51 protein-coding genes are annotated in these 57671 nt (G+C 41.5%); 11 read left to right on the top strand and 40 right to left on the bottom strand.

Translation table 11 applies throughout. From position 1 onward, the window contains the following. Window positions 1–105: 105 nt before the first annotated feature. Window positions 106–1941: a translational GTPase TypA gene (typA, locus tag FTV04_RS07755; protein ID WP_180008500.1), complete on the bottom strand. Its 1836-nt coding sequence runs from the start codon at window positions 1939–1941 to the stop codon at window positions 106–108. 173 nt (window positions 1942–2114) lie between these two features. On the opposite strand from typA, the gene FTV04_RS07750 reads away from it, so the two are divergent. From FTV04_RS07750 to FTV04_RS07740, 3 genes are all read left to right on the top strand, one after another. Beyond that, complete coding sequence (locus tag FTV04_RS07750) at window positions 2115–3485, top strand: uracil-xanthine permease family protein (protein WP_078191151.1); 1371 nt, start codon at window positions 2115–2117, stop codon at window positions 3483–3485. 66 nt (window positions 3486–3551) lie between these two features. Next, window positions 3552–4586 (top strand): methyltransferase, encoded by a 1035-nt coding sequence (locus tag FTV04_RS07745; RefSeq protein ID WP_078192341.1) that lies wholly within the window; start codon window positions 3552–3554, stop codon window positions 4584–4586. Then, window positions 4586–6049 carry an amino acid permease gene (locus FTV04_RS07740; RefSeq protein ID WP_180089177.1) on the top strand — a complete coding sequence of 488 codons (1464 nt, stop codon included), beginning with the start codon at window positions 4586–4588 and terminating at the stop codon, window positions 6047–6049. The genes FTV04_RS07745 and FTV04_RS07740 overlap by 1 nt, the downstream gene beginning before the upstream one ends. A 241-nt stretch (window positions 6050–6290) precedes the next feature. Here FTV04_RS07740 and ligA read toward each other — a convergent pair whose 3' ends face one another. The 5 genes from ligA to FTV04_RS07715 form a co-directional block, all read right to left on the bottom strand. After that, complete coding sequence (gene ligA / locus FTV04_RS07735) at window positions 6291–8324, bottom strand: NAD-dependent DNA ligase LigA (protein WP_180089176.1); 2034 nt, start codon at window positions 8322–8324, stop codon at window positions 6291–6293. 98 nt (window positions 8325–8422) lie between these two features. Then, window positions 8423–9475: a cell division protein ZipA C-terminal FtsZ-binding domain-containing protein gene (locus FTV04_RS07730; RefSeq protein WP_180089175.1), complete on the bottom strand. Its 1053-nt coding sequence runs from the start codon at window positions 9473–9475 to the stop codon at window positions 8423–8425. Between the two features lies 1 nt (window position 9476). After that, complete coding sequence (gene smc / locus FTV04_RS07725; protein WP_180089174.1) at window positions 9477–12926, bottom strand: chromosome segregation protein SMC; 3450 nt, start codon at window positions 12924–12926, stop codon at window positions 9477–9479. A 10-nt stretch (window positions 12927–12936) separates the two neighbouring features. Further along, complete coding sequence (locus FTV04_RS07720; RefSeq protein WP_078191157.1) at window positions 12937–13632, bottom strand: GntR family transcriptional regulator; 696 nt, start codon at window positions 13630–13632, stop codon at window positions 12937–12939. A gap of 147 nt (window positions 13633–13779) precedes the next feature. Continuing rightward, window positions 13780–14592, bottom strand: a complete 813-nt coding sequence (locus tag FTV04_RS07715; protein WP_180089173.1) for a sulfite exporter TauE/SafE family protein — start codon at window positions 14590–14592, stop codon at window positions 13780–13782. A 29-nt stretch (window positions 14593–14621) separates the two neighbouring features. Between FTV04_RS07715 and FTV04_RS07710 the strand changes: the two genes are divergently transcribed. From FTV04_RS07710 to FTV04_RS07700, 3 genes are all read left to right on the top strand, one after another. Then, window positions 14622–15377 carry a biotin--[acetyl-CoA-carboxylase] ligase gene (locus FTV04_RS07710; protein ID WP_180089172.1) on the top strand — a complete coding sequence of 252 codons (756 nt, stop codon included), beginning with the start codon at window positions 14622–14624 and terminating at the stop codon, window positions 15375–15377. A gap of 22 nt (window positions 15378–15399) precedes the next feature. After that, window positions 15400–16128, top strand: coding sequence for a type III pantothenate kinase (locus tag FTV04_RS07705; RefSeq protein ID WP_180089171.1), 729 nt, complete (start codon window positions 15400–15402; stop codon window positions 16126–16128). Window positions 16129–16354: 226 nt separating this feature from the next. Next, on the top strand, window positions 16355–17032 hold the full coding sequence (locus FTV04_RS07700; RefSeq protein WP_180089170.1) for a hypothetical protein: 678 nt from the start codon (window positions 16355–16357) through the stop codon (window positions 17030–17032). A 143-nt stretch (window positions 17033–17175) separates the two neighbouring features. On the opposite strand, the gene FTV04_RS07695 is transcribed toward FTV04_RS07700, so the two are convergent. After that, the gene (locus tag FTV04_RS07695) at window positions 17176–17769 is read right to left on the bottom strand and encodes an alpha/beta hydrolase (protein ID WP_180048990.1); all 594 of its coding nucleotides are present in this window, start codon (window positions 17767–17769) and stop codon (window positions 17176–17178) included. A gap of 283 nt (window positions 17770–18052) precedes the next feature. Continuing rightward, the gene (gene ffh / locus FTV04_RS07690) at window positions 18053–19456 is read right to left on the bottom strand and encodes a signal recognition particle protein (protein ID WP_078191163.1); all 1404 of its coding nucleotides are present in this window, start codon (window positions 19454–19456) and stop codon (window positions 18053–18055) included. Between the two features lie 138 nt (window positions 19457–19594). On the opposite strand from ffh, the gene FTV04_RS07685 reads away from it, so the two are divergent. Then, window positions 19595–20404, top strand: a complete 810-nt coding sequence (locus FTV04_RS07685; RefSeq protein ID WP_078191164.1) for an inner membrane protein YpjD — start codon at window positions 19595–19597, stop codon at window positions 20402–20404. Between the two features lie 151 nt (window positions 20405–20555). Here FTV04_RS07685 and FTV04_RS07680 read toward each other — a convergent pair whose 3' ends face one another. Beyond that, the gene (locus tag FTV04_RS07680; RefSeq protein ID WP_067761877.1) at window positions 20556–20765 is read right to left on the bottom strand and encodes a cold-shock protein; all 210 of its coding nucleotides are present in this window, start codon (window positions 20763–20765) and stop codon (window positions 20556–20558) included. Between the two features lie 449 nt (window positions 20766–21214). Between FTV04_RS07680 and FTV04_RS07675 the strand changes: the two genes are divergently transcribed. Then, window positions 21215–22147 (top strand): tRNA-dihydrouridine synthase, encoded by a 933-nt coding sequence (locus FTV04_RS07675; RefSeq protein ID WP_180005012.1) that lies wholly within the window; start codon window positions 21215–21217, stop codon window positions 22145–22147. A gap of 56 nt (window positions 22148–22203) precedes the next feature. Here FTV04_RS07675 and FTV04_RS07670 read toward each other — a convergent pair whose 3' ends face one another. The 9 genes from FTV04_RS07670 to rpe all read right to left on the bottom strand — a co-directional run bounded on the left by FTV04_RS07670 (window position 22204) and on the right by rpe (window position 30043). Next, window positions 22204–22572 (bottom strand): SseB family protein, encoded by a 369-nt coding sequence (locus tag FTV04_RS07670; RefSeq protein ID WP_180089169.1) that lies wholly within the window; start codon window positions 22570–22572, stop codon window positions 22204–22206. A gap of 62 nt (window positions 22573–22634) precedes the next feature. Beyond that, window positions 22635–23288, bottom strand: a complete 654-nt coding sequence (locus tag FTV04_RS07665; RefSeq protein ID WP_180089168.1) for a nuclease-related domain-containing protein — start codon at window positions 23286–23288, stop codon at window positions 22635–22637. 382 nt (window positions 23289–23670) lie between these two features. Continuing rightward, window positions 23671–24153: a methylated-DNA--[protein]-cysteine S-methyltransferase gene (locus FTV04_RS07660; RefSeq protein WP_168378519.1), complete on the bottom strand. Its 483-nt coding sequence runs from the start codon at window positions 24151–24153 to the stop codon at window positions 23671–23673. 37 nt (window positions 24154–24190) lie between these two features. After that, entirely contained in the window at window positions 24191–24508 is a 318-nt protein-coding gene (gene sugE / locus FTV04_RS07655) for a quaternary ammonium compound efflux SMR transporter SugE (protein WP_078191206.1), read from the bottom strand. Between the two features lie 56 nt (window positions 24509–24564). Beyond that, window positions 24565–24882, bottom strand: coding sequence for a multidrug efflux SMR transporter (locus FTV04_RS07650; protein WP_180005009.1), 318 nt, complete (start codon window positions 24880–24882; stop codon window positions 24565–24567). A gap of 301 nt (window positions 24883–25183) precedes the next feature. Further along, window positions 25184–26209 (bottom strand): copper resistance protein B, encoded by a 1026-nt coding sequence (locus tag FTV04_RS07645; protein WP_257220983.1) that lies wholly within the window; start codon window positions 26207–26209, stop codon window positions 25184–25186. Next, window positions 26196–28178 (bottom strand): multicopper oxidase domain-containing protein, encoded by a 1983-nt coding sequence (locus FTV04_RS07640; RefSeq protein WP_180089167.1) that lies wholly within the window; start codon window positions 28176–28178, stop codon window positions 26196–26198. Before FTV04_RS07640 ends, FTV04_RS07645 begins: the two co-directional genes overlap by 14 nt. Window positions 28179–28224: 46 nt before the next feature. Further along, a complete protein-coding gene (locus tag FTV04_RS07635; protein ID WP_180089166.1) occupies window positions 28225–28740 on the bottom strand; it encodes a hypothetical protein in 516 nt (171 codons plus the stop codon). A 616-nt stretch (window positions 28741–29356) separates the two neighbouring features. Continuing rightward, window positions 29357–30043, bottom strand: a complete 687-nt coding sequence (rpe, locus tag FTV04_RS07630) for a ribulose-phosphate 3-epimerase (protein WP_078192356.1) — start codon at window positions 30041–30043, stop codon at window positions 29357–29359. A 602-nt stretch (window positions 30044–30645) separates the two neighbouring features. Between rpe and FTV04_RS07625 the strand changes: the two genes are divergently transcribed. Then, window positions 30646–30942, top strand: coding sequence for a DUF2218 domain-containing protein (locus FTV04_RS07625; RefSeq protein ID WP_180089165.1), 297 nt, complete (start codon window positions 30646–30648; stop codon window positions 30940–30942). A gap of 31 nt (window positions 30943–30973) precedes the next feature. Here the strand turns inward: FTV04_RS07625 and FTV04_RS07620 are convergent, their stop codons facing one another. From FTV04_RS07620 to FTV04_RS07580, 9 genes are all read right to left on the bottom strand, one after another. Then, the gene (locus tag FTV04_RS07620) at window positions 30974–32035 is read right to left on the bottom strand and encodes a M48 family metallopeptidase (protein ID WP_180089164.1); all 1062 of its coding nucleotides are present in this window, start codon (window positions 32033–32035) and stop codon (window positions 30974–30976) included. A 14-nt stretch (window positions 32036–32049) separates the two neighbouring features. Then, the gene (locus FTV04_RS07615; protein WP_180059824.1) at window positions 32050–33156 is read right to left on the bottom strand and encodes a YjgN family protein; all 1107 of its coding nucleotides are present in this window, start codon (window positions 33154–33156) and stop codon (window positions 32050–32052) included. Between the two features lie 132 nt (window positions 33157–33288). Beyond that, window positions 33289–34134, bottom strand: a complete 846-nt coding sequence (fghA, locus tag FTV04_RS07610) for an S-formylglutathione hydrolase (RefSeq protein WP_180089163.1) — start codon at window positions 34132–34134, stop codon at window positions 33289–33291. 27 nt (window positions 34135–34161) lie between these two features. Then, window positions 34162–35553: a C13 family peptidase gene (locus FTV04_RS07605; protein ID WP_078192361.1), complete on the bottom strand. Its 1392-nt coding sequence runs from the start codon at window positions 35551–35553 to the stop codon at window positions 34162–34164. 125 nt (window positions 35554–35678) lie between these two features. Beyond that, window positions 35679–36497, bottom strand: a complete 819-nt coding sequence (locus FTV04_RS07600; RefSeq protein WP_218949906.1) for a class I SAM-dependent methyltransferase — start codon at window positions 36495–36497, stop codon at window positions 35679–35681. After that, entirely contained in the window at window positions 36491–37315 is an 825-nt protein-coding gene (locus FTV04_RS07595; protein WP_180008558.1) for an undecaprenyl-diphosphate phosphatase, read from the bottom strand. The genes FTV04_RS07600 and FTV04_RS07595 overlap by 7 nt, the downstream gene beginning before the upstream one ends. Before the next feature lie 12 nt (window positions 37316–37327). Next, window positions 37328–37993, bottom strand: a complete 666-nt coding sequence (gene tsaB / locus FTV04_RS07590; RefSeq protein ID WP_180089162.1) for a tRNA (adenosine(37)-N6)-threonylcarbamoyltransferase complex dimerization subunit type 1 TsaB — start codon at window positions 37991–37993, stop codon at window positions 37328–37330. A gap of 163 nt (window positions 37994–38156) precedes the next feature. Beyond that, window positions 38157–38687, bottom strand: coding sequence for a gamma carbonic anhydrase family protein (locus FTV04_RS07585; RefSeq protein ID WP_078192364.1), 531 nt, complete (start codon window positions 38685–38687; stop codon window positions 38157–38159). A gap of 36 nt (window positions 38688–38723) precedes the next feature. Further along, on the bottom strand, window positions 38724–39332 hold the full coding sequence (locus FTV04_RS07580) for a CoA pyrophosphatase (RefSeq protein WP_078191182.1): 609 nt from the start codon (window positions 39330–39332) through the stop codon (window positions 38724–38726). A gap of 126 nt (window positions 39333–39458) precedes the next feature. On the opposite strand from FTV04_RS07580, the gene FTV04_RS07575 reads away from it, so the two are divergent. After that, entirely contained in the window at window positions 39459–40007 is a 549-nt protein-coding gene (locus FTV04_RS07575; protein ID WP_078192366.1) for an NUDIX hydrolase, read from the top strand. A 67-nt stretch (window positions 40008–40074) separates the two neighbouring features. Here FTV04_RS07575 and FTV04_RS07570 read toward each other — a convergent pair whose 3' ends face one another. From FTV04_RS07570 to FTV04_RS07545, 6 genes are all read right to left on the bottom strand, one after another. After that, window positions 40075–42090: a hypothetical protein gene (locus FTV04_RS07570; protein WP_180089161.1), complete on the bottom strand. Its 2016-nt coding sequence runs from the start codon at window positions 42088–42090 to the stop codon at window positions 40075–40077. Window positions 42091–42112: 22 nt separating this feature from the next. Continuing rightward, window positions 42113–43465, bottom strand: a complete 1353-nt coding sequence (gene filE, locus FTV04_RS07565; protein WP_180049004.1) for a putative pilus assembly protein FilE — start codon at window positions 43463–43465, stop codon at window positions 42113–42115. A 14-nt stretch (window positions 43466–43479) separates the two neighbouring features. Then, window positions 43480–45144 (bottom strand): OmpP1/FadL family transporter, encoded by a 1665-nt coding sequence (locus FTV04_RS07560; protein ID WP_168378502.1) that lies wholly within the window; start codon window positions 45142–45144, stop codon window positions 43480–43482. Window positions 45145–45156: 12 nt separating this feature from the next. Next, window positions 45157–46356: a hypothetical protein gene (locus tag FTV04_RS07555; RefSeq protein ID WP_180009927.1), complete on the bottom strand. Its 1200-nt coding sequence runs from the start codon at window positions 46354–46356 to the stop codon at window positions 45157–45159. A 60-nt stretch (window positions 46357–46416) separates the two neighbouring features. Then, a complete protein-coding gene (locus FTV04_RS07550; RefSeq protein ID WP_180089160.1) occupies window positions 46417–47250 on the bottom strand; it encodes a C39 family peptidase in 834 nt (277 codons plus the stop codon). A gap of 196 nt (window positions 47251–47446) precedes the next feature. Continuing rightward, a complete protein-coding gene (locus tag FTV04_RS07545; protein WP_168378499.1) occupies window positions 47447–48496 on the bottom strand; it encodes a DUF6160 family protein in 1050 nt (349 codons plus the stop codon). 256 nt (window positions 48497–48752) lie between these two features. Between FTV04_RS07545 and FTV04_RS07540 the strand changes: the two genes are divergently transcribed. After that, window positions 48753–50093: an anthranilate synthase component I family protein gene (locus tag FTV04_RS07540; RefSeq protein WP_180089159.1), complete on the top strand. Its 1341-nt coding sequence runs from the start codon at window positions 48753–48755 to the stop codon at window positions 50091–50093. Between the two features lie 118 nt (window positions 50094–50211). Here the strand turns inward: FTV04_RS07540 and hisC are convergent, their stop codons facing one another. From hisC to FTV04_RS07505, 7 genes are all read right to left on the bottom strand, one after another. Then, entirely contained in the window at window positions 50212–51309 is a 1098-nt protein-coding gene (gene hisC, locus FTV04_RS07535) for a histidinol-phosphate transaminase (RefSeq protein ID WP_180089158.1), read from the bottom strand. Window positions 51310–51489: 180 nt separating this feature from the next. Continuing rightward, window positions 51490–52791 carry a histidinol dehydrogenase gene (gene hisD, locus FTV04_RS07530; protein ID WP_180089157.1) on the bottom strand — a complete coding sequence of 434 codons (1302 nt, stop codon included), beginning with the start codon at window positions 52789–52791 and terminating at the stop codon, window positions 51490–51492. Window positions 52792–52993: 202 nt separating this feature from the next. Then, a complete protein-coding gene (gene hisG / locus FTV04_RS07525; protein WP_078191192.1) occupies window positions 52994–53695 on the bottom strand; it encodes an ATP phosphoribosyltransferase in 702 nt (233 codons plus the stop codon). Next, entirely contained in the window at window positions 53695–54951 is a 1257-nt protein-coding gene (gene murA / locus FTV04_RS07520; RefSeq protein ID WP_078191193.1) for a UDP-N-acetylglucosamine 1-carboxyvinyltransferase, read from the bottom strand. The genes hisG and murA overlap by 1 nt, the downstream gene beginning before the upstream one ends. Before the next feature lie 6 nt (window positions 54952–54957). Then, on the bottom strand, window positions 54958–55209 hold the full coding sequence (ibaG, locus tag FTV04_RS07515) for a BolA family iron metabolism protein IbaG (RefSeq protein WP_078191194.1): 252 nt from the start codon (window positions 55207–55209) through the stop codon (window positions 54958–54960). 135 nt (window positions 55210–55344) lie between these two features. Then, window positions 55345–55677, bottom strand: a complete 333-nt coding sequence (hpf, locus tag FTV04_RS07510) for a ribosome hibernation-promoting factor, HPF/YfiA family (protein ID WP_078191195.1) — start codon at window positions 55675–55677, stop codon at window positions 55345–55347. Window positions 55678–55845: 168 nt separating this feature from the next. Next, window positions 55846–57300, bottom strand: a complete 1455-nt coding sequence (locus FTV04_RS07505; RefSeq protein WP_180089156.1) for an RNA polymerase factor sigma-54 — start codon at window positions 57298–57300, stop codon at window positions 55846–55848. Window positions 57301–57671: the final 371 nt, after the last annotated feature.

Here is a 57671-nt window from a genome sequence, read left to right as displayed (position 1 = left end):
TCGAATTAAATGAATAAAGTCATTCAATTTTTGCATTTTTATTCAAAACACCCATGCATAAAAAAACCGCTAACCTAAGTCAGCGGTTTTTTTGAAACTGTAAAATTAACCGTTACGGTTACGTTTACGTTCGTTTTCAGTCAACCAGCGTTTACGGATACGGATTGACTTAGGTGTTACTTCAACTAATTCGTCGTCTTCAATGAATTCAAGCGCTTGTTCAAGCGTAAATTCAATGTGCGGAACAAGAGTCAACGCATCATCAGTACCAGAAGCACGTACGTTAGTTAGCTGTTTCGCTTTAGTTGGGTTAACAGTCATGTCGTCTGAACGTGAGTTAATACCAACGATCATACCTTCATAAACTTCTAACTGAGGTTTAGCGAATAGACGGCCACGGTCTTGTAAGCTGAATAGTGCATAGCCCAAGCAAGTACCTTGAACCATAGAAATCAACACACCGTTTTGACGTTTCGCAACAGTACCTTGTTTCATTGGACCGTAGTGCGAGAAGCTTGAAGTCATGATACCTGTACCTGAAGTCATTGTTAAGAATTCAGAACGGAAACCAATCAAACCACGTGAAGGAACTGTTGCTTCAATACGGATACGGCCTTTACCGTCAACTTCCATATTGGTCATTTCACCTTTACGGTGACCCATTTGTTCCATTACAGCGCCTTGGTGCTGCTCTTCAACGTCAAACGTTACGTTTTCGTATGGCTCTTGTTTTTCACCATCAATTTCTTTGATGATTACTTGTGGACGTGATACGCCCATTTCGAAGCCTTCACGACGCATGTTTTCAATAAGAACTGAAAGGTGAAGCTCACCACGACCAGATACTTTGAAACGGTCAGGACTGTCAGTATCTTCAACACGTAATGCTACGTTGTGAATCAATTCGCGATCTAGACGTTCACGGATATTACGTGAAGTTACGAATTTACCTTCTTTACCAGCAAACGGTGAGTTGTTTACTTGGAAAGTCATCGATACTGTAGGTTCGTCTACAGAAAGTGCAGGTAAAGCTTCAACTGCTTTTGGATCACAGATTGTGTCAGAGATATGAAGTTCATCAATACCCGTTACACAAACGATGTCACCAGCAGAAGCTGATTCAACATCGATACGCTCTAAACCATGGTAACCCATGATTTTTAAGATACGACCGTTACGTGTTTTACCGTCTTTGTCGATTACAGTTACAGGAGTGTTTAATTTCACTGAACCACGTTGAATACGACCAACACCGATAACACCTACGAAGCTGTTATAGTCAAGTGAAGAGACTTGCATTTGGAATGGACCGTCAACGTCAACCGCTGGTGGTTCAACGATGTCTACAATTGTTTCGAACAATGGAGTCATGTCTTCAGCAAGTTCTTCTGGAGATGGACCAGCCACACCACGAAGACCTGAAGCATATACAACTGGGAAGTCTAACTGTTCGTCAGAACCACCAAGGTTGTCGAACAAATCGAATACTTGGTCAATTACCCAGTCTGGACGAGCGTTTGGCTTGTCGACTTTGTTAATAATTACGATTGGTTTCAAACCACGTGCGAACGCTTTTTGCGTTACAAAACGAGTTTGTGGCATTGGGCCTTCTTGAGAGTCAACAAGAAGAAGTACGCAGTCAACCATTGACATTACACGTTCTACTTCACCACCGAAGTCGGCGTGTCCCGGGGTATCCACGATATTGATACGGTATTCAGTATCAGTACGCTTGTCTAACCATTTGATTGCAGTGTTTTTTGCAAGAATGGTAATACCACGTTCACTTTCAATAGCGCCAGAATCCATTACACGTTCGATCTCGCCTGCGCGATCGCCAAGAGCACCTGATTGCTGTAAAAGTTTGTCTACAAGAGTAGTTTTACCATGGTCGACGTGCGCGATGATGGCAATGTTACGGAGAGTTTTAATATCTGACATGTGAATTCGATACGCCTAAAGTTTGAGGGCAAATTATACAGAAAAAATATAGATTTTAGTAGTGACAGTTTATTGACAATCGCATTTTTTTTGACGACTGGTACGCTTTTGGTTTTGTAAAGCTGTGTAAACAGATTAGAATAGCGCCACCTAGCCTTAATTTTCAGTGCCGCATGTCTGATTTAAACCAATCTCCCGAAGCAAAAGATCAACTCGATTTAGTCTATGGATTGAATGATCGACCAAAACCTTTTATTGCTTTTCTCGCTGCGTTCCAACATTTATTGGCCATTATTGTCCCAATTGTGACGCCGGGTCTGCTGATCTGTTTGGCACTTGGTGTGTCAAAAGAAGACACCAATATGATTCTGTCGATGTCATTGGTGATCTCTGGTATCGCAACCTTTTTACAATGTAAAAAAGTCGGTCCATTTGGTGCAGGTCTCCTGATTGTACAAGGAACCAGCTTTAACTTTATTGGTCCTATTATCGGTATTGGTTCTGCAATGGTTGCGGCAGGTACACCTGTAGAAGCAGTTATGGCATCTATCTTTGGTGTGGTGATCGCGGGTTCATTCATTGAAATGGGTGTGTCACGAATCTTACCTTGGGTGAAAAAACTGATTACCCCATTGGTAACAGGTATTGTGGTGCTATTGATTGGTCTGACTTTAATTAAAGAAGGCCTGATCAGCATGGGTGGTGGTTATCAAGCCATGGGCGATAAAACATTTGCCAATGCAGACAACCTCATCATGTCATGTACCGTTTTGGCACTGATCATTTTATTGAACCGTGTGCGTATTACATGGGTAAAAAGTTCTGCCATCCTAATAGCCTTAGTCGTGGGTTACATCCTTGCAGGCTTTATGGGTCATTTAAACTTTGATGGTTTAAAAGATGCGCCACTGGTTCAAATTCCAACACCGATGCACTTTGGCTTAAGCTTCTCGTGGAGCTTGTTTATTCCAATGGCATTTATCTACCTTGTGACATCTTTGGAAGCGATTGGCGATATTACCGCGACTTCTAAGCTTTCAAATCAAGCTGTAGATGGCCCTGAATGGATGAAGCGTATTAAAGGTGGTGTATTGGTGAATGGTGCAAACTCATTCCTTGCCGGTATCTTTAACACGTTCCCAAGTTCTGTATTTGCGCAAAACAACGGTGTTATTCAGTTAACAGGTGTTGCAAGCCGCTATGTAGGCATTTGGATTGCTGCCTTATTGGTTATTTTAGGCTTACTTCCTGCTGTAGCAGGTGTCATTCAAGCGGTTCCACAAGCCGTGCTTGGTGGTGCTGTGATGGTGATGTTCGGTGCTGTGGCTGCCTCTGGTATTAATATTTTGTCAGGCATTCATTTAGACCGCCGCGCACTATTAATCATTGCGATTTCATTGGCATTGGGTCTAGGTGTTGCACAAGTACCACAAATCCTTGAACATCTTCCTGAATTGTTCCGTAATATCTTCAGTTCAGGCGTTGCCACTGGTGGTATCGCTGCCCTTATTTTGAATATTGTTCTTCCTGAAGTGAAGAAGTAAGTTCATTTGTCAAAGAACACTGCCTAGGTTCCGCCCTAGGCAGTGTTTTTTATGATGGAGAAATCTATGGATCTCACAAGTGAAGTCGTTATACGACAGATCGATTTATTACAAGATCGCGTGCTTTTCGTAAATGCACCGACAGATGACTTACTCAGTCAATTGAATGACAATATTAAGCCATCGATTTGGTGCTGGAATTTTAATGATTTTCAGTACTTTCAAAATCAACAGTCAAACGTCCATTTTGGTGTCGATTTTCCTGAGGGTCAGTTTGATCAAGCGGTTATTTTTGTTCCAAAATCAAAAGAACTGCTAAATTATTTATTACACAATGTCGCAAGTCATCTTGCTCAAGGTGCTTCTATTTTCCTCGTGGGTGAGAAAAAAGGCGGTGTTGAACGCGCTGCAAAACAATTACAGCCCTTTGGTAAAACACTAAAAATTGATAGCGCGCGTCACTGTCAAATGTGGCAAACCCTATTGGAAAAAACTGTCACACTGAAGCCACTGCAAGATTGGGTGCAAAAATATCCAGTTGAAACCCCAAATGGTGAGCTTACGATTTGCGCACTGCCTGGCGTATTTAGCCAGAACCGTTTAGATGTGGGTACGGCTACCTTATTGCCTTATTTATCACAAGTCACTTCGGGCAAAATTGCAGATTTTGGCTGTGGTGCGGGTGTTATCAGTGCTTATTTAGCCAAACTGAATCCTAAAAATCGTATCTTTGCCATGGATGTAGATGCCTTTGCATTGGCGTCTACACAAATGACATTTGAACAAAATTTGCTTGAACCTGAACAACTTGAGATTAAAGCGGTCACAGGAATCGAGGATGCTCCATTATTTTTACATGCCATAGTCAGCAATCCACCCTTCCATCAAGGGATTCAAACCGACTACAATGCCAGTGAAAATCTATGCAAAACTTCGCGCAGACATTTGAAGTCTGGGGGTGAGCTTTGGATTGTTGCCAACCGATTCCTCAATTATCCGACTTTAATTGAGCAGCATTATGGTCAATGTACAATCAAAGCCGACCAACAAGGATTTAAAGTCTTGTTTGCGAGCACGCAAAAAAATCTTAAGGAACAATGATGAGCGAAATTCAAAAACCAGCTCAACTTCAACGTAAGTTGGGTGCTCGCCATCTCAACATGATTGCAATTGGTGGTTCAATTGGTACAGGCTTATTTCTAGCCTCTGGAGCAACCATTGCCAATGCAGGCCCGGGTGGCGCCCTGCTTGCATACTGCTTAATTGGTATCATGATTTACTTCTTGATGACCAGTCTAGGTGAGCTTGCAACACATAATCCAACTTCGGGTGCATTCTTTACCTACGGCACCAAATATGTCGAGGGTGGTTTCGGCTTCGCTTTGGGTTGGAACTATTGGTATAACTGGGCGATTACCGTGGCATTTGAATTGGTTGCAGTCCAATTCATTATGAAATTCTGGTTTCCAGATATTCCGGGCTTCTACTGGAGTGCGATTTTCCTCGCAATCGTCTTTGCTATTAATGCGCTGACCGTAAAAGGCTTTGGTGAATCAGAATTCTTCTTCTCCCTAGTTAAAGTGCTCGCAATTGTTGCCTTTATCATTATCGGTTTGTTTATGATTGGCAAAATCATGCTGACACCGGGCGTAGAAACATTTGCCAACTGGACCAAGGGTGAAGCCCCATTTGTCGGCGGTTTATCTGCCTTGATTGGTGTGGCCATGATTGCCGGTTTCTCTTTCCAAGGGACTGAAATGGTTGGTGTGGCTGCAGGTGAATCGAAAGATCCTGAAAAGACCATTCCTATTGCCATCAAGCAAATTTTCTGGCGTATCTTGTTGTTTTATATCGTGTGTATTTTCATTATCGGCACTCTTATTGCCTATGATGACCCACGTTTATTACAAGCAGCATCTACTGAAAATATTGCACTATCACCATTTACCTTACTGTATGAAAAAGCAGGTTTTGCCTTTGCTGCATCGGTGATGAATGCTGTGATCTTAACTGCGATTTTATCAGCGGGTAACTCTGGTATGTACTCCTCTACCCGTATGCTCTTTGATATGGCACGTAAAGGCAGTGCGCCGAAAGTCTTTGGTCGCTTAGATGCACGTGGCGTACCAATGAATGCACTTTATGCAACTACAGCGATTGCGGCACTGTGCTTCTTAACCACATTTATCGGTGAACAAGCGGTCTTTAACTGGTTACTGAACATGTCAGGTATGTGTGGCTTTATTGTGTGGCTCGGTATTGCAGTTTCACATTATCGCTTCCGTAAAGGCTACTTGGCTCAAGGCAATAAATTAGAAGATCTTGCTTACCGTGCAAAATTCTTCCCATTTGCACCGTGGTTTGCCTTTATTTTGTGTGCCATCGTGGTCCTTGGTCAGAACTATCAAGCCGTTTTAGATGGTGAATGGTTGGCCGTTGTTTCTACCTATATTGGTATTTTCTTATTCCTTGCTATTTGGTTCGGTTATAAGTGGAAACACAAAACCAAGTTGGTTCCATATCAAGAAATGGATGTAAAACCAATGAAAGTTGATCAAGAATAATCTGATCACTGAATAAAAAAAGCAGCCTAAGGGCTGCTTTTTTTATGGCTAAAATTGTGTCTCAATACATTCACGCTTTAACAAAATGCTTAGTGAGTAATGTTGAGGAATGCTGTCTGATTTATCACCAACAACTGACACGCTCACTCAATCATGTTAAGCAGCAAAATAAAAACGCCCAATGCAATGCATCAGGCGTTTGTTCAAAAGTCACAACCTTTTCAGGTTTGATTTTCAATACTTAAGAAGCATTATGCTGTTGTACAAAGGCAATGAACTCTTCTTCGCTCATCACAGGTACACCCAGCTTTTCAGCCTTTTCTAATTTAGAACCTGCCTTTTCACCCGCAACTACACATTTGGTTTTACCCGAAACGCTCCCACTAACACGTGCGCCTAAGGCTTGAAGCATTTGCGTCGCTTCATCACGACCCATGGTACTCAAGGTCCCTGTAATCACCCAACTCTCACCATTCAGTGGCTGACGACTTGGCGCAACGGGTGCATCCCAATGAATCCCTGCTGCCAACAAACGATCAACCACTTCGAGATTATGCGGCGCTTGGAAAAAGTCGACAATCCATTCTGCGGTAATATCACCAACGTCTGGTGTTTTCTTCAAGGATTCGAGATCTGCATGGCGAATCGCATCAAAGGTTTGGAAAGTATTGGCGAGCATGCGTGCCGTGGTTTCACCCACGCCTCGAATGCCGAGTGCATAAATAAATGCACCTAGTGTCGTTTTCTTACTATTTTCAATGGAATCGATAAGGTTTTGAACCGACTTCTCACCCATTTTTTCAATGGTCAGTAATTTTTCACGATGCTCATGCAAGCTATAAATATCAGCAACATCTTTGAGCAGATCCAAATGTAAAAGTGATTCCGCCCAACGGTCGCCTAAGCCCTCAATGTCCATAGCTTTACGCGATACAAAGTGACGAATCGCCTCAATACGCTGTGCAGCACAGTACAAACCACCTGAACAACGTGCCAAGGCTTCACCTTCTGGCATCACGACAGGAGATGCACAGACTGGGCAACATGCAGGTAACTGAACTTCTACCGTATCTACAGGGCGGAATTCAGGCCATACTTTTTCCACTTTTGGAATCACATCACCACTACGGTATACACTGACCGTGTCACCCACACGTACATCTAAACGATGAATTTCACCAATATTATGTAGGGTGACATTGGAAACTGTTACCCCACCGACTGCCACAGGGTTTAAACGCGCGACTGGGGTCAAAGTCCCTGTACGCCCCACTTGCCAATCAATATTTTCAACCGTCGTGAGCGCTGCGACTGCAGGGAATTTATATGCCGTTGCCCAGCGCGGTTCACGACTTAAAAAACCCAGTGTTTGCTGTTGCTTCAGGCTGTTTACCTTAATCACCATGCCATCAATTTCAACACTCAGGCTTGGACGATCAATAATCATTTGCTCATACGCAGCTTGTACGTCCTGAATGCTGTCACAAATAAAGTGACGTTCACCGACAGCAAAACCAAACTGTGTCAGCCATTCTAAGCTAGCAGACATGGTGGTTTGACCATGATGTGGTTCGCACTGTGCAATGCCATAGGCATAAAAAGCCAAAGGACGTGAAGCCGCAATTGCAGGGTCGAGTTGACGTAAGCTGCCTGCTGCTGCATTTCGTGGATTGGCAAAGGTTTTTTCACCTTTGGCTTCGTTTTCAGCATTGAGCTTTTCAAAGCCTGACTTTGGCATCAGGACTTCACCACGGACTTCTAGCAGACTTGGAATATCAGTCTGTGTAGAAGTCAGTACTTTAGGTAAATTACGAATGGTTTTTACATTTTGGGTAATGTCTTCCCCAGTTTCACCATCACCCCGTGTCACACCACGGACTAAAATGCCATTTTCATACCAGAGAGAAATCGCCAGTCCATCAAATTTTAATTCGACATCATATTCAATTTTTTGATTCGGTAAGCGCTCTTCCGCACGACGGGCAAAGGCAAATAAATCTTCTGCATTAAATACATTACCCAATGACAACATGGGTACTGCATGGGTTACAGATTCAAACTTAGACAAGGCCTTTCCACCCACTTTTGTGGTTGGTGTATCAGGTTGCACTAAATCAGGATGTTGCTCTTCTAAGGTTTTTAATTGGTGAAAAAGTTGATCATATTCACTGTCCTCAATTTCTGGCGTGTCCATGACATAGTAGGCATGGTTATGTTTCGCCAATAGTTGAATCAGTTGTCGCATCTGTGCAACGACAGTGGATTGTTGTGTCATACATTCACCATAAAAAAGGGCGGTTCATGCTCCGCCCTCAAATTTCATTATCTGTTGCTATTATAGAAACCCACTCGGTGAGTTTCAATCAAAGACGTTTAGACTTCGATAGCTTGACCTTGACGATAATCAATCGCTTGATGACGCCAATGTTCACGCATCTGCGGTGTAAATTCTTGGTTATTTTGATCATACACAGTACCGTCAATTTCACGGGCAATTAGACGTGAAATGCTATCCATGGTATCAAAGGCATTTTGTACATCGCTGTGTGGCAGCGCTAAGAAGAAAGCCAAACCTTTTACTTCTTCAGTCGATAAAGTTTCAAGATCAAAACCTTGCGCAGCGCCATCATTATTCATTTGCAATACAGAGAATAATAACTTTGTACCTTCTTCATCATAGCGATGGAAACAGGCCATTTCGCCAAAGCGTAAACCGTATTTCAGTAAAACTTTTAATGCTTTTTCACCCGACAAGGCACGGCTATCTGGGAACACATTTAAGGCGATATAAGTTTCCGCAGTTGCTAAAGCACTTTCTTCATCAACAATTTTTTGTTCATGTAAATGCGCATCCAAAATACTGCTTTCTTCATCAAAATCGCTGATTTCAGCTTTTTCAATTGCGCTATTTACACTAAATTCTGGCGCTTTTTCTACAGGAACAGCGTCTGCCTGAACGTTCGTCGCAGGAGTCGCGGCGTCATTGGCATCGGCGGCTACAGATGCAACCGTTGTAGATTCTGTTGCTTCGGTAGACAAAGTACTGTCTTCTGTTGCAGTTTGAGCTTTTTCAACTGAAACGGGATCCGTCGTAGTCGTCTCAGTCTTTGCAATAGCCTCAACGCTTTGCTCAGCTTGTTCTGTTGCCATTGCTTCTTGCGTTACATTCGCTTGAGCAGTTTCAATCGTTTCAACCGCTGTGACTTTTTCCTCAGCTAAGGTCGGCTCTACACGTTGCGTGGTTTCAGGTGTATTTAACTGATTTCGTACATGGCGCGGAATAACAGGTTGCTGACTATCAGGGTCAATATGTAATTCAGTGTCGAGTGATGGCGCTGCATCTGCAGGTTTACGAAACATCATTCGAATGCCCACAACCATGATAATTACAGCGATTACAATCCCAGCTATAGTGGTGATTTCCATGTTATGCCTCCGCAGCTAAACCGTATTCTTTGGCCTGCTCAATATTCACAGTCACTAATTTTGAAGTTCCTGGTTCTGGCATGGTCACACCAAGTAAGTCAGTTGCCATTGTCATTGCCAGTTTATTGTGTGTAATGTAGATAAATTGCACTTGTTCTGAAAGCTCTTTTACAAGATTACAAAATCTTCCTACATTTGCATCGTCTAAAGGTGCATCGACTTCGTCTAAAACGCAAAATGGTGCAGGATTTAGGCGGAAAATCGCAAAAACCAAAGCCAATGCGGTCAGTGCCTTTTCACCACCTGACAATAATGCCAAAGAGCTGTTTCGTTTACCCGGTGGTCGTGCCATCAGTTTTACACCCGATTGCCAACCATCTTCAAGGCTTAAACTTGCTTCACCACCATTAAATACTTTCGGAAATAACGCTTGAAGTTCTGTATTGACCTTATCAAAAGTGGTCATAAACAGCTTTCGCGTTTCCTGATCAATGCTTTTCATCGCAGCTTGCAGTTGTTCAACGGTCTTTTGCAAGTCATCAATTTGGTGGCTTAAATCATCAAAGCGTTTAGAAACTTCAGTATATTCTTCTGCCGCAGCCAAGTTGACTGCACCCAATTTATCAAACTGCTGCTGTGCTTTTTCTAGTTTTTGCTGATGGGATACCACATCAATGCTTAAACCTGTCAGCATTTCGCTGTTCATTTCTTTCAGCTGTTCAGAATAATGCTGCAAATCAGACTGCGCGGATTGCCAAGCCAAACGCTTTTCTTCCAATTGCGTACGCAATTTTTCATCTTGCTGTTGATGTGAATGGCGTTGTTCCGTCAATGTCTGTTGTTTGCTCTGAACATTATTGAGTTCAAGCTGCCAGTCATTCCAGGTTTTTTGTAAACGTTCAGTGACTTGAGCCTGCTCTGAATACTGTGACTCAAGCGCAGGCAATTCTAACTGTACCGGATCGACAAATTTCTTTGCCTGCTCCATCTGTCCAATAATTTGCTGAGTTTGCGCTTTCAAAAAGACCGTGTCTTTTTCTAATAATTCAATCTGTTGTTTTGTCTGTACAGACTGACGACGCACAATTTCCAATTCTTGCTGACTGTGTAATGCCACTTGCTGAGCACTTTCCAGTGCTAGACTCAACTCTTCAACTTGGAATTGCAAGGTTTTATAATTAGGCAAAGCTTGCTCAAGCTTCATCGTCAGCGCATGCAGATCTATTTCCAAATCATCTTTTTGCATGGCATCTTCTTCAAGCTGTGCTTCAAGTTGCTGCAATTGATCTTCTAACTGCTGCTTTTGTAAGGCAAAAGCCTGATGGGAACTTTGTACCTTCGCAATCGCAACATCAGCATTTTGAATGTCTTTTTGCCAATTTTTTAATTGGCTATGTTGCTGTTGCAGATTTTGCTGTAAAGCTTGTACGGCATTTTGTAACTCAGGCAATTGGCCTTCTAGTTGCGTCAGCTTTGGCTGCTGCTCTGCAAGTAATTCAGTCAATTCATCCAAACGAATACGGTGGCTCAATGCACCTTGCCCTGCTTGGCTGTCCTCATCATAGTCTAGACCAATAACCCAATCCGCACCGACATGATAACCATCGAGCGTGAGTATTGACTGACCTGCGGCCAGTTTAGCCTGATGGCTCAATGCCATCGTCAATGTTTCAGTAATCGCGACCTGCTGCCAGATCGAAAGTTGTGGTGCTTCAATCCACGTCGCCAAAGCGTCTAATCCAACGATTTGTGCTGCTGTGTGAAGACTGCCTTTGACCTGACGTGCAATACTGTCTTGAAAATTATCACTGTGTCCTAAGACTTGGGCACTCAGCCATTTAGACAAAAATTTCTCGACCAGTTGTGCATGCTGTTTACCTTGTGTGCTCAACTGCAACTGCTGCATTAAATGTTGACGCTGACTTTGCTGCTTTGGACTAGCTTTAATCATCAATTGATTTAGGTTTTTATGCTCTGACAACAGCACCTGTATCTCTGACTTTAGCTGCAACACCGTATTTTTGTGCTGTGCCTGCTGTTCTTGTGCAGCTGCAAGCTGTGCTTGAGTTTCGGCAATCACCAGCTCTTGTTGCACAATTTGCTGTTCGAGCTGCTGCTTATCTTGCTGATACTGCTCCAACTCATCTTGCTGCGCCTGATGCTGAATTTGACCTCGTTGCTGTTGCAGAGTCTCACGCTGTTGCTCAATACGACCAATATTTTTGGTCAATTGTTCACTCTGCGCCAACATCTGTAGCTTTTGCTGTTGCTGCTTTTCAACTTGCCCACGGCATTGTTCAAATTGTTGAACCGCTTGTTGATGCTGAGCTTTCAAATCGGCCAATTGTTGAGTCTGATCTTGACTACTGCTTTCTTGGCGCTGTAATTGCTCAACAAATCCATCTTGCTGTTCTTGCAGCGTTTCCAGTTGTAACTCTAATAGCTGTAAACGTTCTTTGGTTTGAGCTTTTTGCTTTTCAAGCTCCACCAAACTTGCCGAATTTTGTGCAAATAAACCCTGCTTTTGCTCCAGCGTCATTTTCAACTCAGACAGTTTCTTTTCCGCCTGTTGCCATTCGCTTTGTAATGGCGTGGACTGTTGAATAAGCCGTTGAAATAAAGCACTGGTGGAAGATAAGTCATGTTCTAAGGTGTTCAGCTCAGAACGCACCAGTTTGAAAGTTTCCCCAAGCTCATTCATGTCGAGCGTGTATTCTTGCTGTAAACGCATACTTTGTTCACATTGGAAAGACAGCACTTCAATTTTAATCGTGCGAATTTGGGTTTCTAATTCTTTGTATTGCACCGCCGTTTCAGACTGACGTTTTAAGGTTTTCAGCTGAGACTTTAGTTCGGATGCAATGTCTTCGAGACGTTCTAAATTTTGAGTGGTGTGTTCTAGATGCTGTAAAGTTTCACGACGACGAGCTTGATAGCGAGAAACCCCAGCGGCTTCTTCAATATACACACGCATTTCTTCAGGTTTGGCATCGACCAAACGGTTGATCATGCCCTGTTCAATAATCGCATACGAACGCGGACCTAAACCGGTACCTAAGAAAATATCAGTAATATCACGACGGCGGCATTTGGTGCCGTTGAGGAAATATTCGGATTTACCATCACGATTGACCTGACGGCGAACTGCCAGTTCAGTATAGGCATTATAAGCACCACCTAACTTGCCATAGGTGTTATCAAAACGCAGTTCAACACTCGCCATCCCGACTGGTTTACGCTTTGCCGTTCCGGTAAAAATAACATCTTGCATGGTGCCACCACGCAATTGACGGGCACTGGATTCACCCATAACCCAACGAATGGCATCAATCACATTGGATTTACCACAGCCGTTCGGTCCAACAACCGCACTACGGTTGCCTTCAAATTTTAGAGTTGTGCTATCGGCAAAAGATTTGAAGCCGGAAAGTTTTAAACTGCTTAAACGCATAATGTCCTGATCAGCGGCGTGAACGTCTCGCCCACGCTAATTCGATTTGTTTCATCCGTGTTAGTGATTCCAACACAAGGTTGCGTAAGTGTCGACAAAAATCTTCCATAAATAAAGTGGCTTGATGTGATTTTCTGATTAAAACTGCATCAGTCACTAATTTAAACAAATCAAAAGATTCTTGTAGTTCACGTCGTGAAATATTCAGTGTCAGGAAATAACTACGTCTGAGTGATGGCAACAATTCTTGGTAATAACGCATCAGGTAGGTATTTCCCACCATTTCATGCTGACGAGCCATGCCCTGAAAAATCAGATCATAAAACTTTTCAGTATTGCCTTGGCGAGTTTCCACGTCTAATTGTTCAAGTAATAACTGAATACGCTCAGCTTCATGGCTGCGCCACGTTTCCGCCATACGATGCACAATTTGACCCAACAATAATGCTGCAATATCAAATAATGAGCGCACTTGTAAAGCCGACATTTCAGAGACTAAGGCGCCACGTCGTGGGTAGATTTCAATGAGCTGAGTCCGTTCTAAAATCAATAACGCTTCACGAACAGAGCCACGGCTCACATCCAATTCGGCCGCGATTCTAAGTTCCTGAATTCGCTCGCCTTCGACCAACTCACCGCGAATGATTTGTTCACCGATGTGTTTGGCAATTTGTTCTGACAAACTGTCCGCTTCTTGTTGTTGCATACTGTTCCTATCTTTTTTTTATAAGATGCAATGTTCAGATTTACACTCAATCTATTTGCATTAGAAACGATAAGCAACCTAATTGAACATGACATTGTCTGACAATCTTGTGTCAACAAAGCCAATTTTTTCAGTCAAAACGGACAATCATGCGCCAAAGGCTTGCACACCTTGGTAAATAAAATAGCAGCCGACTGTTGTTAATAGACATGCAAAACAACGCTTTAGCATAAATGGCGACAACATATGAGCCACTTTCGCACCCAATTTCGCAGTGATGAAGCTCATTACACTAATCCCGATAAATGCATAAATATGGATATAACCAATGGTATTGGGAACCACGATATCGGCTTGATGACCAAACCACATAAAGCCGAGGGCCCCAGCAATCGCAATCGGTAAACCACATGCAGCAGATGTCGCGACCGCTTTTTGCATAATGACGCCGTTTTTATTCAAATACGGGACGGTTAAGCTACCACCACCAATACCGAAGATCGCAGAAGCAACCCCAATACCACCGCCTGCTGCCATTTGCATGGTTTGTGAGGGTAAATGTTTATTCGGATCGACTGGTGTCGCTGCACCGCGAAACATTTTAAAGGCCACCCAGACCGCAAAAAAGCCAATTAACAGTTGCAAACCCTGCCCTGATAAATAATCTGCAATGCCTGCACCGAGAAATGAACCGATCACCAAACCCGGTGCCAAATTCCGAAAGACATTCCACAGCACGGCACCTTTTTTATGATGCGCCGAAACCGAGCTAAGTGAAGTCACAATAATCGTGGCTAAAGATGTGCCCACCGCCATGTGCATAATCACACTGGGATCATACTGAAGTTGGGTAAAGACGATGAATAAAATCGGTACAATAATCAGGCCACCGCCCACACCAAATAGCCCCGCAGCAAAACCAGCGATTGCACCAATCAGTAAATATATGATTAACTCCATCAATATTATTCCACAACTCTCAGATTCAAATGGATTTAGAGACCAGACACTTACAGCAATTGCTGAGCACAGTACCTCAACCGCCTGAAGTTTTATTACTGAAGCCCATTACTACATCGACCAATGACGATGTCCGTGAGATTGCCAAAAAAGGCATTCAACATGTTTTGGTATGCAGTGAAGAGCAAACTCAGGGGCGTGGGCAACGCGATCATCAATGGGTCTCACCCGTTGGTAATATCTATTTAAGCACATTGCTGAATTTACAGACAGCGATAGATGGACGGCTTGCACTCGAAATTGCCTTAAATATCTTGCAAATGCCAAGTTTGCAAAATCTCGCATTAGAAGTGAAATGGCCCAATGACCTATATAGCCCACAAGGCAAATGGGGCGGGATTTTGATTGAACCAATTTCGCCACATCAAGCGATTGTCGGCGTGGGCATGAACTTATTTCCGATTCCATCCACAGGAATTGAGCAACGCGCAACGTCGTTATCTGAACTCGGACTTCACTCGCCAAACCGTTTACAGTTAATCGCTGAACTCTATGCAGCGATTCAACTTGCAGGTGAATGGTTCGATCATAACTGCTATAACCTCGCTGCACGATTCAACCATTATGCTGCATTTATGCAACAGCCCGTTGAGCTTGAACATCTGCGAGGCAAAAGCCAAGGCCGCTTTCTCGGTATTGAAAATGATGGTTCGATCAACATCCAAACTTCGCAGCGCTTAGAAAATCATTTCCAAGGTCGCTTACGTTTAGCAGATCAATCATAAACAGGATTGCAAAGGCCTACTGATGAAAAAATTATGGCTCGATGTCGGTAATACACGGCTGAAATACTGGATTACCGAATACGATCAAATCATAGAGCATGCTGCGGAACTGCATTTACAGTCGCCTGCCGAACTACTTCTCGGTTTGATCCAACACTTTAAAAGTTTGGACTTAGATCAGGTGGGGATATCTTCGGTACTCGACAAAAAAAATAATGATCGGATTCAAAAAATTCTTAAATTTTTAGCCGTTCCTGTCACTATTGCCAAAGTACATGCCGAATATGCGGGTTTACGCTGTGCATATGAAGACACCAGTAAATTCGGGATCGACCGTTGGCTGCAAATGCTGGCTGTGGTCAAAGACCCTACACAAAAATACTGTGTCATTAGCTGTGGCACGGCACTCACCATTGACTTAACGGATGGCTTACAACATTTAGGCGGCTATATTTTGCCAAATTTGTATTTACAACGTGATTCGCTCATCCAAAACACCAAAGGCATTAAAATTCCAGATGCCACCTTTAACGAGCTGTCTCCTGGTAAAAATACCATAGACGCTGTTCATCATGGCATCTTGCTCAGCTTGGTCAGCACCATTGAAAAGGTTCTCGATAAATATCCAAGTCGGTTAATTTTAACCGGTGGCGATGCTGCGCTATTTGCACGCTATTTAGAACAATACCAGCCAGCTGTCGAAGCAGATTTACTGCTTCGAGGCCTACAAAGTTATGTAAATGGTGTGTAATTTAGCTATTTATTTGATAGCAAACTGTGAAAGCGTGATGGCCAATGGTGATCACGCTTTTTTATTGAGGTTCATTTCATATAAGCGTGGTTACAAATTGTATCGCGATTCATGACCTTTTTTCGTCCAAGGAATTACAATAGCCTGCGATGATCGACAGATACATCAGCAACTTTATAATTTAAAAATGTCTTTCAAGATAGAATATAAGACGAAGAGTATAGATATGAAATTTAAAAATTTACTGGGTTTAAGCCTGCTCACCTCTACATTATTCTTCGGCGGTTGTACCACGACACAAAATCTAGCCAACTCTAAAATCCCTGCCGAAATCAAATCACAGCTCAGCACCTCTGAAGCAGTTTTGGGCTATTTTGGAGATGAAGATAATCCCGATTACTGCGGCTGCGTATCGTATATTGATTCAAGTTATTACATGACCCCAGTCAAAGACGGCTATTACCGTGTACTTTTAGGTCGTAATACCACAGGAGATTTTTTAGTTCAAGATTTTTACCAAGAAACCAAAACCCCTCAATCCTCACCTGCTTGGGTCAAAGATCCGATGAAACTATTTAGTTTTAGTGGCAGTGACATCGAAGGCCCAGTAACACTTTATCGCAAAAACGGCAAAGTAGAATCAACCTTTGTGAATCAAGATGGCGTGAGCATCCAAGGCGAAGAATTTTATCCAACAGGACAACGTGGCGCAGCGTATAAAGTCGATGAAAATGGCAATGATGCCTATCGCTTATGGTATGCCTCAGGAAAAATTGCGGCTGAATATGTCGTCGATACCGATGGTGAATATGTTGGTGCTTATAAAGCATGGCAGGAAGATGGTCGCGAAGCCAATGATGACATTGACGACATTCGTGAACGTGTTGCTTTAGAACTCGACTGATCTATCAAAAGATCGATCAAACAAAAAGGCGCAGATTGCGCCTTTTTTCTCTTCAATTGCACCTATTGCATGATCAATTTTAGTTTTCACGATTACCTGATTTACAAAACACGCGATCTATTAAACACGCGCATACAACCTACCTAAGCCGTTAAAATCGGCTTTAATACGTGCCACAGTTGTGGAATCTCAGAAAAGCCATCCTGTGCTGTGAAATGCCCCGCTTCTTTCACCTCATAAATTTGTGCATTTATAAAATTGCCCAATTGGATCGCAACCGGCGGCGGCACGATAGGATCATTGGATGAAATCAAACTGATACAAATTGGCATATAGGTCTGTAAAACACCACTATCCATTTTTGCACGTTGAATAAATGCGGTTAATTCAGGTTGTGTCGGTAAACTACTTTTAAAACCCGATACAAAAACGCCCGCTTTAATCCGCGTGCCATGCTTTTCAAAATATTGATTGAGATAATGCAGCGTGGTTAAACACCCCAAACCATGTGCAATCACAATGGTATTTTCATCCAAATCAGGCATTTGCAACGCTAGAAATTTCTGCCAATGGTCAAAATCAGGTTGTGCCGCATTTGCCATCACGATGCGTCGAGAATAATGTCCTGCTTCTTGCAGCTTTCGTCCCAACCAAGGAAACCAATGATCATTAGGCGATGCATCATGACCATGAACAATATAGATCTTTTGGCTTTCTGGCGTATGCGGTGTATTCATGATTTGATTCTTATTTTAGGTGATTATTTTTAGTGAAGCTTTCAATTTGCAGTTCGGCAAATTTTCACCTCTGTTTTAAACCTGTCACCTACACGCTCTCAATGTCAATTTGGCATCTTTTTGTAATGATTTAGCTCAGTTCGGTATCTATCTGCTGGTATAGCAAGATTCCTTCATCCAGTACTTGCTATCAAATGTACCCTACCACTTTACTTGAACGCACAGTCTCGTCAAATTGCAGCCATAAAAAAAGGCGCAGAAAGCGCCTTTTTTTCAGTCCAAATTACTTCGGATCTTTACTGCCAAACAATGGACCCATGCCACCGCCGCCAAATTGTTTTTGCATATTGCCTAATGATTTCATCATTTTTGCCATACCCGTTGGGTTGGCAAATTTCTTCATCATTTTCGCCATTTGCGCATGTTGCTTGATGAGTTTATTCACTTCAGCAACATCCATACCACAGCCTGCTGCAATACGTTTTTTACGGCTTGGATTCATCAAGTCTGGGTTACGACGTTCTTTAATGGTCATCGATTGAATAATCGCTTCCATTTTCTTCACTTGCTTTTCAGGATTTGCTTGTGCAATTGCATCTTGAATCCCTGAGTTGCTCATGCCTGGAAGTTTATCCAGGAAGCCCATCATACCGCCCATTTTGTTCATTTGTTCAAACTGCATCAGCATATCTTCAAAGTTGAAGCTACCGCCTTTTTGCAGTTTTTTCGCCATTTTTTCGGCTTTTTCTTTGTCGATTTTACGTTCAACTTCTTCGACCAAAGAAAGTACGTCACCCATACCCAAAATACGCTGTGCGATACGTTCAGGATGGAATGGCTCTAAGGCATCGAGTTTTTCACCCATACCCAAGAATTTAATCGGCTTGCCAGTAATGGCACGAACAGAAAGTGCTGCACCACCACGTGCATCACCATCCGTTTTTGTCAGGATCACACCCGTCAAAGGTAAGGCATCATTAAAGGCTTTTGCCGTATTCGCCGCATCCTGACCGGTCATGGCATCAACCACGAACAATGTTTCAGTCGGCTTAATCGCTGCATGAAGCTCTTTAATTTCATCCATCATTTCGTCGTCTACATGTAAACGACCTGCTGTATCGACAATCAAGACATCAGCAAATTGAATTTTTGCTTGCTCAATCGCACGATTTGCGATGGTAATCGGTTTTTCGTCTGCGCTTGATTCAAAGAAAATCGCGCCAACTTCACCTGCAACCGTTTGTAGCTGCTTAATCGCTGCTGGACGATAAACATCGGCAGACACCATTGCTACTTTTTTCTTTTGACGCTCTTGTAAGAAACGTGCAAGTTTTGCCGCAGTAGTTGTTTTACCCGCACCTTGCAAACCTGCAAGAAGCACAACAACTGGTGGTTTTGCCGCTAGGTCTAGGCTTTCATTCGCCTCACCCATCATTTTGGTCAATTCGTCATGAACGATTTTGACGAAAGCCTGCCCCGGTGATAACTGAGTCATCACTTCTTGGCCCAATGCTTCTTCCTTAACTTTCGCGATGAATTCACGAGTTACAGGTAACGCAACATCGGCTTCAAGAAGTGCCATACGTACTTCGCGTAACGTATCTTTAATATTGTCTTCGGTTAGCTGCCCTGAGCCAGTAACATTTCTTAAACTCTGCGTGAGTCGTTCTGTTAAGGTATCAAACATTGCAAAATCCGCTTAAAATAGCCATGAGCAAAAAATTGTTTCTTAAAATAGAAAATTTATGCATAGAATGCTATAGGATACTTTAGTTCTTGCAGAATTTATATAAATGAATATTCAACATCCTGAAAAAGGTTTGACATGATCAGTCTCCCCTTGGTTTACACGATCCTAGCATTAATCGCTTATACCACGTCTTTTTGGTATTTATTCAGCCATTTAATGTCTAAACGTGCGCCGAACCATTGGTTTATTGGTGTTGTACTTGGTTTAGGCATGTTATTGCATGCAGGTGTTTTATATAACGATATGTTGACGCCTATGGGTGTCAACTATGACGTGTTCAACCTGATGTCATTTACTTCAGGTCTCATGCTATTACTCAGTGTGTTATTTAGTACCTATCGACCTGTGCTGGCAATGAACCTGTTGGGCATTCCTGTGGCAGCGACGGGATTGATTTTGGGCTTTGCATTTAGTCGACAAAATCAATTTATAGAACAACATTCACTGGGTTTAGACATCCATATTATTTTGTCACTTTCCGCATATGCCGTCCTGCTGATGGCAACAATTCAAGCGGTTATTTTGCGTTTACAAGACCGTGAACTAAAAAACAAGCAGAAAAAGCGTGTATGGGTGAGTCTGCTTCCATCCTTCCAAGCCATGGAATCTTTGCTATTTGATTTATTGATTGCTGGATTTGCACTACTGACCGTGGCACTTGGGTTTGGTTTCTTCACCATCGATAACTTCTTTGCACAGCATTTGGCGCATAAAACTGCCTTTAGCATCATTTCATGGTTCGTCTATGGTGCCTTGCTCATTGGGCATTATCGATTCGGCTGGCGTGGTCAAAAAGCCATTCGCTTTACCATTATTGGTTTTTGTCTCTTGGCAGTCGGCTTTATTGGTTCTAAGTTTATTTTAGAAATGGTTTTAGGCCGCTAAGTCGACGATGAAACGATTTTAAGTTTTATAAAGAAGTAAGTTTTATTACGAAGGGAGCTAAGGCTCTCTTTTTTTATAGCTTGATTATTCACACAGAAATAACAGGCATAAAAAAAGCGCTATACAGCGCTTTTTTTTCATTACGTCTAAATTATAGAGCAACGATGTTTACAGCATTCGGGCCTTTTTGACCTTGAGCGATGCTGAAAGAAACCTTTTGGCCTTCTTGCAAAGTTTTGAAGCCAGAACCAGTGATTTCGCTGAAGTGAGCAAAAACGTCAGGACCGTTGTCTTGTGCAATAAAACCGAAACCTTTAGTTTCGTTGAACCATTTAACTGTACCAGTAACTGTATTAGACATAATAATACCTATTAATTTGTTGATTTAGCCATTGGATGATGACTGACTATAACTTGGAAAATAATAAAGAATTGAACTTCATTTCTGTAAAAAACGAAGGATTATGACTAACACTGCGATACTTAAAGAAAATTTACGAAACAATACTTTTTTTCTAGTTGCAGCCATCATACATGAAATCTTAAAAGATTCAAGCACAGTATATGTTGTTGATTCCATTAAAAAACAACAGTAAAAGCCATCTTCTTATTATTACTATCCATCTGTATTTACTCATTTTATTGTTTAAGTTTTATGTCAGTCAAGACTTTACGACTTTGGTCCTAATTTCACCAAATAATTACATAAAATTTTGTGATTTCGTATTCCGCGTCACCAGAAGCACAAAACCTAGACATCCCTTTCAAAACCACGTATAACTCCGTTTTTCAATTTTTGGCTGTGTGACCGTGAAACTTGTTCTTGCGCCGATGGAAGGCTTAACCGACCCAATTATGCGAGATGTGTTGACGCATGTGGGGAGTTTTGACTGGTGTGTAACCGAGTTTATCCGTGTCACGGACTCTGTCCTGCCCGACCATATTTATCATAGCTATTGTCCTGAACTAAACAATGAGGGCAAAACTGCAGCAGGAACACCGGTTCATGTGCAGTTCTTAGGTAACAATCCCACTATGCTCGCGGCAAATGCTGTACGCGCGGTAGAACTTGGTGCCCCTGCAATTGATATGAACTTTGGTTGCCCTGCAAAAACCGTCAACCGCCACCGTGGCGGTTCAGTTCTGCTAGATGAACCTGAAGTGGTGTATGAGCTAGTCAAAGCTGTGCGTGACGCCGTTCCGAGTCATATTCCTGTATCGGCAAAAATGCGTTTGGGCTATATGGACCGTAACTTCACTATGGAAAATGCGCATGCCATCGAAGATGCCGGAGCTGCATGGGTTACAGTCCATGCGCGAACCAAAGCCGATGGTTATACCCCGCCTGCCTTTTGGGATCAGTTGCAACCCATTCGTGAAGCATTGAAAATCAATGTGATTGCCAACGGTGAAATTTGGAATAATGCCGATGCCAAACAGTGCCAACTCGAATCCGGTTGTGAAGACCTAATGATTGGTCGTGCTGCGGTGACCACTCCTGACATTACACAGTGTATCCGTCGTAATACCGATGAGCCGCTGATTACATGGCATGAACTACTTGGCTTACAAATTCGTTTCTTAAATGGCTCGTATAAGAAAGAAATGAATATGGTCGGTCGTTATAAACAATGGCTCGGCATGATGTCGAAGCACTATCCAGAAGCCAAAGTCCTTTGGGATGAAGTAAAACGTGTCAAACCACTCGATGAAATCGTGGAAAAACTCAAAGCCGGTATGTAAGTTTTAAAACACATATCTCAGCGTAGCCGCAAAGCCTTTGAACACACCTACAGTGTTCAAAGGCTTTGTTGTTTTGCAAACTCTAAAATTGCATCGATCTCATCTGCCAAAAACTCTTTTGGGTGTTCCGAAGTCGGGTTCATCACCAAGCTTGCGCCTTTGGTAATCGCAAATAATTTTTCAGCACTGATCATGACAAACTCTGCATCTGCGCCAACATCCTGTTGAAGCATCGCAAGACTCAGAAAGAATGGAATGGCTTGCTCGCCCTGCTCCGTTTCCATCAATTGAAAATGCAGATGCTGCTCAGCATCACGCTCACCCAAACAATACACTTGGCTAGCTAAAAGTTTCTGATAAAAGTCTTGGTATTGCTCAGGATGATCTAAAGTCGATTCATAAAGATGTTGCAGCGTGTCGTTCATTGTTATTGTCCGTCTATTTTTATCATTCAGATACTGTTCACAATCCACAGCATACAGGAAGTTTATGAATTATGTCGTTGATTTAAATCTTCAATGTGCTGTCGATTTGTTTTCCACGATTTTTCTAAAATTTCTTTTTCTAAACGCAACTGTATTCGTTTAAGTTTCATTTCAGAGATCACCGGTTGCTGAAAAGTTTGAACATAGTCCACCCAAGCTGTACCCAGAAATACATTCGGCGGCATCTCTGTTTTAAACACCGCTTCAGGCATAAAAACAATCACAGAATGCATATTGTCTTTATCCACAATATCGCTCAACACCTGCTCTAACACTTTCATATGTTTATAATTTTGGTGAATCGGATTTTGAAATTTAAAACTTTTTTTATAAATCTTTTGCGTCCATTGTTTTTGTCTCTCGCTCCCAAAAATCCAGCCCTTATAGTTTTTAGTTTCAATCACAAACACACCAAAAGGGCTTAAAAGAAGATGATCAATCTGAGTCGTAGCTCCCTCGCCATCTGGTAAGGTCAAATCATTTAACAATATATAATGGTCTTTCAAATAAAGTTTGACATGAACGGTGACAGCAAACTCCCCCATTTTCCCCTTTAAATATGGTTTAAATGCTTTGATTGCCCCCACAATCAGTAACAATGGAATTAGCCACCAAAACGTCGAAATGAGGGGGGCAAAAATTTGAGAAAGATTCATTGATTTGATTCATTACTTTAAATTACTGATGTTACCCACATAAAAGTAATTTCGCATTTTTAAAATGATTTTTAAGCCTATTCGCCGGAGTCTTACATCTAGGGTTTAAATAAAGGGATTAGCCTTCGGCTGGAGGTACTTTTGTTTCGGCAAAATGAGAAGCGAAGCTTCGCAAGGAAACCATCTTGCGGAGCAATGCTCCTCACCGCAAAACTCGTTCACCACCGTCAAATTATTCAAAGCATCGCAAAAACATTTTTGATTAGGCGGCATCCTGTCTCAAACACTTGCGGATGACGTTAACGCGTATCGTTCTTTCTTTGAAGCGAATTGTGCTTTGATGTTACTGCGTAACATCAATTAAATAAGTATATTTTCTATTTTATTGTAATTTCTCAATTTTTAACAATATTTCTTTATTTTCTAGACCACCCGCAAAACCCACTAATTTTCCATTTGCGCCCACGACACGATGACAAGGTGCAATAATTGAAATTGGATTTTTACCATTGGCTGCACCGACAGCACGTACGGCTTTGACATTGCCGATCTGCTCTGCAATTTGTTTATAGCTGCGAGTTTCTCCAAAAGGAATCGTCAGTAAAGCTTGCCAAACTTGTTGCTGAAATGCGGTGCCTTCAAAGTCTAGCGGCAAGTCAAATTGCTGTCTTTTACCTGCAAAATATTCATTTAATTGCTGTGCGGTTTTGAGCAAAATCGGGTGTTGCAGATCTTCAACCAAAGCCGCCAATCGCACACGATTAGGGTTTTCATTTTCCCAAAGAACAGCCACCAATGCGGTTTCATGTGCAACAAGTTTTAATTGTCCAACGGGTGAATCTAAAAACTGATAAGAAAGTTGCATGACATACTCCAAGCTCAAAATCGCAACACTTCATTATTCAGGAGGACGATAATTTCATCAAGACTAGTCCTGAAATAATCAGGACCGCAGCTAGCATACGCATGGCATTGGCAGGCTCACCCAATACAACGATGCCGAGGATAAATGAACCCACTGCACCAATGCCTGTCCATACTGTATAGGCTGTACCCAGCGGTAAGGATTTCATTGCATAAGACAACAAAGCGAAACTTGCGATCATGAAAACAATGGTCAAAATACTTGGCGTCAGTTTGCTAAAGCCTTCAGAGACTTTCATACAATATGCCCAGACCACCTCAAGCAATCCCGCTACAATTAATAAAACCCAAGCCATATTTTTACCCATAAAAAAAAGCACAAAAGGCTTTTACCTCTGTGCTTTAGAACATATTAACTTGAAGATAATTTCATCAAGATTAGACCAGAAATGATCAGTACTGTGGCTAACATCCGCATAGCAGTTGCAGGCTCACCGAGTATAAAAATACCCACGAGAAATGAGCCAATCGCGCCGATTCCTGTCCAAATGGTATAAGCTGTTCCCAGAGGCAACGTTTTCATGGCATAGGCTAATAAACCAAAGCTCAGGATCATAAAAAATAAAGTGACTAAACTTGGGCCAAGTTTTGTAAAGCCTTCTGAGAGCTTCATCGAATAGGCCCAAACGATTTCAAAAATACCAGCGAATACCAGAACAACCCAGGCCATGATGCCTTCCTCCATATTAGTAGAGTCAGGTCGTCCTGACGATTTTTCTTACTGGCTTTGATCAAAGATGTAAGGGAGGTCGTTCCTCCGAATATTGTCTCAGTATAGCAAATATGCTGAATTTTAGTGCAGTCTTTACATTTTTTGACCAAATTCAGGGCGTTATTCAGTTGAGTAAAACTCTAGTGCAGATGATTTGCGCCAAAACATAGCATGTCTGTTCAAAGGATAGATTCAGACATAAAAAAAAGGCATCACAAAACCTGTTGATGATGCCCTCTTTATTTGGTCTATTCGCAGATTAGAACTTCAGACGAAGTCCTGCGCCATACCACCATTGTTTTTCACTTCTAGTTTCAGCTTGCCATGCCGTATGCTGATTTCCTTTTTCGTAGCTGTAAGCAACATCGATAAAGGGCATTAACTTTTTATTGATTTCATAGCGTGTTTCTAGCCCTAGCCATACAGAACTGAGTCCTGTTTTTTGTGCATAAGCAGAGTCATCACTCAGCACCACATCTAGGTTCAAATATGGTTTTAAAATCAATTTTTGCGTCAGCAGCAAATCACGTTCGATTTCTAAAGAAAAACTGACCTGTTTATCTGCACCAAGATATAAATAAGCATCGGTTTCAAAGAAATACGGTGCCAGACCATGCAGACCCACCACAGCATCTAACTGTTCCTTGTCCATCACTTGATGTTCATCGACCCGATAACGTGCACCAATTTGCGCATCCCAAAAGTCGGAGATCATACGGCTATACATCACTTGAGCCGCATAATCAGCGTCTTGAGATTCTGCTTTATCCGCATGTAATTTGATGAAGAGCTTATTTTCATCGGTCCCGATTCGACTCTCAATTTCGGTCTTTAAACTTCCACGGCCATCGGCATTATTGAGCCATCGATTGTCTATCTCAGTCGCTTGATAAATCTGTCCACCATGTTCACGCTTATGATCAACAGGGTGCTGCGCAGAAGCAGCACGTGACGCAATAGATGATGCATTTGCATGTTCTGCATGTTCTGCATGTTCTGCATGTTCTGCATGTTCTGCATGTTCTGCATGTTCTGCATGTTCTGCATGTTCTGCATGTTCTGCATGTTCTGCATGTTCTGCATGTTCTGCATGTTCTGCAGTATGCTCCATCTTGTTCGATTCGATCCTTGTTTGCATCACTTGATGCGACGAATCATGTGAGGGCGACTCATGTTGAGCTGACATTGGCATGCTGCGATGTGCATCTTGCGCCATGGTCATTTGAGTGACCGATGCCAAAGCTAAACTCAATACCGTATACGTGCATGGTTTAATGATGCGCATGAGACACCTCCTTTTGCGGCACAGATGCCGTTTTAGTATTCTCTGCGACCTTTGCGACCACAAGTTTATTCATCATCCCTGCAGACATGTGATACAGCAAGTGACAATGAATCGCCCATTCCCCTAATTCATTGGCCGTTAACAGAGCCGTGACAGTTTTCCCCGGCGGCACAATCACCGTATGTTTATTTGGCATTTCAGAAGACACTTGCCCATTTTCCAATTGCATAAACATGCCATGTAAATGCATCGGATGCGCCATCATGCTGTCATTGACAAATTTCAGTCGAATTCGTTCACCATATTTCACCTGAAGTGGTTCGGCTTCACTGAATTTTTTGCCATTCATGGTCCACATGTAGCGTTCCATCGTTCCACCCAAATGAATGACCAAATCTTGCGTCGCTTCACGTGTATCAGGCTGCGGGGTTAACGCTTTTAAATCACTATATTGCAGCGCCTTGTCACCGACAGGTGTTGAAGCATTGGCCCAGCCCATAACCATTTCTGAATTTTCAACTGCCTGCTTCTCCTCTTTAGACTGTGCATGTTCCATCGCTGTATGCATATCATGCTTCGTTGATGAATCCATTAAAGAGTGGTTCATAGAGGAATGATCCATCACGCTATGATCCATATTGGCATACGCTGAATCAGACATGTTCTGTTTATGCATCTCTGGATGCTGCATAGTAGTATGCGCAGGCATTGGGGAATGGTCCATGTCATGCCCCATTGCAGCATGATCATGTGCTTGATTCGGCTGAATATTTGATGGATTGACAGTATGCGCGCTGTGCTCATGAGCATTCGCTTGCTGGCTTGCTGAAGTTTGGGTTGAACCTGTAGCAGTATGTCCCATGTTGCTATGGTCCATATCCGACATTGAACCATGGCCCATATCTTCCATGGTCAACAAAGCGCGTGGTCGAGCTTTTGGCATGTGAATGCCTGAGTGCTGAGGCTGCGTTTCATCATGTAAAGTGCCTATCGCAAATCCTGTCCGATCAATCGATTCAGCTTCAATCTGATAATGCGCAGACTTAGGCTCTACGATCACATCGTAGGTTTCCGCTGCACCAATACGGAATTCATCAACATCGACTGGTTTGACCGCTTGACCGTCTGCACTGACCACCGTCATTTTGAGCTGAGGAATACGCACATCAAAAAACGACATAGCCGCAGCATTTACAAAACGAAGTCTGACTTTTTCATTGGGCTTAAACATCCCCGTCCAGTTCTGCTGTGGTGTTTTGCCATTCACTAAAAACGTATAACCCGTGACATCAGACAAATCCGTTTTCAGCATACGCATCTGATTCCACATCGAACGATCTTGCCAAGTGTTTTTTAAACCCGTTCGTTTAATTTGCGTCCATACATCTGAAACTGTTTCACGTTGATTTTGATAGTATTCGGCAGACTTTTTCAAATTTGCCATGATCTGAGCGCTAGATGATTCATGAAAATCCGACAGCATGACCACATAATCACGTTGCGTCTGTTCATGTACGGCAAGTGCTTGTTTACCTTTCGGATAAATTACCAAAGCGCCATACAATCCGTCTTGTTCTTGGCCTTTGGAATGCGCGTGATACCAATACGTTCCGCTTTGACGGACTTTAAATTTATAAGTAAAGCTACCATCCGGCTGAATTTCATTGAAACCATTAAAGCCGGGTACACCATCCATTAAACCGGGCAGCAATAGACCATGCCAATGCACCGAGGTATTTTGTTTTTTGAGCTGATTATGCACATAGATGACCGCATCATCGCCTTCTTCAAACTCCAGTAAAGGGGCTGGAAACTGACCATTGACACTGATTTTCTTGACCGCTTTACCAGTCAAATTGATGGTCTTTTCATCAATATTCAGATGATATTCTTTAATGGCTGCAAACGCCCACGTTGGAGACAGCAGACACACCCCGAGCACGAGGCCTGACTTAAATAAATTAGACATGACTTAACCTTTATAAAATAACGAAAAAACGTATTTAAAACTCAGGTTAAGCTTGCGGAGGTCTTAGAATTTCTTGCCAAAAGCCTTTTAAATGCTGTCCAGCAAAAATAAAACGAGGAGGTTCTGCATAAAGATGCACATTGACGGTTTGCAATGCAACCAATGCGCTATCGAGATAAGAGGTACTGATTTGGCAATGTGCGAGTGTACAGTCCTGACAGTCTGTACTTTGTGTCGTTGAATGATGCACCTGACCATCTTGCAGTGCAGATGTCGCATCTAAAGATTGATGACAATCCATCATTGAAATGACTTTAGGTGTTGCTTGCTTGCCATGATGTGCTGCATGCTCTGGAACAGCTTGCCGCTGATTTTGATGGCAATTTGCTATATTTGAATGTGAAGGATCAGTATGTGCTGCATGAACTGATGCCTGATGGGCATTCGCAGTCATCATTTGTTGATGTTGAAAATTTTGCTGTGCACTGACCACACTGCTCCACCCCATGACAAACGCCATGAGCCAAGCAAAGCCAAGATGCTTACGCAAAAAATTGAACAATTTAGTACCCTAATTCAACCCAATGATGTACATGTGACAACATGTCCCTATTAACACATCTTTAGAAACATCACGCGATCAGTTCAGCTGAAATCCGAATGAAACACCACGATGATATTATTTACGATTCAAATGCAATCACATGACATTCGTATCAACATGACATGCAGCTCGACCTATTTATCCATCATGAACGATACTTTCAGAAATATCTAAAAGCACTATCCAGTGCGATCGATGATGTGTTTTGCCAGTCGCAGCTTATCTCAATAGTTGCTAACAGCATAATTAATTGTGAAGTTATTCACAACAGTTTTAAATTTATTGCGCTGTCATAAAAATCAGCGCATATCTTCCAATTAAAACATAAAAGTTATTTTTTAAACTGATTAATTATTTACCATAGATTAATAAACATACAGCATTTCAAACACTTTACCCCATAAAAAAAAGGACTCAACTGAGTCCTTTTTATACTTAATACGTCTAATTATTAAACCATTGATGCACAATCGTTTATAATTTATCCAAGTTATCCATATAGTTATCTACACAGATATCCATACAGTTATCCATATAGTTATCCACAAGCAAGGAATAACTTATACCCAAAGACTTAAGCCTCTTGAGCATGCACTTTTGCCAACTCTGAACGCATGTCATCAATTACAGCTTTATAATCAGGCTTACCAAAAATCGCTGAACCAGCCACAAACATATCTGCACCAGCTTCAGCAATGTCACGGATATTGGCTGGAGTAACACCACCATCCACTTCTAAGCGAATATCACGACCTGAAGCATCAATAATTTTTCGTGCTTGACGCAGCTTTTCCAAGGTCATTGGAATGAACTTTTGACCACCAAAACCTGGGTTCACACTCATCAACAAGACTTGGTCAACTTTATCTAAAACGTAGTCTAAATAATGCAGAGGTGTCGCAGGGTTAAACACCAAGCCCGCTTGCGCACCGCCAGATTTGATTAACTGTAAAGAGCGGTCAATGTGGTCAGTCGCTTCTGGGTGGAAAGTGATGATATCTGCGCCAGCTTCCAAGAAATCACCAATCATACGGTCTACCGGCGAAACCATTAGATGCACATCAATTGGCGCCTTAATGCCGTATTTTTTCAATGCCTTACAAACGCCCGCACCAAAAGTTAAGTTCGGTACATAATGATTATCCATGACATCGAAATGAACAACATCTGCACCGGCTTCTAGAACGTTTTCAACTTCTTCACCTAAGCGCGCAAAGTCTGCTGACAAAATTGAAGGTGCGATTAAGAATGGCTTGGACATGAAAAACCTAGCTTTGAAAAGGGAGTGATTGACGCATTATAGCAAATTGTCCCCCTATTCGCTGCCCACGCCCTCAGTCGTTTTTTCGATACTGATGATTGAGATCTCTATAATAAAAAAACCTAGGATGAACTGATGTTACGCAGTAATATCAGAAGCGTAATTGGTTCAAATAAAAGAAAGATACGCGGTAACGTCATCCGCATTTGTTTGAGACAGCACTACTTCTCATCAAATTTTTTTGCAATACTCTAAATAAATAGACGCTAGAGAGCGAGTTTTGCGGTGAGGAGCATTGCTCCGCAAGATGGTTTCCTTGCGAAGCTTCGCATCTCATTTTGCCTAATGAGAAACATCGTTTCGTAAGAGTACCTCCAGCCGAAGGCTAATCCCTTTATTTAAGCCCTAGATGTAAGACTCCGTCGAATTGACTTAAATATCATTTTAAAAATGCAAAATTATTTTTTGCGTGCGTAACATCAGTGATTAATATGGATAAAGATCTCAGGGATAGAAACACAGCGTTGCATATTTAGACTTAACGAGCATCTATGTACTTTGCTAAGTTAAAGGACTGACAACTTAACAATAAAATTGCATCTATGAAAAGCTCAACACAAATCACCACCACCCAAGCAGCACGTGTTGCTAAGCGCTTAGTCAATCATTGGAAACATAAATTTGAAGTCAATGAACAGCTCATTGGAGAAAATACTGCATTCAAGATTCAACTACCGTCTGCAGAGGTTAGCCTTCTACCACAAGCTGCGTTTTTAGACGTGGTGATTTCAGCCCAAGATCCAAGCACAAATCTAGATCAATTGGAACATGTGGTATTAGATCATTTGATCCGCATGGGACAAGAAGAACTCAGTGCAACATGGCAACGCGAACCATAGTCTACGTCGCCATATTGTCAAAGCCTTTCACTCAATGCTGATGTGATTGATAATTTCTGACTGCATCAATACGGGCTTTCGTCGCTGGATGTGACTCAAAAAAGTCTGTCCAAGATCTCTGATCTTTGGCAGTTTCATCCTTTGCACCTTTCTCTTTTGCTGTTTCACCATCAGCTTCATCCTCCATACGTTGTAAGAAGTTTGCAAAATGTGCCGTTGGAATTTGATGTTTTGAAAGTTGTTTTAAGGCATATAAATCTGCTTCTGATTCAAAGTCTCGTGAGTAACTTGCACCTACCGCAGCCACTGGCAAACTGGTGAGAATGTCAGAGCCATCCCCTGTAATCATCAACAAAATAATACTGATGCCTAAACCTGACAAACTTTGCTGCAAACTATGGCGTTGAACTAAATGCCCCTGCTCATGTGCAAGCACACCTATGAGCTCATAATCATTTTTCGCTAGTTTAACCAACTCATCTGTCACGATAATGGTGTTATTGGGTATCGCCAATGCATTTGCACCGATGCTACCACCACCACGGAATAACAACTTCGCAGGTCGATTTTCAGCCACCAATTGTTGATATTCTTGCTTCAGCTTGTCTTGACGTGCTTGTGGCAATTTCGTGGGTTCAGTCATATCAATAATATATTTTTCCGCCTGATCACCCCAACTCTTTAAAGCTGTCTCAGGAAGTTGGTTGGCCACCACATGTGACGCTGCTGGTATTCCCCATTTAATCAATACAAAAGCAAACGCCACCACGAAAATCACACTAAAAATGATTAGAGAAGGTGAACGCTCTAACTTCCAAATCGAATGCCAACGCGACTTTACATCTAGATTAAACCACTCTGGCAAGGGTTGATGAAACTCTAAACGAGCATCGTTCTTTAACTCGATCACTGGCTGAATATCACCCAAAGCACCGATCAGCGTCATATCTTGATAGGTGTAATGCTGTGTTTGTTCTAGGTCTTGACCATAACGCACAATCACAGCATGTTCCCCATCTGCGCTGATTTGAGCAACAAAGGGTTTTGACACTTTCCCATCATAATAGGTTGCATTCACTACTGATGTTTTCATGTAATTCACCTGCGTTATAAGGAAATATCTAGGTCAAAAATATCGGATAATTCTTCAGCAATCGCATTGTGATCTTGCTGCATTTGATTTTGTAATTGGTCTGGATCATCGACCAACATTAAGTGCAAAGATTCAGTCTGATATTTATATAGTCGTACAACTGCCCATGGTGTCAGTAAACCGAGGCTAATCACTTTAGCCAACCAATTGCTCAAGACAATCCATGCATAGCGCCATTGATTACAGTCCGTATGAAACTGACTGCGGCTCAAAGTAGTGTTATTCCAAGTAGTAATAAATATACGTGCAGCTGTGAGTGGCCAAATAAACATGTAGCCAATCAAATACATACCAAAAATAATGAAGACATAAGATGCGTCATTTAAACCATCTGAGCTACCAAACAATATCGCAAAGATTACTGCTAGCAATGCACCAAAGCCCATAAACAGAAATAAAGGCACATACATGGCACGCATATAATCGCCCCAAGTATTATTCAGATTAAATTTCAACTGACCCAGATACAAATGATTCAGACATTCACGTTTATATAGCCAGACCGCAACTGGTGTAAACAAACCAAGGGTAAAGACAACCACTGCAAGACATTTAACAAAGCACCAATACGCGCTTTTATTTGTCCCTGAAAAAAAGAATCGGCTATTACTAAACTTACTGTTGCGAGCACGGAAACGAATCGTAGATCGAATGAGCCAAGGAACTGCGAAAAAGATCAGGACAAAGCCCGCTAAGAAAGCTTCCCAAGAATATTTTGCAGCAAAAGAGAAACCACCATAGACCACTAGCGCAATGATGCGTCCAACTAAAATTTTTGTAGGCAAACCAGTAAAGTCAAAACGACGCTGAAATACCCAAGTATTACCGTAAAAATAACGTAAACGGCGGACCTTTGCCCAAGGCGCATAAAGTCCAAGCGTGACAATTGTCAGTAAGATATTTACGATCCAAATACCGAAATATTCAGACGCATTACCTTTAAACCTAAAATGATAATTTCGTCCCAAAACATCAGCCTGTTCTGTCTCACCAAATAGACTCGGTGAATTCATCACGGGCAGCTCTGGCGGAAGCGGCGTTTCCATTTGTGAATTTTGCATAAGTACCCTAAATTATTTTTTTTGGTATGTCGAATTTATTCATTTGCATGGCAATGCACATCACCATGCTTTATTTATACGTATATCAAAGCAAGCTATGCCTCAATATTTTTTTAACCACTGGCTTTTAAATTAATGAACTACTGTTTGCAATTGGACAGCGTGAAATTGCAAATGATCGTCCATAAAACTTTGAATAAAATAATACCCATGATCATAGCCAACATGTTCACGCAGTTCGAGTGGCTGCCCAACTTGCTCACACGCTTGCTGAAACAACATCGGATTTAACTGGCTATAAAATTGATCATCAATGCCTTGGTCAATCAAAATGGCTTTAAACAAAGCCCCTTTAGTTTGCACTAAAGCTGTAGCATCATGCGAAAGCCACTGCTGACGGTCTGAACCTAGATATTGACTAAACGCTTTTTCACCCCATGGACACTGACTCGGCGCACAAATCGGTGCAAAAGCAGAAACCGATTTAAACAGGTCAGGATGCTTCAACGCTAAAGTTAATGCACCATGGCCGCCCATACTATGTCCGAATATGCCAATCGCAGCTTTTTGTACCGGAAATTCAGTCTGTACCAGCGAATACAATTCTTCAGTAAGAAAACGTTCCATTTGATAATGCTCGGCCCACGGTTGTTCCGTTGCATTAATATAAAAGCCCGCACCCTGCCCAATATCCCAATGATCGCCTTGCGCTACCTGTTCCCCACGTGGAGAAGTATCAGGGCTGATTAAAATCAGGCCGAGCTGCGCAGCTAAACGCTGTGCATGCGCTTTAATGACAAAGGTTTCTTCGGTACAGGTTAATCCAGCCAAATAAAACAATGCAGGACACGCTTGGCCTTGTAAGGCTGCTTCTGGCAGAAAAATACCAAACTTTGTCGTGGTCTTTAGACTTGAAGAATCCAATTGATAAATGCGCTGCTCACCCGCAAAACAGGTATTTCGTTGTACTAATTCCATGATCTTTATCCTAAACTTTTTAATCTTTTAAGGCGTAACCGTCGTAGCCGGTGCAGTAGTCGTCGGCGGGAACAATCGTTGTTCTAATTGAGGCAACATTAATGCCATGTTTTTCCCCATCGACCACTGAGGTTCAGAAGGTTCGAAACCCTGCGCTGCTTCCCATTTCGCAACAGTCGCTTTGGTTTCATTAAATGCCGCTTGAATACTGGTCTGTTCACGCATCGCCTGATCAAAGAACGCACGGCCAAAATAAGTGTATTCAGCTTCATTCGAACAGCCAAAAGACTGTCGATCAGCTGCCGATGCAGTAATAATTAAAGTATTATCATTTTGCAGTGCTGGAATAAAACTGCCTGAATAACATGAAGAAATCACAATTACACGCCAACGAATTCCGGATGCATCCAAGGCTTCTTTTAACCATTTAGGATCGACTTGCGCCAAATCCAAAGGTGCATTTTCCATTTCAAAGACATTAGGTAAACCGTGTGAGGTCATATATAAAAATAAGACGTCACTTTCTCGGTTCATCTGTTGACCAATACGACGCAGCGCCAACTCCATACTGGTTTTAGATGCCAGCGGAATTTCAGTACGCGTTGCGGGGTTATTGATAAGCTCAACCGAACGCCCATAGGTGCCAAAACGTGTATCAAACTGTTCTTTAATCCGTTCAATTTCCAGTTTAAAGACATCTTGATAACTCGCACCAGCCACCCCTAAGAAGTACCAATGGGATTGGGCAAATTCACCATATTCCACTGCGTCTAAAGATTTATTGAGCAAACGGCTTTGTGCATAGAAGGCATCTTCAGCAAAGCTTGGTGGAACTTCTTCCACTTTCCAAATCGGCTGATCTTTGACTGAGACTTGCCACACGACCAAAGTAAATAGCGTCGCACCCATAATCAGTGCTCGCTCCCACCATGGCCATTTCAGTTCACGTGAAAATACCCAAACGACAGCTAGACTTTGCCAAACAAATAGAATAATGAATAACGTTGGAATGTAGTCATATAGGAAGTATGGGAGAAAATCGAGATCTCCCATATATTGAATCAAACATTGAAACAGCATGATGTGCGTATCAAGCACCAACCAGAGCAATGCTGGGACCAACATTAACCGTGGATTATTCACACGTTGTGACAGGAAAATCCCCACGATTAAAGCAATAAATGGCCACAATGCGTAGCTAATGAGACCTTGGGCATTAAATTCGCCAATACGCCCCGTGCTGAGCCAACTAAATAAACTGTTGGCACAACCACCTAAAATCCCCCAAAACACCAATTGTAAAATCGATGGTCGAACGATTTGTAAAGAACGACGAGACCCCAAAAATAACCACATCCCCGCAGTTTGGTTGCTTTTAAAATCATGCCAAAAATTGATGGAGGGTTTGAAATCAATCATAGAGTTCTGATGGTGGCCTTGGCTCGCTTAATTGCACAAATAATTTTATGCCTGATGTCGTTTTTAGCAATGCTATTTTTTAACTATATAACAAATCTTTGAACAATATTGAAGCAAATATCATTTTAAGTCACAAGATCATGTTGGAAATATGCATCAAAGCGACAAGCATCACCTTGCCACTGATGTTGCGGCTCTTGATTCGCTAAAAAAACCGCCAATCGTGGACGTTTAACCACGACACGTTTAGCAATTTTTTGTGCTAAATCCAGTAAATTATCACCTAAATCCATTTCACCATCTTCAGGTAACAGCAAATGTAACAATTGCATTTGTTTTTTGACCTGAGCTTGTTTTTTAACAGCTTGCTGGTTTTGATCTCGCTGTGGAAACATCGGATCGAGATAAACCACGTCAAAGATTTGATTGGTCGTCGACAAATGTTTCAAAAAGTCTGCCGAATCTGAAAAGACCAATTCAATTCGAGCTACAACCGAACTTAAAAATACATCTTGCTGTGCACGTTGATGTGAGTCTTCCAATAGGGTAAATAAAATCGGATGACGTTCCACAAGGGTCACATGGGCACCCAAATGGGCCATCAATAAACTGTCGTGCCCTAGCCCTGCGGTTGCATCCACAAGTTGTGGTTTTTCAGCCAAATTACACGCACGTGCAATCATCTCAGACTTTAAGGATGCTCGCTTTAAACGCCCAACTTCTGCTTTCCAATCGGGTTGCATCTTCATGCCATTGGCCGCCAACCACAAACCATCTGCATCGACACACAAACTGAGTTCAGGGTTTAAACGTAAAAAACGCGCGTTTAATTTTTCAATCAATTCAATATTTACAGATACGCCACGTGAAGAAAGCACAGCAGAATACTGCTGTGCTTTCTCATGAAACTCTTGTTCTGTGTATAAGCGGATTTCGCTTACCATAATTTCCAGCCTGTAAATGCGAACAATAAAATCAATAAACCTGAAACAATTCGATACCATGCAAAAATCATGAAATCACGTTTTGCCACATAAGCAACAAGCGCACGAATCAAAAGTAATGCCGAGACAAACGAAACGATTAAACCAACGGCAATCACAGTCCAATCTTGAGTGCCTTGAAATACATCATAGCTTTGATATAAATCCAGCAAACCTGCACCGACAATAACAGGAATACCCAAAAAGAATGAAAACTCAGTGGCTGCTTTACGAGAAACACCCAAGAACATGGCACCAATAATGGTCGCGCCTGAACGTGAAGTCCCTGGAATTAAAGATAAAACTTGAATTAAACCAATCCAAATCGCATCTTTAATGGTTAAATCTTCTACTTCTTTGGCACGCACTTGCGGTGGATTTTTTTCGATCCAAATAATGATCAAACCACCGATAATCAACCCCATAGCAATCGCAATGTTATTGAACAGCAGCTCTTTCACCGTCTGACCAAACGTCAAACCAATCAACACGATTGGAATCGAAGCGAGAATTAAGCCAAAACCTAAACGGCGCCCTTTTTCTTCACCAGTCACCATACCGGTTGCTGCGCCCCACAGGCGGCCCCAGTATTCATAAATCACCGCAGCAATCGCACCCATTTGAATTGCGATCACGAAAACATCACTTTTTTCTTTGGTCCAAAAGTTCATTAATTCTGAAGCCAGAATTAAATGCCCTGTACTTGAAATCGGTAAAAATTCGGTAATACCTTCAACAATACCCATGATTGCCGCTTTGAGCAGCAGTAGAAGATCCATATATAACCCTAATTATGGCTTGCCTTGTTCTGAAATTTTCTTCCAGGCGTTATCTCGTAAATATACGGGTAATGCAAGTTCAGCACTCACCCATGCTTTTCTTTGCGCCGCTTCGCGGGCAATAGTAGCAATATCTTGTGCTGTTGCACTTAAGTCTTTGTATTGTGTTTGTTCTGATTGAATGAGCTCACTACCAGAACCCACGACGGTAAATTTGATCTGCAGTGTGGCATCAGCGTAACTTAATAGTTGTTCTTCATCTACAGCTTGCATAATGCCATTGGCATCGAGTTGATAGCTAGCGATGTACACTTCTTGCATGCGTGCATCAAGGACTGCCGTTACTACAGTCAAACCATGTAGACGATGCGCCGCTTGAGCCAAAGCTTGCAAAGTCGAGACTGGAACAACAGGTACGTCATTGGCCCATGCCAAGGCTTGTGTTACCGCAGCATTAATACGAACACCACTAAATGAGCCAGGCCCACGACTAAATGCAATCGCAGTTAAATCCGCTAACTCAATAGCAGTTTGATTAAGCCCTTGCTCAATCATTGGGAGAATGGTTTGCGTCTGCGCTTTTGCCCGTAAATCGAGTTGAAAATAAAGCTCTTGAGTTTCATCTACAATCGAGACGGAACACTGCTCATTGGCAGTTTCCAATGCCAGTAATTTCATGCGCAACCTTAATTAAATTTAATCTTAAAAAACGTTGAATATGATACTCCACTCCATCGCAGTTCGCGAGATGTTCCACCACAGACTCAGCGCTTTCTGTATTTAATCTATAAAAAAAGCCTCGACAAACGTCGAGGCTTTTTTGCTTGCCACGTATAGCGTTCTATAGTTCAGCGACTTCGAGTTGAGTAAAATGTTTAAAATGAGCGGCATAATGCATGGCACTCATTTTTAGACGTGCTTCCGCTTGTTCATCTAAGGTCTTGACGACTTTACCCGGTGAACCCATCACAACAGAATTATCCGGAATCACCTTGCCTTCTGGAATTAAAGCATTCGCACCAATGATGCAATTTTTACCAATCACAGCATGATTTAGGACCACGGCATTGATTCCAATCAGACTATTATCACCTACGGTACATCCGTGTAGCATGGCTTGATGCCCAATCGTGACATAATCACCAATGATCATTTCAATGCCCGCATCGGTATGCAGCACCGCATTTTCTTGTACATTGGTAAAATCACCCAGTTTGATACGACTATTGTCACCTCGGATGACGGCTCCGAACCAGACACTCACTTCTCGGCCTAATTCAACTTGCCCAATGACCGTTGCATTTTCTGCAACCCAACCATCCCAAGGTTGATGCGTGGCTTTCGGGCTATATCCTTGAAATTTGTACAACATGATCAAACATCCTATTTTGACTTTCTAAATAAAGGTTTATGGCTCACGGCCCAAATGAAATGAAGGAGAATTCAATAAAAAAGGCCATTCTTTTTGATAATTCAGACCATATTGAAATAAAGAAATCAGCATCCGTGCAGTCAAGCCCCATACGATTTCGTTTTCGACTCTTAAACTGGGAAAATAAAGCGATTGCTGGGCAAAACGAACTTCATATGGCGTTGGCGGTGTTTCTAAAAGCTGTCTTAATGATGCAAAAAAAATACGGTCAATTTCAGTGGGTTGAGGTATTAAATTTACGTCAGGCGGGATCAATCCCACGATCGGTTTAACCAACATCCCATTCCGTGCTTTTTGCATCGGTAAATCACCCAAAAGCTGCACATCAAATGGATTTAGAGCGGTTTCTTCTTGAGCTTCTCTTAACGCCACCACGATATTACTGGTGTCTTGGGCATCACGTTTGCCACCGGGAAAGGACACTTCACCGGCATGATTATTCATATAGAGCGAGCGGCGGGTCAATAAAATACGTGGATTATCTTCTTGGGTAATCGCAATCAATACAGCAGCATGCGCAGGTTGAATACGCTTAGAAAAACGTAAACTTTGCTGCAATCGCTGAGTCAATAAACCCTCATCCATCCACATTACATCCTTATAATTATCTTGTTTTCATCATAGCTGAATTTCGGCCAAGCTGGTTAGAAATGATGCCAAAGTTTTATTTTTAAGTTATTCTGACGGTTCACACAATCCATGACGATGAATATGAACTTTTGCTCAAACTGCGGACAAAAAACAAAAGAAGCGATCCCGCTTGGAGATCATCAGATACGCCGTATTTGTACCGCATGTGGGTTTATTCATTATGTGAATCCTAAAGTCATTTGTGGTGCTTTAGCCGTTTGGGACAATCAAGTTTTACTTTGCCGTCGTGCGATTGAGCCACGTTATGGGCTGTGGACATTACCTGCTGGCTATATGGAACTCTATGAGACGATGGAGCAAGGTGCAGCGCGTGAGACTCGCGAAGAGGCTGAAGCAGAAGTCAACATTGAGCAACTATATTGCATGTATAACATTCCCCGTATTGGGCAAATTTATGCCTTGTTCAAATCTGAACTAATCAATGGAGAGTTTGGTGCGGGTGATGAAACCATTGAATCACGATTGTTTAGTGAAGAAGATATACCTTGGGATGATTTAGCCTTTCCAAGTGTGGAACGAACGCTGCGGCATTATTTTGCTGACCGCAAAACAGGTCAGTTTGAAATGCATCTCGAAACCCTTGGTACGCGACTCGATCACACAGGTTAATTTGCTGCTCTCAATATTAAAAAAGCCCATCACTGATGGGCTTTTTTATTTTACTCATATGTGACGATTATTTTGCCTTGATGGTGTAACAAGGGGCCAATTCTAAAGAAATATCACCACCGCTTAACTTCGCCGTTTGAGCTGCAGCAGTATCATTTGGATTTTTTAAGCTGTAAATATAACTAAAGCTGGCCAAACTATTCCCCCACTTCACCACTTTATTATCCGAATCTGTCAAAGCAACGCCAGAGGGACGTGTGCCTGCATTGGCATTAATCATATTGTGTAACTGCACTAAAGCACCGCCTACAACCATTGATGTATCCGCTGAAGTTTTTACACTTGAGTTCATTCCAATCAGCGCGCCATCAAGGGTATGGAAATATGGGTCAGCTAAAATCATACGAATCGAAATGGTATTTGGATTGATATTTCCTTCAGGCGTAAAGGTACGGGTTGTCGTTCCGATACGGTATTGCTGTACACCTTTTTCATCTTTCATTAGCAGTGGATCGAGCACATCTTTTCCGCTACAGCCTTCCGTCGCGTGTGTAGACAAGTCGACAATTTGGCTATCTTGACGAGTAAATACATCGTCTGGCACGCCAGATTTTATATTTGTGCGAATATCACCATTACGGTCAATCACCACACCCAATTTCACTGTTTTAATCGAAGTATCGGTAAATTTAAAGGTTAAATCTGCATACAAGGGGAAGATATAATTTTGTCCAGCAGCAACATTTTCAACAGACTTAAAGACTTTTTTGTCTAAATACGACAGCGGATAAAGCTTGTATAAATCCATCGTGCCTTTAAATTGCACTTGGTTAATGTTTTGCTCCCAAAGACCTAATTTTTTCTTATCATCGGCCGTCAGAACATAATCATCTTTTTTAGCCATTAACGTTTTATATAAACTTCCACCTGTACCGACCACCATTTTGTCGGCAAGTAGCGTCCCTTGTTTAATAATCAAAGGGCCAGAGTTGGCTTCTTCTGCATCAAAACGGAAACCCAGAATGCCAGGTTTATCAATTTGCTTGGTAAGCGGATCGATCCAATTGTCCTGTGGCGTTGCTGTTAAACGTGTTGGTCGAACCTGCGTCAAGAGCAAGACATTCACACCACCAATGGTACTCAACTGTTGATCAACTTTGCCCTTCCACTGTAAACCACTACCAAACGTCATACCTTGGCGGTCCGTCATTAACATGAAATGACCAAATAAATTGACTTTTGAACTATCGGTCGGCAAACATTCATTTTTGTCACAGCCGACCAGTCCATTTGAACCACTGGCATTGGTAATCACGCCATCAGTTGAAAACAACGCAAACTCTGGCTGGTAAACCGCAGCCGTTGAGATATTCATGAGTTTTGAAACTAAGGTAAATGCATTTTCATTGCTGACTTCGGACAGGTCTAACCAAGGTGTAAACAGGTCATTAAATTCCGTATCTGAACTGATACTGAAATCTGCTGTCGCGACATTTCGAGTGATTTGATCAATCAATACTTTATCTGCATTGTTGATATAAACCGCTTGGATATCTGTAGCTGTAACTGCGCTGTTATTTTTCAAAGCCAAGGCTTGAATAATTTTAGCCAAACGCATGGCCACTTTAACCGTTGCGTCGGTATTTGCAATCGTTGCAGCAGGTTTACCCGCGATGCCAGCTGCCAAATCCAATAAGGTCAAGCGTGGAGGTGTCGTACCACTGGCTACATTGGAAATTTGCTTCAAATCTACTTTACCCAAATCAATTCGACGTGATTTTTCACCTTGGACAAAGAAAGTTACCGTATCGCCAATCTTACAAGCACCTGTCGAAACACCTTCTTTTAGATCAAATAAAGTAATGTAGGTATTTTTAACGTCGCTCGAACAATTAAAATTCAGACCTTCAATTGGATAATCTAAAACGAACTCAACACAGCCTTCGGTATTACTTTTACAAGTACCATTGGTCGTACTGGTATCATAAATTTCAGGATTCACATTTGCACTTTCACCGCCACAGCCACTGAGCGCTGCAACCAATGCCGTTAAAGCAAACGGTAATAAAATTTTATTTTTCATCCTAATTCTCTTTCTTATGTCCTTAACGGATTGCTGTTAATTTAAGTTGGCCTTGATTGGTTAATACGCGGCCATCGACGTCTATTGCTGTTGCTAAAGGCGTTAAGAATAAATACTGGCTACCTTTAGGCACTTGAATCACGCCTTCTATTTTTTCATGGTAAAGATGATCCGCTTCACCTTGGTTATTTTTAAATCCACCTGCGCCTTCCATGACACAGCCATTTCTGTCTAAAAATACCGCAAATGGCCAATAAAATGTAGGACTTTGTACTTTGGATGCAAATGAATGTATACGAATATTTTGTAATGGTGATTTTAGTTTTACGACTTCATAGTCAAATTCGTCCGACAACGGTGCTCGAGGCCATAAATTAATATCTTGAGCTAAGTCGAGCTCTTTGGCTTTCTTCATTTTTTTATTCGAAAAACATTGCTGACCTAAACCTTGAATGGTGTCAGCTTGTGAGACCCGATAATACGATGTGGCTAAAGTGATTGGGCCTGTATCTTCGGGTTGATTGCGTTTAAATAAATTATCAATGACGGAGCGACTGACACCTTTTTCACGTTCAATCGTTTGCATCCGCGTTTGCCCCATCTTGCTGTCAATAACGCCTTCGGGCATGGTGTAAAAGCGCTTTTTGCCTTCTAAGTTAAACTCTTTATCTTCCAGATATTCATTATTGACATACTTTTCACCGGCCATGGTCGAAAAACCTTGCTCTTGTTTTACCTGAGTCGATTGTTTTGAAGAATTATTTTCTAAGTTTTCACCTGAAGATTGTACGGCTTTATCAGTGCTAACAACTTTCTCAGCAAGGATCTTTTTTTCGACGATAGGTTTATCTTTTTCAGCCTGAACTTTGGCCTGATACGGAGCACTAGGTTGGGTTAGCTCTGATTGCTGTAACTTTTCGGTCCATGTGGTTGAAGGTACAACTTTTGTTGAAGTACCTGACTCTTGTACTGATTTTTCAGATTTGGGAACGTTATCACCTGAGACCTCTTTAATTTTATCGACTGTGACAGCTTTATTATCATCCCGTTTTTCCGGCTCACGTGTACTTAAACTCTGAAACTTCACCGGTTCAGCAGCCTGTGCTGTTGGACTCGTTTGACGCGTCATCGGTGTCTTGGTTTGAGACGGACTAATGCTTACAGATGGTTGAGTAACGTGTTGCTGTACAGATGGTGAATCAATCATTTTAGCTATAGAACTTTCTTTGGGTTTCTTTACAGCTTTTTCTTGTATTTGTACCACCATTGGGCGCCCATCCGGCCCAATAATGGTATGAAACGCCCCGGCATAGGCATACGACACTTGCACCACAGACAGTACAAGTAACGCGTTTATGAATAAAATCCTTTTCATTCTGTTTGCTTATCCTACCAACGAGTTCTGTAATTTAATCCTAGGATGGTGATTTTCGTATCGGTTTTTACATTCATTCCAGCATATGGGTTTAAAAGTATGTTATTCACACCGGTTAAGTTTGCCAGACTACTACCATTCGCTGGAATATTATCTTTACTGCGTAAAAAGCCGATTGATAAATCTAGATCCGTATCTGCATCAAAACGATATCCAATCCCCATACCAAAGAGTTGCGCACCATTAATTGGTACCATGGTATTTCGCTTACCGTCAGGAATAGAGGTACTCCGTGGTTCATAGCCTGCACGCAATTTCAAACGATCTGTTGCTGAATATTCAATACCGATGCCCCAGTTCCAAGGCGACGTAAATTTCAAAGGTAAGGCCAAAGAATTATCGGTCACATTTTCAGATAATAATTTTGCAATTTTCAGCGCTGAAATTTGACGGTCGAATTCAAAACGGAATTTGTCCCAAGCACGATAATCGGTCCAGCCCACATCAAAATTGATTTGTAAATCAGGCATAACCTTATATTTGATCCCCGCCTGTACATGCTGTGGATATTCAAAATCCATCGAAACCAAACCCGACTCCGAGTTTGGCACAGCATTTGGGAAACCTAAAATTGCAGCTAAAATTTGACCTGTTGGTGATGACATTAATCCCTTAATCATCTCCTGAGGTGCTTTCGCATTTTGTATGCGATAACGACCTTTCATGCGCATTTTCGCTGCACTTTGGTACACCATACCAAAACTAAAATCTTCGCGTGGCTCCCACAAAACCCCTAAGTTGTAACTTGGGCTCAGTGACTGCTCTAAAGCCAATTCCATCTGACCAAATTTGCCAAATGGATTCATCCCTTCTTCGGTATTACACATCCCCAATAGCAAGATGTCGGTAATAATGTCCGAATTTTCCTTAAATGGTGTACAGACGACTTCATCAATCATCCTTAACATGCCGATCAATTCATTGGGAAATCGCAGGTCAGATTTCAATCCAATGGCTTGATAGGACATCCCCACACCACCACCAATCGATAGCTCATCACTGACTTGATAGCCTACTGTTGGCGATAGATAAGTAATACGCTCTAGAGCAACTTGTTGCCCCATGAAATTACCTGGGTTACCATTTTCAGCACCAAAACCCGCAATCAAAGGTGCATAAACAGCTGATGCGAATGTTGCTTTAGAACCCGGTGGATTGTAGGCAATCCCCATCGTTGGCGCGGCAATGGGTTGTCCAGCACCAAAATCCACCATCTTTTTTAAGACAGGTACATATAAGGATGCATATTCAACATCACCAGAAACCTTATCTTTAAAGTCCGTACAAATATCAGCCGTCACTTCAGGACCATCATTACAGACTAATGGATCATCTGAATAACCAAAAACGTTATAACCCGCAGGAACGGTAAATTCACGTTGAATATCAAAGTTTGCAATGATGCCCTGCATATCTGTTTGCAAACCTTCAATCTTAGTTAATGCTGCAGGGTTAAAATGTACTGCACTAATTCCTGGAGGATCCGCAGTTACTGCATTACCTAATGCAAGTGACCGTACATCAACTGAAAGGTTGGTACCCAATTGTGCAAAAGCAGCACTAGAACAGCCCGTTAAAACGATCGCACTAACAAGTGGGCTGAGTCGAATTTTACGCATACGACAGCCCTCTTAACGAAGTTTTTTTCCAAAACCTAGAATATCCAACGGGAAAGACAACCCTAATGACACATCTGGTGCATCTTCAGTTAAACCTAACCCCACCGTACCATTCACAATGGTCTCTGGAGATACACGTACACCTAAAGAAATCGCTAGAGTTGAACTGGTTTGGTCTGCAGGTGAATAGGATTCGCCACTGCTATACGTAAATTCTGCGCCGGTATTGAAACTTTGTTGATATGACATGGTAAGGGAAACATCGTAGTTAAACGAGTATGCAAAACCGAATGCAAAACCGCCACTAATCCCCGGTTCAAACTCTTCAATGACTCGCGAACCACGACGTTGGTTTAAGTCAGTTTCTTTGAAACCATAGTTTGCCGAGACGGATGCAAACAACACAACGGGATCAATATATTTACGTGTGCTGGCACCGATACCTGCAGAATAGTAACCTTTACCTGTTGCTAGATCATTTACAGCATTAATTTCGTATGGACTATCACCAGTTTTCGTGGACAAATTACCAAATAAAATAAGAGGCAAACGACCTTGCTTCAGTGGGAATGGTTCCCAGCGTGCGCCTAAAGAAATATCCCCTAAACCTGCAGTTGAAGTATCTTTTAATAAATCAGTTTTCGCCACTAAAGGCAAAGAAGCAGAGAATGTCAAATTATCCATTACACCGTATTGCACGGTAAATGTATTGGTCATCGAATGTGTTGCATTTTCTTGTACACGTAGTTGATAAAGCTGGCCTTGTGCCATTTCCATATCAAGCTGTGTATCACGGTAATAGGTGTAATCTATATCGTAAAAAGATGATATTTCACCTTTTTTAATCAATGAATACTGACGTTCATTCGAGCTAAATACTTCCTGTAAATTCGCTTCTTGGCTCGCATCACCTTCTTGTTGCTGAAGTGCTGTCGATGCTTTTTCATTGGCAGTAGCGACTTCGGATTGTGGCATTTCAGCTTGTACGGGCTCTTCTACAGATTCATACTGTCCAATTTCTGGCTCGGCAGTAGCTTCATGTGTAGTATCAGCTTGGGTTGCCGTAACAGGAGATGCCGACTCTTCAACAACTGTCTCTTGCTCAACCGGATCATACTCTCCTAGACTTGGCTCTTCAGCTGCATATGCAACCCCCATCACCACTTGAATACTCATGGCTAGTAGTGTTTTGTTCATCCATTTACGATTCATGTTCCTTCCCACCGTTTTTATTTTTTTAATCTTGACGCTTTGTTATACGCATTCATCTAATTATTTACTCTTATAGTAAAGCCTTAGAAAGTTGTAATTCGATTTACCATAAGACTCCGACTCTTCATTCATATTTTTATCAAGTCGTATCGTAGATGCTTTGTCCGCAATTTTTTCCATATAAAACTGCGGATATTGAATATCAACCAATGCATAACGGTTCACGGTTGCATCTTCAACATGTCGCAAGTCTGTATCTTGCAATGCCAATAAATTTTTACGTTGCTCAGGTGCAACATTGATTAAGAATAAAGTATTGTTTTCCCATATTTCTTGAAAACGAACTTCATCGAAACTAATATTCCCAAGTGCTGGATCTGCGACATAAACACGCCCATCCTTATAGGCTTTAAAAACCACAAAATGTTTAAAACCAGCATATGAAATGGGAACAATCGCAGGTTGACCTTGTTTAACTAAATCTGAAAACTCACCTTTGTAGCCCCCACTGTCTAGCCCGACAGCAGCGACAAAACGTTTCATATCTAATAATGAGAAACTACGACGTTCGATAATTTTTTCAGTTTCACCAAATTTCAGCAAACCATTCATGGTCTGTTGCTCAGTTAGCTGTGTCCCTACATAACCATTTAATAAAGTCGTTAAAGCTGCTGAACCACAGCTATAGTCATAGGCTTGCCGAACAATGCCTCGAAATTGATCCTCAATGGCAGGTTTAATTTTTACAGTTTCACGGTGCATCCGAGTAAAGGAATCATTTCGTGAATCCAATGTTTCGGTATAGTGAACTGTTCCGACTGGCTTTTCTTTTAATTCGAAGGACTCTTTGGCAAAGTAATACATCAATGCCGAGCCCACAGCTATCTCTAACATAAGTTCTAACTTTTAGTTATCGGCAATGATGTGCCTTTTTTCATTATTTTTTAGAGCTAATGCTCTACATCCATGTATTATGCAAGATACCTTTTTTTTTATAAAAAAACAGCATTTTTTTATGCTTTGTTGGGTCATTCCGCACTTTTTTGTAAAAAAAAGCGCGTGATCAACACGCGCCTTATTTTATTCTAAATTACTTACTAGAAATCGTAATCACAGAACCTGGATTATAAACACCTAAACTAGGGCTATAATATGTTTGCAAGCCTTGAACTTCGATATCACCAATTGAACCAGCAGTACGACTACCTAAATGAACACCTTTCACATAGTTATCAATTGGACCAGAGTTGCTCACCATTTGAATATATCCTTTTGATGTTCCTTCTGCACCATAAACACTAATATCTTGGTTAATGGTTAAGTCTGTTTTACCCGCATCAGCAACTTTTATGCTTTCAATAAAGATTTCACCAGCAGCACGTGTAGCGTTTTTAGTTGATGCATCCAAAATACCTAGATTTTGAATCTCTAAACCACCAATCATAGTTGTATTCAATTTGATCATTGCACCCTGTGGAGCTGCACCAAGTTGAATATTTGCAGCCATCTGACCTGTTTTCAAAGTTAAACCAGAAAGAATTGCATTGTAGTTGCTATCATCACCACCACGACGAATACCTGTTGTACCAGCCGTACCTGATGCAGTCACACCAATTTCACCAATTTTAATATCTAAGCCTGAAACTTGTGCTGCAATATTAACAAATGCTCCACCTTTTGCAGAATTACCAGCATCTGAGTCAATACGTAAATCAGCCAAATTATGACTTGCTAACAAAGCTTGTGAATTCGCAGTAATTACAAGACCATGCTTTTCATTAGCATCACCGGCTATCCCGTTCCCCTTAATTAAAAGAGCACCTGCTACACCTGTACCACCAACAATATTTGTTGAAGAAACTTCTGCATTTGCAGCAAAACCTGTTGGCGTAGGAGGAGTTGTAGTTGTATCAAAAGTAACTTTTGTACCTGTCACAACGTTTTTTGCATCAGTTGCTAAACCGTCATTATCGTGAATGTAAAGTTTCTCGATTGCAACTTTTGAAATACCAATCCCGATGTTAATACCATCTTGACCAGTGGTTGAACTAAGTGCAGCATCGTCCATTGCTTGCATAGCCATAGCATTCGCACTAAATGCGATTGAAGAAACTAGAGCTAATTTAGTGAAATTTTTCATACGGTACTCTCCCAAGAGTATTTATTTTTTTTTGATTTTCAACCACTCGATTTATTCAGCTGTAATATTATTTTGTGACAACTGTTAAACCTTTCCTTGAGTCGTTTGCTCGCTCGATTAAATTATATCCAAGCTAAAATTTGTTCAACTGTCGTTGGTCGCAATCTAATTCTTACCGATAAACGGTATTTGCAAACCAAATGAATTAGGAATGGTATAAAATCCATTTTAGTTTTTAAATTTAATTTCTCTGTTGATGCAAAAGCCGATTTTTTTTAAAAAATTTATTCTTAAACAAACTATTAGTGCTCAAAAATTTTTGCAAGCGCTTGCACCCTTGTCACATGTGATTTTTTTAGAAGATCAAAACCAACCTGTTATTTGCTTTTTGGCAAATCAATATCAGCAATTTAAGAATGATGAACTTAAAACTTATGTCCGTACCAATTTAGATCAATATGAGGAATGTGATACTCAACCCTTGCCAGATATCGCCTTCCAAGATTTATGTTCAAAATTAGGCAGTGGGTTTTCTGGGGGCTGGTCTGGTTTTATTAGTTATGATTATGCAGCGCAGCAACAGATTTCCCTCCATGCCAAAGCGCAACCTCGCTTGTTTTTGGGGCAATTTTCTAGTTACTTAAGACTAGAAAATGATGGTTGGTATTTTTATAGTTCTGATCATTCTGCAGCTAAGATTTACGACTACATTGATCACCTAATTCAAACCAAGATCGCTCAGAATCAATTTAAATTAAGACAAAAATGTACTGCAAGATGGTCCAAGTCAGACTACACAAAAGCCTTTGATCAAGTTCAGGAATATATTAAAGCGGGCGATTGCTATCAAATTAATTTAACCCAAGAATTTACAGCTCAAGCTAAAGGTTCACTCTTAGATACTGCTCAAGAATTTTGGTCACTGACTGATGCACCATATTCAGGCTATTTACGTATTAATGATTTTGAAATTTTAAGTTGTTCGCCTGAACTTTTTATAGATTTTAAGCCTAAACGCAAGATTATTACTAAACCAATCAAAGGCACGATGCCTCGCTATGAAGATCCAGTTTTAGATGCGCACTCAAAACAACGATTAAAATCATCTGAAAAAGATATGGCTGAGAATGTCATGATTGTCGATTTACTGCGTAATGATTTGAGTGTTTATGCAGAAACAGGTTCTGTAAAAACACCTAAACTTTTTGATATTGAAAGTTTTAATCAAGTGCATCACATGGTCAGTGAAGTTGAAGCCGTGCTGAAAACAGATGTAAACCCTTTTGAGGTTCTGATGTCGGCACTGCCGGGCGGTTCGATTACCGGCGCACCTAAAATTCGCGCGATGCAAATCATTGATGAACTTGAAGGTGCTCCTCGCGGCGCCTATTGCGGCTCGATGGGTTATTTTAATCACGATGGCACGGGCTCTTGGAATATTTTAATCCGCTCTATTCAAAAATACCAAGATCAGGTTTCGCTGTGGGCAGGTGGCGGAATCACCATCGCGTCTGATTGCGATGCTGAATATCAAGAATGCTTTGATAAAGTCAAAGCGATGCTGGATTTGTTAAACACGTGGTATACGAAAGATTAAACAAAAAAAGCGATTCAATTGAATCGCTTTTTTATAACCCTCCCCTTGCGAAGCAGTGCTTCTCACCTTTTCGAAAGGAAGATTAGGGTAGATTTAAATTTATAGTAGCTTGCAGCAATCAAGCCAAAATATCGTTTTTAAGCGTATCCACAAGGCGCTGATTTTGTTCATCTGTACCAATGGTGATACGTAGGAATTGATTAATCCGCGGCTTATTGAAGTAACGCACAATAATCCCGCGTTCGCGTAATTTAGCAGCCAACTCACCTGCATCTTTATTTGGCAATGAGGCAAAAATAAAGTTTGCCGCAGACGGCAATACCTTAAAGCCCAGCTCAGACAGCTGACCTACAAGTTTTTCACGGCTCGCAATCACCTTGGCATTTTGCTCTTCAAAATAGGCTTGATCCTCAAATGACGCCACGGCTGCTGCAATCGCAAAACGGTCCATCGGATAGGAGTTAAAGCTGTTTTTTACTGCCTCAAGCGCTGCGATTAAATGCGGCTGCGCAATCGCGAAACCCACACGCAAACCAGCAAGTGAACGCGACTTAGACGTCGTTTGACAAACCACAAGGTTTTCATATTTCGCAACCAAAGCCACAGCAGATTCTGCACCGAAATCGACATACGCTTCATCAATCACAACCACTGAATTCGGATTGGCTTGCAACACTTCCTCAATTGCAGACAAACCTAAAGCAATACTGGTCGGCGCATTCGGATTGGTAATGATGATACCGCCATTCGGCTGTTTATAGTCATCAATAACAATTTCAAAATCATCGTTCAGCGGCATAATTTTAGTATTGGCAGCTATACCAAAAAATTGGCTATATACCGGATAAAAACTGTAGGTAATATCTGGATACAAAACCGGCAGCTCTTGCACAAAAAAGGCTTTAAAAATGTGCGCCAGCACCTCGTCCGATCCATTGCCGACAAAAACCTGCTCAACAGGCACATGCTGCTGTTTTGCAATCGCTTGCTTTAACTCAGACGCATCTGGATCTGGATATAAACGTAAAACATCAGCAGAATTTGCCAATACTTTTTGAACTGCTTCCACCACTTTTGGCGATGGCGGATACGGATTTTCATTGGTATTGAGTTTTAAAATATTTTGGATTTTAGGCTGCTCACCCGGTGTGTACGGTTCTAATTCACGTACATCAGGGCTCCAAAAACGCATTTGTTCAGAGGTAATATTTGGCATTTTATTTTGCTCTTTTTCACCCTCTCCTAACCTCTCTTGCACTTCGCTTTAAAGGAATCCTTAAAGCTCGTTCAGGGAGAGGAATATTCATTTTATGAGATTTCCCCTCTCCTTTCAGGAGAGGGTTAGGGAGAGGTTTATAGTTTTGGAAAACTAAGTTTTTCACCTAGTCTATATTTATTACTGGTAACGATATCTCGCAGATCTCGCATGCGCATCTAAGTTTTCCTGCTGCGCTAATGTATCAGCCGTTTTCGCTAAAGTTTTCACGCCATCTTCAGAACACATGATTAAACTTGAGCGCTTTTGGAAATCATAAACACCGAGCGGTGATGAGAAACGCGCTGTGCCGGAGGTTGGCAACACGTGGTTTGGACCTGCACAATAATCACCAATCGCTTCTGGTGTATAACGCCCCATAAAGATTGCGCCGGCATGGCGGATATCTTCAGCCATTTCCTGCGCTTCATCTAAGCACAGCATCAAATGTTCAGGCGCAACTTGGTTAATCAATTCGGCGCCTTCAGCACGGTCTTTGACTAAAACCAATGCGCCGCGGTTTTCGATTGAAGTACGCGCAATATCTGCTTTAGGCAAAGCTTCTAAATGCTTTTCAATCCATTGTTCTACTTGATCTAAAAGATCCGCATCTGGCGTAATGAACACCGCTTGAGCCACAGTGTCATGTTCCGCCTGCGACAATAAATCCATCGCCAGCCATTCAGCGTTGTTTTGACCTTCTGCATAGACCAAAATTTCGGATGGCCCGGCAATCATATCAATGCCAACTTGACCAAATACCGCACGTTTTGCTGCAGCAACAAAACGGTTGCCCGGGCCAGTGATTTTATCCACAGATGGAATGGTTTGTGTACCATAAGCCAATGCTGCAACCGCTTGCGCGCCGCCAATGGTAAATACACGGTGTACGCCAGCTAAGTAGGCTGCTGCCAAAACCAATGGATTCAAATCACCATTCGGAGCAGGAACCACCATAATAATTTCAGGCACACCAGCAACATGCGCAGGTACAGCATTCATCAATACAGAAGACGGATAAGAAGCCAAGCCGCCCGGAACATAGATCCCCACGCGGTCCAGCGGTGTGACTTTTTGACCAAGCGTATTGCCTAAAGCATCGACATAAGTCCAGCCGTCTTGCTTTTGCGCTTGGTGAAATTCACGAACACGGTTCGCAGCAAGTTCTAAGGCTTCACGCACTTCTGAACTTAAACCCTCAAATGCTGCTTTCAGTTGTGCTTGCGTCAGCTCTAATTCTGAGAATTGATGCGCTGGATGTCGATCGAACTGCTGTGTCAATTTAAGAACATGAGCATCACCATACTGACGAACATCAGCAATGATTTGGTCAACGGTTTTTAAAAGTTCTGGATCATTCACAGTTTCAAAAGCCAACAAGTCAGCAAAAGCTTGCTTGAAGTTTTGATCTTGAGTCGATAAACGTCGCATCAATTTACCCACAAGGTAATCTATTGGAAAAGATTAGTTTACCTGTTTTAGCGCAGCTTGTGGACATCTATCGCATGTGTTCATGTGGAGTTTTATTGAAAATAACTTTCGTTAAAATTGGTGAAAATACAGTTTTTATCATTATTTTTTAGTTTTCATAAAAAAACCGCCCAAATTTGAGCGGTTTGATCAGCATAGTTAGCAACTTAACAAATTATGCTTTCTTTGCTTGCTCGCGTTCTTCCACGGCTTTTTCTAGCTGTGCAAGAATCGGATTCAACAAAGTTTGTTTACGTTTAAAGCTTGCTTTGTTCACGATTAAACGTGAAGACACTTTACAGATTTCTTCCAAAGGCTCTAAACCATTGGCACGTAAAGTGTTCCCTGTATCCACAACATCGACGATGTAATCACCTAAACCAACCAAAGGTGCAAGTTCCATAGAACCATAAAGTTTGATCACATCAACTTGTTCGCCCAAGCTTGCATAATATTGACGGGTCAAATTGACATACTTGGTTGCAATCTTTAAACGACCGTTTGGACGAACCATGCCGACTTTACCAGCCGTCATTAACTTACAGTTGGCAATTTTTAAGTCCAATGGTTCATACACATTTTGTGCACCATGTTCCATCAGCACATCTTTACCTGCCACCCCAATATCTGCAGCACCATTTTCAACATAAGTTGGTACATCAGAAGCACGTAAAATTAAAATACGTACGTGCTTATGGGTCGTTGGAAAAATTAACTTACGAGATTTATCCGGATCTTCCAATAAGTTAATGCCAGCTGTCTCCAACAATGGCAAAGTTTCTTTTAAGATACGTCCCTTACTTAATGCTAAAGTTAAACCATGATCAAAATTGCCCATTACGTCAAAATTGGGATCATCGTTTCTCATATCGCTCATTAACTTACTCGCTTAATTTGGGCACCTAAACCTTGTAACTTCGCTTCAACATCTTCATAACCACGGTCAATATGATAGATACGGTCAATCAACGTTTCCCCATCAGCGGCAAGTGCTGCTAAAACCAATGAGAAAGAAGCTCGTAAATCAGTTGCCATCACCGGTGCAGCAGATAATTTCTCTACACCTGTAACAACAGCATCATTACCTTCAACCTGAATATTGGCACCCATACGTGCTAATTCAGGTACATGCATGAAACGGTTTTCAAAAATCGTTTCAGAAATTGTAGCAAAACCACGACCAATTGCATTCACCGCCATAAGCTGTGCTTGCATATCGGTTGGAAATTCTGGATGTGGTAAAGTCTGGAAACTTACTGCTTTCGGGCGTTTACCCATCATATCCAGTTCAATCCAATCTTCACCGCGCGTAACTTCCGCGCCCATTTCTTCAAATTTATCTAGCACAGACTCCAACAAGTTTGGATCAGTATGTGTGGTTTTGATTTTACCGCCAGTGATCGCTGCTGCAGCGAGATAAGAACCTGTCTCGATACGATCTGCAACAACGGCATATTCACAGCCATGTAGGCTTTCAACACCTGTAACAACCAAAGTATCTGTGTCCAAACCTTCGATTTTTGCACCCATCTTGATCAACATATTAGCAAGATCGGTAATTTCAGGTTCACGAGCCGCGTTACGAATGGTCGTTACACCGTCTGCAAGAACCGCAGCAGTTAGAATATTTTCAGTACCACCAACTGTGACCATATCAAAGACAACTTCGCCACCTTTTAGACGACCATCCACTTTGGCATGTACATAACCTGCTTCAACTTCGATCTCAGCACCAAGTGCTTCTAAAGCTTTTAAATGTTGATCTACAGGGCGTGAACCAATTGCACATCCACCCGGCAAAGACACTTTTGCACTACCATAGCGCGCCAATAACGGGCCAAGCACCAAAATAGATGCACGCATGGTTTTCACGAGTTCATATGGTGCAAATTGATTATCTAAGCTAGAAGTATCAGCCTTAACCGTATCACCTTCATAACTGATTTGAACACCTAAACCTGCGATCAATTTCACTAAGGTGTTCACATCTTTTAGATTTGGCACATTAGTTAATGTAATAGGTGTATCCGCAAGGATAGTTGCAGCGAGTAATGGCAATGCAGCATTTTTCGCACCAGAAATACGAACTTCACCTTCGAGCTTAGTACCGCCCTGAATCAGAAATTTATCCATTAATTATTAAGCTCCGAATAAGCTTGCTTTGCGCCATTCTTCTTTGGTCATTGCACGAATTGTTACTGCATGTACTTCACCGCTGGCAATGTAGGAGTTCAAAGGTGCATAAACAGATTGTTGACGAGCAACAGGACGTTTGCCTTCAAATTGATCATCGACAATGCGTAGATCAAATTTGCCGCCTTGCCCACTAACTGCAACCTCAGCTTCTGGAAAAGCAGCTTTTAAAATTTCAGTGAGCTGTTCACTATTCATCACAAGACCCCATATAGGACTAACGGTGTAAAACCCGTCATTTTACTATAAATCTAAAAAATAATTCATTAGTCACATACATTATATATATAAAAAAAGAGGTTATAAAAAACCTCTTTTTGTACAATTTACAATCTAAACCGTTAAAGGCATATAAATGAGCTGCATTTTTCGATGTTTATGTAATTGTTTTTTTAATTTTTCAGACAATTTTTTGATCGAGGTATACATATCATCAGCGCACGCTTGTGCAAAAAGTTCTGTCCCAGGTAATCGTATAATCGCTTCCGCAATATGATTATCACTACCTTTTTTTGAACGTTTATCAACCTGATGATCTTTAGTCAGTTTGACTTGCATACTATTGACCTGATCTAAATGTTTGGTCATTTCCGCAAATTTAAGACGAATATTTTCTTCTATTGCTGGCGTAATTGTTAAATGATGGCCACGAATTGTAATCTGCATAATTCTATCCCTCACCTTCTTTCAGGACTGGAAAAGTTCAAGCCGAATCATCCAACTCAATATGCGAAGCATACATTTACACAATCAGATCATTTCGGCCATTCCTTATAAAAAAAGAGATTCATTATTTCGTCATAATGAACCTCTAGAATAGTCAGATTTTCAAATTTAGATCAACACTTTTCGCTCTGAAGATGATGGAATATGTAACGATTCACGATACTTCGCAACTGTACGACGAGCAACATCAATACCTTCTGCATTAAGCAAAACTGCAATTGCATTATCAGACAAAGGCTTACGTGTATTTTCTTCTGCAATCAACTTTTTAATTTTTGCACGAATTGCCGTCGAAGACGCTTCCCCACCAGACGATGTTCCAACATGACTTGAGAAGAAATATTTCAACTCAAATAATCCACGTGGTGTGAGCATATATTTATTTGTGGTTACACGGGAAACTGTGGATTCATGGAGTTCAACTTCTTCCGCAATATCTCGCAGGACCAAAGGCTTCATTGCCTCAGGCCCTTGTTCAAAGAACGCTCGTTGATGCTCCACAATACAGGTTGCCACTTTTAATAAAGTTTTATGTCGTTCATCAATACTTTTAATGAAATTCTTAGCTTCAAGCATTTGATTACGTAAATATTGATTGTCATCGCTTTGATCAGCACGCTTGATCATATTGGCATAGAAAGAATTCACCCGTAGTTTTGGCATTACATCAGGATTTAACTGTACCAACCAATGTTCATTCTTTTTTAAGACTACAACATCTGGAATTTGATAGTCTAAATCTTTATCTTCAAACTCTTGCCCTGGATGTGCTTTTAATGTCTTTAATAAAGAAATGGCAAGTTTAAGTTGTTCCGTGTTTAATCCCGTTTGCTTAATCAACTTGGGTAATTCATTGGTAATCAGCAACTCATAATTTTTCAATAATAAAATAGCTTCATATCGATATTCGACATGCTCAGGAAGATTTTCAACTTGCACCATTAAACATTCGGCAAGATTGCGTGAGCCTACCCCTACAGGATCTAGACGCTGAATATGCTTTAAAACTACTAAAACTTCGTCATCTTCGACTTCTTCTTCATAATCCATAGAGTCTAAAAGATGCTGAACCGATTGGGTAATTTCATTTAAGTCACAATCTAAAAAACCTTTGTTATCTAAAGCATCGATAATACAGTGTGCAATTAGTTTATCGATCATAGAAAAGTGTAAAAGATTAACTTGCTCAAGCATATGCGCTTGTAAACTTTGATGCCCCTGCCGATTATCTTCGCGCTCTTCAAATTCAGCAGCACCTAAACTTGTGGGTTGATGGGTATATACATCATCCCATTCTGTATCCACTGGTAACTCATCAGGTAAATGATCGGCATTTAATTCATTGGTTAAGTCTTTATTTTCCCTTTCTTGTTCTTGTAAGCTATTTAAACTTTCAACGGTATTTTGTTCTTCAACTTTCTCTAATAGAGGATTACTGTCGAGTTGGATTTGAATTTCTTGTTCCAATTCCAAACTTGAAAGCTGTAATAAACGAATGGCTTGTTGTAATTGAGGTGTTAATGATAAGGAATTGGCAACCTTTAACCCCATCGCTAATTTCATTAATAACTCCCCCTATAATTAACCGCACTTTATAAGCAATTTTTATGCCGTTTTATTTTTTATAGCATAGTTTCGAAGAGAACGCCCGATTTTTTGTCTTTTTTAGACTCATTATTCAGCTAATTCATTCTTCTATTAGGAACAATTCGCCTTATAAATTAACTATATAATTAGATTTCTTATTCATTTTATTCCGGCTGTCACTGTATTTTTTGTTTTTCATTGTTCTTATTATTTTTCCACGCATAAAAAAACACCCCCTGAGATATCAGGGGGTGTTTCGAATAATGAGCTGGCGATGACTTACTCTCACATGGGTAACCCCACACTACCATCAGCGCTAAGAGGTTTCACTTCTGAGTTCGGGAAGG

The organism is Acinetobacter sp. YH12219, assembly GCF_013417875.1.
GTDB classification, from domain to species: Bacteria; Pseudomonadota; Gammaproteobacteria; order Pseudomonadales; family Moraxellaceae; genus Acinetobacter; species Acinetobacter amyesii.
The sequence above is the reverse complement of the archived record's forward strand: the minus strand, read 5'-3'. Positions and strand labels throughout refer to the sequence as shown.

Coding starts and splice junctions, on each gene's coding strand:
- FTV04_RS07550 (WP_180089160.1), bottom strand. CDS start 47,250: ATGTTAGAGATAGCTGTGGGCTCGGCATTGATGTATTACTTTGCCAAA.
- FTV04_RS07695 (WP_180048990.1), bottom strand. CDS start 17,769: ATGAATACACCGCATACGCCAGAAAGCCAAAAGATCTATATTGTTCAT.
- FTV04_RS07645 (WP_257220983.1), bottom strand. CDS start 26,209: ATGCGCATCATTAAACCATGCACGTATACGGTATTGAGTTTAGCTTTG.
- FTV04_RS07750 (WP_078191151.1), top strand. CDS start 2,115: ATGTCTGATTTAAACCAATCTCCCGAAGCAAAAGATCAACTCGATTTA.
- FTV04_RS07540 (WP_180089159.1), top strand. CDS start 48,753: ATGCAAAAGCCGATTTTTTTTAAAAAATTTATTCTTAAACAAACTATT.
- FTV04_RS07585 (WP_078192364.1), bottom strand. CDS start 38,687: ATGTTGTACAAATTTCAAGGATATAGCCCGAAAGCCACGCATCAACCT.
- hisC (WP_180089158.1), bottom strand. CDS start 51,309: ATGCCAAATATTACCTCTGAACAAATGCGTTTTTGGAGCCCTGATGTA.
- FTV04_RS07505 (WP_180089156.1), bottom strand. CDS start 57,300: ATGAAATTAGCGATGGGGTTAAAGGTTGCCAATTCCTTATCATTAACA.
- typA (WP_180008500.1), bottom strand. CDS start 1,941: ATGTCAGATATTAAAACTCTCCGTAACATTGCCATCATCGCGCACGTC.
- FTV04_RS07640 (WP_180089167.1), bottom strand. CDS start 28,178: ATGTCTAATTTATTTAAGTCAGGCCTCGTGCTCGGGGTGTGTCTGCTG.
- ligA (WP_180089176.1), bottom strand. CDS start 8,324: ATGACACAACAATCCACTGTCGTTGCACAGATGCGACAACTGATTCAA.
- hpf (WP_078191195.1), bottom strand. CDS start 55,677: ATGCAGATTACAATTCGTGGCCATCATTTAACAATTACGCCAGCAATA.
- FTV04_RS07715 (WP_180089173.1), bottom strand. CDS start 14,592: ATGGAGTTAATCATATATTTACTGATTGGTGCAATCGCTGGTTTTGCT.
- FTV04_RS07555 (WP_180009927.1), bottom strand. CDS start 46,356: ATGAATCGTAAATGGATGAACAAAACACTACTAGCCATGAGTATTCAA.
- FTV04_RS07685 (WP_078191164.1), top strand. CDS start 19,595: ATGATCAGTCTCCCCTTGGTTTACACGATCCTAGCATTAATCGCTTAT.
- ffh (WP_078191163.1), bottom strand. CDS start 19,456: ATGTTTGATACCTTAACAGAACGACTCACGCAGAGTTTAAGAAATGTT.
- FTV04_RS07605 (WP_078192361.1), bottom strand. CDS start 35,553: ATGATTGATTTCAAACCCTCCATCAATTTTTGGCATGATTTTAAAAGC.
- FTV04_RS07745 (WP_078192341.1), top strand. CDS start 3,552: ATGGATCTCACAAGTGAAGTCGTTATACGACAGATCGATTTATTACAA.
- filE (WP_180049004.1), bottom strand. CDS start 43,465: ATGAAAAGGATTTTATTCATAAACGCGTTACTTGTACTGTCTGTGGTG.
- smc (WP_180089174.1), bottom strand. CDS start 12,926: ATGCGTTTAAGCAGTTTAAAACTTTCCGGCTTCAAATCTTTTGCCGAT.
- FTV04_RS07620 (WP_180089164.1), bottom strand. CDS start 32,035: ATGAAAACATCAGTAGTGAATGCAACCTATTATGATGGGAAAGTGTCA.
- FTV04_RS07720 (WP_078191157.1), bottom strand. CDS start 13,632: ATGCAACAACAAGAAGCGGACAGTTTGTCAGAACAAATTGCCAAACAC.
- sugE (WP_078191206.1), bottom strand. CDS start 24,508: ATGGCTTGGGTTTTATTAATTGTAGCGGGATTGCTTGAGGTGGTCTGG.
- ibaG (WP_078191194.1), bottom strand. CDS start 55,209: ATGAATAGTGAACAGCTCACTGAAATTTTAAAAGCTGCTTTTCCAGAA.
- hisG (WP_078191192.1), bottom strand. CDS start 53,695: ATGAGCGATATGAGAAACGATGATCCCAATTTTGACGTAATGGGCAAT.
- FTV04_RS07650 (WP_180005009.1), bottom strand. CDS start 24,882: ATGGCCTGGGTTGTTCTGGTATTCGCTGGTATTTTTGAAATCGTTTGG.
- FTV04_RS07625 (WP_180089165.1), top strand. CDS start 30,646: ATGAAAAGCTCAACACAAATCACCACCACCCAAGCAGCACGTGTTGCT.
- FTV04_RS07680 (WP_067761877.1), bottom strand. CDS start 20,765: ATGTCTAATACAGTTACTGGTACAGTTAAATGGTTCAACGAAACTAAA.
- FTV04_RS07700 (WP_180089170.1), top strand. CDS start 16,355: ATGAAATTTAAAAATTTACTGGGTTTAAGCCTGCTCACCTCTACATTA.
- FTV04_RS07665 (WP_180089168.1), bottom strand. CDS start 23,288: ATGAATCTTTCTCAAATTTTTGCCCCCCTCATTTCGACGTTTTGGTGG.
- FTV04_RS07705 (WP_180089171.1), top strand. CDS start 15,400: ATGAAAAAATTATGGCTCGATGTCGGTAATACACGGCTGAAATACTGG.
- FTV04_RS07560 (WP_168378502.1), bottom strand. CDS start 45,144: ATGCGTAAAATTCGACTCAGCCCACTTGTTAGTGCGATCGTTTTAACG.
- FTV04_RS07575 (WP_078192366.1), top strand. CDS start 39,459: ATGAACTTTTGCTCAAACTGCGGACAAAAAACAAAAGAAGCGATCCCG.
- murA (WP_078191193.1), bottom strand. CDS start 54,951: ATGGATAAATTTCTGATTCAGGGCGGTACTAAGCTCGAAGGTGAAGTT.
- FTV04_RS07570 (WP_180089161.1), bottom strand. CDS start 42,090: ATGAAAAATAAAATTTTATTACCGTTTGCTTTAACGGCATTGGTTGCA.
- FTV04_RS07670 (WP_180089169.1), bottom strand. CDS start 22,572: ATGAACGACACGCTGCAACATCTTTATGAATCGACTTTAGATCATCCT.
- FTV04_RS07740 (WP_180089177.1), top strand. CDS start 4,586: ATGAGCGAAATTCAAAAACCAGCTCAACTTCAACGTAAGTTGGGTGCT.
- FTV04_RS07545 (WP_168378499.1), bottom strand. CDS start 48,496: ATGAAAAATTTCACTAAATTAGCTCTAGTTTCTTCAATCGCATTTAGT.
- FTV04_RS07710 (WP_180089172.1), top strand. CDS start 14,622: ATGGATTTAGAGACCAGACACTTACAGCAATTGCTGAGCACAGTACCT.
- FTV04_RS07580 (WP_078191182.1), bottom strand. CDS start 39,332: ATGGATGAGGGTTTATTGACTCAGCGATTGCAGCAAAGTTTACGTTTT.
- FTV04_RS07600 (WP_218949906.1), bottom strand. CDS start 36,497: ATGGTAAGCGAAATCCGCTTATACACAGAACAAGAGTTTCATGAGAAA.
- FTV04_RS07660 (WP_168378519.1), bottom strand. CDS start 24,153: ATGCAACTTTCTTATCAGTTTTTAGATTCACCCGTTGGACAATTAAAA.
- FTV04_RS07595 (WP_180008558.1), bottom strand. CDS start 37,315: ATGGATCTTCTACTGCTGCTCAAAGCGGCAATCATGGGTATTGTTGAA.
- rpe (WP_078192356.1), bottom strand. CDS start 30,043: ATGTCCAAGCCATTCTTAATCGCACCTTCAATTTTGTCAGCAGACTTT.
- FTV04_RS07615 (WP_180059824.1), bottom strand. CDS start 33,156: ATGCAAAATTCACAAATGGAAACGCCGCTTCCGCCAGAGCTGCCCGTG.
- FTV04_RS07730 (WP_180089175.1), bottom strand. CDS start 9,475: ATGGAAATCACCACTATAGCTGGGATTGTAATCGCTGTAATTATCATG.
- fghA (WP_180089163.1), bottom strand. CDS start 34,134: ATGGAATTAGTACAACGAAATACCTGTTTTGCGGGTGAGCAGCGCATT.
- tsaB (WP_180089162.1), bottom strand. CDS start 37,993: ATGAAATTACTGGCATTGGAAACTGCCAATGAGCAGTGTTCCGTCTCG.